Annotated in this window: 56 protein-coding genes and 1 tRNA gene (2 of these 57 running past the window's edge); 22 read left to right on the plus strand and 35 right to left on the minus strand. The window is 43.0% G+C overall.

Translation table 11 applies throughout. The features are described from left to right. Positions 1-194, minus strand: partial view of a host attachment protein gene (locus Bealeia2_RS07770; RefSeq protein WP_331256476.1) — the start only. It extends 244 nt beyond the left edge of the window; 194 of the gene's 438 nt are visible here — the first part of the coding sequence; it begins with the start codon at positions 192-194; its stop codon lies off the left edge, out of view. A gap of 152 nt (positions 195-346) precedes the next feature. Between Bealeia2_RS07770 and Bealeia2_RS07775 the strand changes: the two genes are divergently transcribed. From Bealeia2_RS07775 to Bealeia2_RS07785, 3 genes are all read left to right on the plus strand, one after another. Next, a complete protein-coding gene (locus Bealeia2_RS07775; protein WP_331256477.1) occupies positions 347-1,057 on the plus strand; it encodes a Bax inhibitor-1/YccA family protein in 711 nt (236 codons plus the stop codon). A 42-nt stretch (positions 1,058-1,099) separates the two neighbouring features. Continuing rightward, complete coding sequence (locus Bealeia2_RS07780) at positions 1,100-2,083, plus strand: bifunctional GNAT family N-acetyltransferase/(deoxy)nucleoside triphosphate pyrophosphohydrolase (RefSeq protein ID WP_331256478.1); 984 nt, start codon at positions 1,100-1,102, stop codon at positions 2,081-2,083. Between the two features lie 62 nt (positions 2,084-2,145). Then, positions 2,146-2,766, plus strand: coding sequence for a S8 family peptidase (locus Bealeia2_RS07785; RefSeq protein ID WP_331256479.1), 621 nt, complete (start codon positions 2,146-2,148; stop codon positions 2,764-2,766). Here Bealeia2_RS07785 and Bealeia2_RS07790 read toward each other — a convergent pair. After that, positions 2,750-3,721, minus strand: coding sequence for an IS701 family transposase (locus Bealeia2_RS07790; protein ID WP_422388038.1), 972 nt, complete (start codon positions 3,719-3,721; stop codon positions 2,750-2,752). The genes Bealeia2_RS07785 and Bealeia2_RS07790 overlap by 17 nt on opposite strands. A gap of 82 nt (positions 3,722-3,803) precedes the next feature. Between Bealeia2_RS07790 and Bealeia2_RS07795 the strand changes: the two genes are divergently transcribed. Then, a complete protein-coding gene (locus Bealeia2_RS07795; protein ID WP_331256480.1) occupies positions 3,804-4,265 on the plus strand; it encodes a S8 family peptidase in 462 nt (153 codons plus the stop codon). 2 nt (positions 4,266-4,267) lie between these two features. Here Bealeia2_RS07795 and dksA read toward each other — a convergent pair whose 3' ends face one another. Together dksA and hemB are read right to left on the minus strand one after the other, a co-directional pair. Beyond that, entirely contained in the window at positions 4,268-4,681 is a 414-nt protein-coding gene (gene dksA, locus Bealeia2_RS07800) for an RNA polymerase-binding protein DksA (RefSeq protein WP_331256481.1), read from the minus strand. A gap of 275 nt (positions 4,682-4,956) precedes the next feature. Continuing rightward, entirely contained in the window at positions 4,957-5,949 is a 993-nt protein-coding gene (gene hemB / locus Bealeia2_RS07805; RefSeq protein ID WP_414437869.1) for a porphobilinogen synthase, read from the minus strand. Positions 5,950-6,073: 124 nt separating this feature from the next. On the opposite strand from hemB, the gene Bealeia2_RS07810 reads away from it, so the two are divergent. Together Bealeia2_RS07810 and Bealeia2_RS10590 are read left to right on the plus strand one after the other, a co-directional pair. Continuing rightward, positions 6,074-6,655, plus strand: a complete 582-nt coding sequence (locus tag Bealeia2_RS07810) for a hypothetical protein (protein ID WP_331256483.1) — start codon at positions 6,074-6,076, stop codon at positions 6,653-6,655. A gap of 253 nt (positions 6,656-6,908) precedes the next feature. Further along, positions 6,909-7,154, plus strand: coding sequence for a helix-turn-helix domain-containing protein (locus Bealeia2_RS10590; protein WP_414437870.1), 246 nt, complete (start codon positions 6,909-6,911; stop codon positions 7,152-7,154). 189 nt (positions 7,155-7,343) lie between these two features. Here the strand turns inward: Bealeia2_RS10590 and Bealeia2_RS07815 are convergent, their stop codons facing one another. The 18 genes from Bealeia2_RS07815 to mraZ form a co-directional block, all read right to left on the minus strand. After that, positions 7,344-7,766 (minus strand): response regulator, encoded by a 423-nt coding sequence (locus tag Bealeia2_RS07815; RefSeq protein WP_331256484.1) that lies wholly within the window; start codon positions 7,764-7,766, stop codon positions 7,344-7,346. A gap of 6 nt (positions 7,767-7,772) precedes the next feature. Continuing rightward, a complete protein-coding gene (locus tag Bealeia2_RS07820) occupies positions 7,773-9,269 on the minus strand; it encodes an ATP-binding protein (protein ID WP_331256485.1) in 1,497 nt (498 codons plus the stop codon). 80 nt (positions 9,270-9,349) lie between these two features. After that, positions 9,350-9,796: an IS200/IS605 family transposase gene (gene tnpA, locus Bealeia2_RS07825; protein ID WP_331256486.1), complete on the minus strand. Its 447-nt coding sequence runs from the start codon at positions 9,794-9,796 to the stop codon at positions 9,350-9,352. 172 nt (positions 9,797-9,968) lie between these two features. Beyond that, positions 9,969-11,225, minus strand: a complete 1,257-nt coding sequence (gene ftsA / locus Bealeia2_RS07830) for a cell division protein FtsA (RefSeq protein WP_331256487.1) — start codon at positions 11,223-11,225, stop codon at positions 9,969-9,971. A gap of 15 nt (positions 11,226-11,240) precedes the next feature. Continuing rightward, on the minus strand, positions 11,241-11,951 hold the full coding sequence (locus Bealeia2_RS07835) for a cell division protein FtsQ/DivIB (RefSeq protein ID WP_331256488.1): 711 nt from the start codon (positions 11,949-11,951) through the stop codon (positions 11,241-11,243). A 104-nt stretch (positions 11,952-12,055) separates the two neighbouring features. After that, the gene (locus tag Bealeia2_RS07840; protein WP_331256489.1) at positions 12,056-12,985 is read right to left on the minus strand and encodes a D-alanine--D-alanine ligase; all 930 of its coding nucleotides are present in this window, start codon (positions 12,983-12,985) and stop codon (positions 12,056-12,058) included. Continuing rightward, complete coding sequence (murB, locus tag Bealeia2_RS07845; RefSeq protein ID WP_331256490.1) at positions 12,982-13,923, minus strand: UDP-N-acetylmuramate dehydrogenase; 942 nt, start codon at positions 13,921-13,923, stop codon at positions 12,982-12,984. The genes Bealeia2_RS07840 and murB overlap by 4 nt, the downstream gene beginning before the upstream one ends. Then, positions 13,924-15,336 carry a UDP-N-acetylmuramate--L-alanine ligase gene (gene murC, locus Bealeia2_RS07850; RefSeq protein ID WP_331256491.1) on the minus strand — a complete coding sequence of 471 codons (1,413 nt, stop codon included), beginning with the start codon at positions 15,334-15,336 and terminating at the stop codon, positions 13,924-13,926. Further along, positions 15,336-16,469 carry an undecaprenyldiphospho-muramoylpentapeptide beta-N-acetylglucosaminyltransferase gene (murG, locus tag Bealeia2_RS07855; RefSeq protein WP_331256492.1) on the minus strand — a complete coding sequence of 378 codons (1,134 nt, stop codon included), beginning with the start codon at positions 16,467-16,469 and terminating at the stop codon, positions 15,336-15,338. Before murG ends, murC begins: the two co-directional genes overlap by 1 nt. After that, positions 16,466-17,593, minus strand: a complete 1,128-nt coding sequence (gene ftsW / locus Bealeia2_RS07860; protein ID WP_331256493.1) for a putative lipid II flippase FtsW — start codon at positions 17,591-17,593, stop codon at positions 16,466-16,468. The genes murG and ftsW overlap by 4 nt, the downstream gene beginning before the upstream one ends. 8 nt (positions 17,594-17,601) lie before the next feature. Beyond that, complete coding sequence (gene murD / locus Bealeia2_RS07865; protein ID WP_331256494.1) at positions 17,602-19,005, minus strand: UDP-N-acetylmuramoyl-L-alanine--D-glutamate ligase; 1,404 nt, start codon at positions 19,003-19,005, stop codon at positions 17,602-17,604. Between the two features lie 5 nt (positions 19,006-19,010). Continuing rightward, a complete protein-coding gene (mraY, locus tag Bealeia2_RS07870; protein ID WP_331256495.1) occupies positions 19,011-20,102 on the minus strand; it encodes a phospho-N-acetylmuramoyl-pentapeptide-transferase in 1,092 nt (363 codons plus the stop codon). Between the two features lie 6 nt (positions 20,103-20,108). Further along, positions 20,109-21,527 carry a UDP-N-acetylmuramoylalanyl-D-glutamyl-2,6-diaminopimelate--D-alanyl-D-alanine ligase gene (locus Bealeia2_RS07875; RefSeq protein WP_331256496.1) on the minus strand — a complete coding sequence of 473 codons (1,419 nt, stop codon included), beginning with the start codon at positions 21,525-21,527 and terminating at the stop codon, positions 20,109-20,111. Further along, on the minus strand, positions 21,524-23,032 hold the full coding sequence (locus Bealeia2_RS07880; protein ID WP_331256497.1) for a UDP-N-acetylmuramoyl-L-alanyl-D-glutamate--2,6-diaminopimelate ligase: 1,509 nt from the start codon (positions 23,030-23,032) through the stop codon (positions 21,524-21,526). Before Bealeia2_RS07880 ends, Bealeia2_RS07875 begins: the two co-directional genes overlap by 4 nt. A 2-nt stretch (positions 23,033-23,034) precedes the next feature. Further along, positions 23,035-24,759, minus strand: a complete 1,725-nt coding sequence (locus Bealeia2_RS07885) for a peptidoglycan D,D-transpeptidase FtsI family protein (RefSeq protein ID WP_331256498.1) — start codon at positions 24,757-24,759, stop codon at positions 23,035-23,037. Further along, complete coding sequence (gene ftsL, locus Bealeia2_RS07890) at positions 24,756-25,115, minus strand: cell division protein FtsL (RefSeq protein WP_331256499.1); 360 nt, start codon at positions 25,113-25,115, stop codon at positions 24,756-24,758. Before ftsL ends, Bealeia2_RS07885 begins: the two co-directional genes overlap by 4 nt. Further along, complete coding sequence (rsmH, locus tag Bealeia2_RS07895; protein WP_331256500.1) at positions 25,106-26,044, minus strand: 16S rRNA (cytosine(1402)-N(4))-methyltransferase RsmH; 939 nt, start codon at positions 26,042-26,044, stop codon at positions 25,106-25,108. Before rsmH ends, ftsL begins: the two co-directional genes overlap by 10 nt. 5 nt (positions 26,045-26,049) lie before the next feature. After that, a complete protein-coding gene (gene mraZ / locus Bealeia2_RS07900) occupies positions 26,050-26,520 on the minus strand; it encodes a division/cell wall cluster transcriptional repressor MraZ (RefSeq protein ID WP_331256501.1) in 471 nt (156 codons plus the stop codon). 377 nt (positions 26,521-26,897) lie between these two features. Between mraZ and Bealeia2_RS10595 the strand changes: the two genes are divergently transcribed. Beyond that, positions 26,898-27,455 (plus strand): transposase, encoded by a 558-nt coding sequence (locus Bealeia2_RS10595; protein WP_414437858.1) that lies wholly within the window; start codon positions 26,898-26,900, stop codon positions 27,453-27,455. Then, positions 27,436-27,894 carry a transposase gene (locus Bealeia2_RS07910; RefSeq protein ID WP_331256503.1) on the plus strand — a complete coding sequence of 153 codons (459 nt, stop codon included), beginning with the start codon at positions 27,436-27,438 and terminating at the stop codon, positions 27,892-27,894. The genes Bealeia2_RS10595 and Bealeia2_RS07910 overlap by 20 nt, the downstream gene beginning before the upstream one ends. Positions 27,895-28,353: 459 nt before the next feature. On the opposite strand, the gene Bealeia2_RS07915 is transcribed toward Bealeia2_RS07910, so the two are convergent. The 3 genes from Bealeia2_RS07915 to Bealeia2_RS07925 form a co-directional block, all read right to left on the minus strand. After that, a complete protein-coding gene (locus tag Bealeia2_RS07915; RefSeq protein ID WP_422388047.1) occupies positions 28,354-29,349 on the minus strand; it encodes an integrase core domain-containing protein in 996 nt (331 codons plus the stop codon). Between the two features lie 210 nt (positions 29,350-29,559). Then, positions 29,560-29,964 (minus strand): hypothetical protein, encoded by a 405-nt coding sequence (locus tag Bealeia2_RS07920; RefSeq protein WP_331256505.1) that lies wholly within the window; start codon positions 29,962-29,964, stop codon positions 29,560-29,562. A 143-nt stretch (positions 29,965-30,107) separates the two neighbouring features. Continuing rightward, on the minus strand, positions 30,108-31,289 hold the full coding sequence (locus Bealeia2_RS07925; RefSeq protein ID WP_331256506.1) for a UbiH/UbiF/VisC/COQ6 family ubiquinone biosynthesis hydroxylase: 1,182 nt from the start codon (positions 31,287-31,289) through the stop codon (positions 30,108-30,110). A 92-nt stretch (positions 31,290-31,381) separates the two neighbouring features. Between Bealeia2_RS07925 and Bealeia2_RS07930 the strand changes: the two genes are divergently transcribed. Further along, positions 31,382-32,395: a polyprenyl synthetase family protein gene (locus tag Bealeia2_RS07930; protein ID WP_331256507.1), complete on the plus strand. Its 1,014-nt coding sequence runs from the start codon at positions 31,382-31,384 to the stop codon at positions 32,393-32,395. A gap of 87 nt (positions 32,396-32,482) precedes the next feature. Here the strand turns inward: Bealeia2_RS07930 and Bealeia2_RS07935 are convergent, their stop codons facing one another. Then, a complete protein-coding gene (locus tag Bealeia2_RS07935) occupies positions 32,483-35,710 on the minus strand; it encodes a YhdP family protein (RefSeq protein WP_331256508.1) in 3,228 nt (1,075 codons plus the stop codon). Positions 35,711-35,752: 42 nt separating this feature from the next. Here Bealeia2_RS07935 and bcp point away from each other — a divergent pair, with 42 nt between their 5' ends. Beyond that, positions 35,753-36,211 carry a thioredoxin-dependent thiol peroxidase gene (bcp, locus tag Bealeia2_RS07940; protein WP_331256509.1) on the plus strand — a complete coding sequence of 153 codons (459 nt, stop codon included), beginning with the start codon at positions 35,753-35,755 and terminating at the stop codon, positions 36,209-36,211. Between the two features lie 90 nt (positions 36,212-36,301). Here the strand turns inward: bcp and Bealeia2_RS07945 are convergent, their stop codons facing one another. Together Bealeia2_RS07945 and Bealeia2_RS07950 are read right to left on the minus strand one after the other, a co-directional pair. Further along, positions 36,302-38,866: a hypothetical protein gene (locus Bealeia2_RS07945; protein WP_331256510.1), complete on the minus strand. Its 2,565-nt coding sequence runs from the start codon at positions 38,864-38,866 to the stop codon at positions 36,302-36,304. A gap of 294 nt (positions 38,867-39,160) precedes the next feature. Beyond that, entirely contained in the window at positions 39,161-39,985 is an 825-nt protein-coding gene (locus Bealeia2_RS07950) for an EipB family protein (RefSeq protein WP_331256511.1), read from the minus strand. An 88-nt stretch (positions 39,986-40,073) separates the two neighbouring features. Here Bealeia2_RS07950 and Bealeia2_RS07955 point away from each other — a divergent pair, with 88 nt between their 5' ends. Beyond that, positions 40,074-41,576 carry a leucyl aminopeptidase gene (locus Bealeia2_RS07955; RefSeq protein WP_331256512.1) on the plus strand — a complete coding sequence of 501 codons (1,503 nt, stop codon included), beginning with the start codon at positions 40,074-40,076 and terminating at the stop codon, positions 41,574-41,576. A gap of 33 nt (positions 41,577-41,609) precedes the next feature. Next, a complete protein-coding gene (locus tag Bealeia2_RS07960) occupies positions 41,610-42,059 on the plus strand; it encodes a DNA polymerase III subunit chi (RefSeq protein ID WP_331256513.1) in 450 nt (149 codons plus the stop codon). Here Bealeia2_RS07960 and gltX read toward each other — a convergent pair. Continuing rightward, positions 42,056-43,456, minus strand: a complete 1,401-nt coding sequence (gene gltX, locus Bealeia2_RS07965) for a glutamate--tRNA ligase (RefSeq protein WP_331256514.1) — start codon at positions 43,454-43,456, stop codon at positions 42,056-42,058. The two genes, Bealeia2_RS07960 and gltX, sit on opposite strands and share 4 nt — an antisense overlap. A gap of 29 nt (positions 43,457-43,485) precedes the next feature. Here gltX and Bealeia2_RS07970 point away from each other — a divergent pair, with 29 nt between their 5' ends. The 6 genes from Bealeia2_RS07970 to Bealeia2_RS07995 all read left to right on the plus strand — a co-directional run bounded on the left by Bealeia2_RS07970 (position 43,486) and on the right by Bealeia2_RS07995 (position 50,521). Further along, positions 43,486-45,645: a ComEC/Rec2 family competence protein gene (locus Bealeia2_RS07970; RefSeq protein WP_331256515.1), complete on the plus strand. Its 2,160-nt coding sequence runs from the start codon at positions 43,486-43,488 to the stop codon at positions 45,643-45,645. Positions 45,646-45,940: 295 nt separating this feature from the next. Beyond that, positions 45,941-47,869: an ATP-dependent zinc metalloprotease FtsH gene (gene ftsH / locus Bealeia2_RS07975; RefSeq protein WP_331256516.1), complete on the plus strand. Its 1,929-nt coding sequence runs from the start codon at positions 45,941-45,943 to the stop codon at positions 47,867-47,869. A gap of 18 nt (positions 47,870-47,887) precedes the next feature. Next, entirely contained in the window at positions 47,888-49,225 is a 1,338-nt protein-coding gene (gene glmM, locus Bealeia2_RS07980) for a phosphoglucosamine mutase (RefSeq protein ID WP_331256517.1), read from the plus strand. A 93-nt stretch (positions 49,226-49,318) separates the two neighbouring features. Then, positions 49,319-49,705, plus strand: a complete 387-nt coding sequence (locus tag Bealeia2_RS07985) for a hypothetical protein (RefSeq protein ID WP_331256518.1) — start codon at positions 49,319-49,321, stop codon at positions 49,703-49,705. 10 nt (positions 49,706-49,715) lie between these two features. After that, positions 49,716-50,147 (plus strand): flagellar basal body rod protein FlgC, encoded by a 432-nt coding sequence (locus tag Bealeia2_RS07990; protein WP_331256519.1) that lies wholly within the window; start codon positions 49,716-49,718, stop codon positions 50,145-50,147. A gap of 14 nt (positions 50,148-50,161) precedes the next feature. Beyond that, positions 50,162-50,521 (plus strand): flagellar hook-basal body complex protein FliE, encoded by a 360-nt coding sequence (locus tag Bealeia2_RS07995; RefSeq protein WP_331256520.1) that lies wholly within the window; start codon positions 50,162-50,164, stop codon positions 50,519-50,521. Here Bealeia2_RS07995 and Bealeia2_RS08000 read toward each other — a convergent pair whose 3' ends face one another. Continuing rightward, positions 50,522-50,983: a hypothetical protein gene (locus tag Bealeia2_RS08000; RefSeq protein ID WP_331256521.1), complete on the minus strand. Its 462-nt coding sequence runs from the start codon at positions 50,981-50,983 to the stop codon at positions 50,522-50,524. A gap of 91 nt (positions 50,984-51,074) precedes the next feature. After that, positions 51,075-52,205: an EAL domain-containing protein gene (locus Bealeia2_RS08005; RefSeq protein WP_331256522.1), complete on the minus strand. Its 1,131-nt coding sequence runs from the start codon at positions 52,203-52,205 to the stop codon at positions 51,075-51,077. Positions 52,206-52,312: 107 nt separating this feature from the next. Here Bealeia2_RS08005 and nusB point away from each other — a divergent pair, with 107 nt between their 5' ends. The 3 genes from nusB (at position 52,313) to Bealeia2_RS08020 (ending at position 53,760) form a co-directional block, all read left to right on the plus strand. Then, positions 52,313-52,828 carry a transcription antitermination factor NusB gene (gene nusB / locus Bealeia2_RS08010; protein WP_331256523.1) on the plus strand — a complete coding sequence of 172 codons (516 nt, stop codon included), beginning with the start codon at positions 52,313-52,315 and terminating at the stop codon, positions 52,826-52,828. 74 nt (positions 52,829-52,902) lie between these two features. Next, a tRNA-Thr gene (locus tag Bealeia2_RS08015) sits at positions 52,903-52,978 on the plus strand. Between the two features lie 107 nt (positions 52,979-53,085). After that, positions 53,086-53,760 (plus strand): MarC family protein, encoded by a 675-nt coding sequence (locus Bealeia2_RS08020; RefSeq protein WP_331256524.1) that lies wholly within the window; start codon positions 53,086-53,088, stop codon positions 53,758-53,760. On the opposite strand, the gene Bealeia2_RS08025 is transcribed toward Bealeia2_RS08020, so the two are convergent. The 4 genes from Bealeia2_RS08025 to Bealeia2_RS08040 are packed head-to-tail and all read right to left on the minus strand — an operon-like array spanning position 53,702 to position 57,246. Continuing rightward, complete coding sequence (locus Bealeia2_RS08025; RefSeq protein ID WP_331256525.1) at positions 53,702-54,421, minus strand: ABC-type transport auxiliary lipoprotein family protein; 720 nt, start codon at positions 54,419-54,421, stop codon at positions 53,702-53,704. The genes Bealeia2_RS08020 and Bealeia2_RS08025 overlap by 59 nt on opposite strands. 6 nt (positions 54,422-54,427) lie before the next feature. Further along, positions 54,428-55,324, minus strand: coding sequence for an MlaD family protein (locus Bealeia2_RS08030; protein WP_331256526.1), 897 nt, complete (start codon positions 55,322-55,324; stop codon positions 54,428-54,430). A gap of 3 nt (positions 55,325-55,327) precedes the next feature. Then, positions 55,328-56,104, minus strand: coding sequence for an ABC transporter ATP-binding protein (locus Bealeia2_RS08035; RefSeq protein ID WP_331256527.1), 777 nt, complete (start codon positions 56,102-56,104; stop codon positions 55,328-55,330). 2 nt (positions 56,105-56,106) lie between these two features. Then, positions 56,107-57,246: an MlaE family ABC transporter permease gene (locus Bealeia2_RS08040; protein ID WP_331256528.1), complete on the minus strand. Its 1,140-nt coding sequence runs from the start codon at positions 57,244-57,246 to the stop codon at positions 56,107-56,109. A gap of 66 nt (positions 57,247-57,312) precedes the next feature. Between Bealeia2_RS08040 and Bealeia2_RS08045 the strand changes: the two genes are divergently transcribed. Further along, a protein-coding gene (locus tag Bealeia2_RS08045) for a shikimate kinase (RefSeq protein WP_331256529.1) crosses the window boundary here: on the plus strand, positions 57,313-57,671 show its 5' portion. It continues 199 nt past the right edge of the window; only the first 359 of its 558 coding nucleotides appear in the window; its start codon is at positions 57,313-57,315; its stop codon lies off the right edge, out of view.

The following is a 57,671-nucleotide window of genomic DNA, read 5'->3' on the forward strand; positions in this document are numbered from 1 at the left end:
GGTTGATATGCATGACGCGCAGGATTGGCGCTTTCAAAGCCCCGACCCGGTTTATCGTGGGTCAATTCCTGATCTTTTAAATTTTCCGCGACAAAATCAAATCCATCGATATGCAGAATTCCCTCAGGTTTTTTCTGAAAAAAACGCCCACGGGCGCCATCTGCGACAAGCACCCAAACAATTTTTCCTTTCATGAGCCACCATCCTTTCTCAACTTATTATTCTTTTATTATGATCTAAAATGTTAAAGAATATGTTAACAGACTCGAATTTCTCCACCAGAGATTTCCTTGCTATTTGAGATGAAAATGTGTACAATATTAACATGTAGAATAAGGAGTCGATAATGAAAAATCGTTTTGAGAATCAAACTATCCGCAGGGCCAATGATAGCGCTCTCGGTTATGATGCAGGCCTTAGGGCTTATATGCTTAAAGTGTACAACTACATGGCGCTCGGTTTGGGTCTCACCGGCGGCGTGGCTTTTGTAAGCGCCACAACCTCTGCCATTTTGGCCGTGGTGATGCCTTTGATGTGGGTTTTTATGTTGGCCCCTCTTGCTCTTGTCTTTTTCTTAAGCTTTCGCATTGATAAAATAAGTTTTTCAACGGCCCAAACCGTTTTCTGGCTCTATGCAACCTTGAATGGTGTTGCGTTTTCAATCCTTTTCTTAGCCTATACAGGAGATAGCATTGCACGTGTTTTCTTCATCACTGCAGGAACTTTTGGCGCCATGAGCCTTTACGGTTATACAACTCAAAAGGATTTGACGGGTTGGGGCTCTTTCTTGTTTATGGGTCTCATTGGCATTATTTTAGCCAGCGTTGTGAATATATTTGTCGGAAGTTCTCCCTTACAATTTCTCATTTCCATTGGGGGCGTCGTCATCTTCACAGGATTAACCGCATATGATACGCAAGTGATCAAAGAAGGTTATGTTCAAGGCTTTGATGATGAAGTTTCTGGCAAGCAGGCGATCTTTGGCGCATTACGGCTCTATCTCGACTTTATCAACCTTTTCATCAGTCTTTTAAGGCTTTTGGGGGATCGTAGATAACAACACCAAAAGCCCCGAAAGGGGCTTTTTTTTGAGACTCCCATGACATTTGAAATGCTAAAAAATCGTCCGTTCCTGCCACTTGCCTCGGAGCGTCTTTTGTTGCGCCCCATTCATAAAAACGATGCGAAAGCTCTCGCAAAACTTGCCAATAATCATAACGTCTCAAAGACCCTGGCGCGCATGCCTTATCCTTATTCGCTTCAAGATGCCCATGATTTTATTGAACGTAAAGTCCGAGAGATGAAGGACGGATCTCCAACTCTCGTCCTTTCCATTTTGAATAGGACTTCTCATGAATTTTTGGGCATAATTTCTTACGAGAACGGCACTCTAGGTTATTGGCTGGGCGAGCCCTTTTGGGGGCAAGGATTCATGAAAGAAGCGTTCCAATCCTTTATCCATTTTCTATTTGATTTTTGTGAAATTCCTGAATTTGAAATTTCTGCCATGCCTTTAAATACGGCCTCCGTGAGAATTATTGAAGGGGGAGGCTGTCTTCCAACTTTTCAAAAAGAACTTTATTCCAACGCGACCCAATCCGCACATTTGGGACAATATTACGCACTCACACGAGAAAACTATTGGGCCCGTTATTGTGCCAAAGACGTCCCCGTGGTCTGGGTTGTTGCCGCCGCAATTTTGAAAGACCAAAAGCTTCTTGTGGCCGAGCGTCCACAGGGCAAATCTATGGCAGGCGTTTGGGAACTTCCAGGGGGAAAGATTGAATCCGGAGAGACGCCAGAGGCCGCTCTCGCGCGTGAACTTCACGAAGAACTTGGAATTGAGGTCCACCATGAGGATTTAAAACCCCTCACATTTGCGTCTTATCGTTATCCCAAATTTCATCTGGTGATGCCGTTTTTCACCCTCACAACATGGCGCGGAGATCTCCATGGCAAAGAAGGTCAAAATCTGGCCTGGATTTCTTATTCGGATCTTGAAAACATACCTACGCCTGCGGCCGATATCGCCCTTTTCCATAAATTGGGGGCTGTAATGAAAAATCAAGGTTTGTGGGGATGAATATTTCATTTTCTTCTTGCGCTTTTGCATAAGGCTCCCCATGTCTTAAACATGAGGGTCCAATGTCACGTTTAATCAGTCGAATCGGGTATATATTGTTTGTAGTGGGATGGCTTGTTGTTATTTTTAAAAACAACGACCTTTGGAACCACTTTTTTGCGCCCACACCGTTAGAAGTCATTGGCGCCCAAGAGGCCCATTCAAAGAACTGGAGGGGAAAAGATGTTATTGTGGCCGTCCTTGATGAGGGATTTGACCTTGAGCACTTAGGACTTAAATCCCAGACTCTACCTTACAGATACAACACTGACGATCGCCTACCTTATGCGGATACGTCCGTTATTTATAAAAATGGACATTATGAATTTCAAAGTCACGGAACCCATGTTTCGGGAATTATCTTAGGTAATGCCTCAGGAAAATTCAAAGGAGTGGCCCCGGATGCTAAACTTATTCCCATTAAAATCGGTGGTAGAGGAGGCGAGAAATCTCTTGTTCGAGGTTTAAACCTGGCTCAAAAAAGCCCCGCGCACATTGTGAATATTTCCATGCAATTAAGTTTTTCAGGAAGATGGATTAGCCCGGATGTGGCGCAAGCGCTCGTTGATCTTGCACAATCAGGAAAAATTACACGAGTTACGCAGTTTGCAGCAAAAGGGTGGGAATCTAAGCGAAAGACATGAGTTTTGTTATTTCTCTAGAGATATCATGCTTAATAACATCCCACTGCTGCTGATAAAAAGAGAAGCCTCCAGCAAGTCGTCTTTTAAATCTTTGAATCCAAGCCGAAATGGCAAGAAATATATGATTTCTTTGGGCTCGTCCCGTGCGAGACTGACAGCGTTCAAGACCGCATGTTTGCTTTAATTCCCGATGATAAACTTCGATTTTCCAACGCGATTTCATGACCAGTTCAATATGATCACGAGAGGGATTATCCCTATTGGTTCCGATATAATCCGTGCGACCGTTTTTGGCAACAAACCGGAAAACAGTAATCCATCCATATCCGCGTAAGTGAACTTTCAGTCCTTCATCTGGAATGTCCAGCTTTTCAAGAGTTTCTCCACGATTCACTTTCCTGTTTTTCTTCAACCCCATCACCCATGTCCAGCCTATGGATTCAATGGCCTTCAGATTATTCAAGCTCGAGTACCAAGCGTCTGCAACCACGTCATCCGGATTTATCCCTCTGTCTTGAGCCAGCTTTAACATTTCCCTGAAATGGTCATTCTTGCTTTTGCCATCGCTGGCTTTATCATAAATACGATAATCAACAGGAATAGAGTCATGACTCCTCAGGCCATGCCATACCAAATTGACAAGACCTATCCCCGCAATAACATCATGGGCATTCCCAGAATACTGATAATGCACAAGCTCTATCTTCTCGCTCCGATTTTTATCCAAAATTGTATCGTCACATACTAAAAAACAAGGTTCTTTCTTGTTAATAAGAGATTGAGTAAGATTCCACACTCCGCTCGGACGCAATGCACTAGAACTCAACCATCGATTGACGCTGTCATGCGACAATGGAATCGGTGACACCTCCGAAAGTGCCAACCCTGAATAGCGCACACTGCTGGCTTGTAAAAATGAACGATAAAGTGATTTTGTGCATTTGTGTCGAGACATCATTTCTTCTCATTTAATAAATATTCCCTCTCACCTTATCTCTTCTCTCTTCTCCTGCAAACTGCGTAACTCGTGAATTATTGTGATTGCCGCTGGAAACGAAAGCCGCTCCATGACGCAAAATGGATATCTTTATGACCTAATCACTTTGGCCCATAGCCCCGAAATGGCGGGGCGTATGATTTTAGTGGGCTCTATTGGAGACAAAAAAGAACCTGAAAAACTCTCAACCTTTAGCAATTACCCAGGATTTTTTAGATCTTCTACAAATCTACCTTATTTTATCACAGCGCCAGGATTTGAGATTTCCTCATTGGCGCCCGACAATCAAACGGAAAATCTATCAGGAACTTCCATGGCGGCCCCATTTGTCGCAGGCGCTTTGGCGTTGATGAAGGAAAAATATCCAGATTTGCCACCAGAAGACCTCGTGGCAATGCTTTTAAAAAGCGCACGAAAAATGGCTCTTGGGACAAAGGAAGCCCTCAATCCCTACTACTATGGAGCAGGAATTTTGGACTTGAGAATGATTCTTTCGGAATAGACCTATTCGTCCCGATGGACGCGCTCCATGCGCTCATGACGCTCTTGTGCTTCAAGGCATAGCGTTGCAATAGGGCGAGCTTCAAGGCGCGGGATCCCAATGGGAATTCCTGTTTCTTCGCAATACCCATAAGATCCATTACGAATTCGCTCAAGCGCATCATCAATTTTAATGATCAATTTACGCTCACGATCGCGGGTTCTAAGCTCTAAAGCGCGATCCGTTTCGGTTGTGGCACGATCATTAATATCCGGCTCATTATGAGGTTCTTCCTGAAGATGATGAAGTGTTTTGAGAGATTCTTCCGAAAGCTCATCGCGCCACTTCAAAAGCTTTTGTCGAAAATACTCCAGCTGCAAATCGTTCATATAATCTTCGTCTTCTGATGGACGATAGTGAATGGTTGCTTGGACCATTTGGAACCCCCGTGTTCAATTAAGAATGCGACAGTAAATCACTCCTAGATTTGGGATTCAAGTCATTTGTGCGGACCTCACAGGACCACCTCACAAAAAACAGAGAATACCATGCCACCAAATCGTCATTCTGAATTATTTTCTTGATTTTAAAAACTAAATTACACCACCCCCTTGGGGGTAAAGTCTTTCCCTCCTAAAATGCATTTTTCTTATTTGCGCATCACAGCCAATATTGCCCCGATAAAACACTGTAAAGATACTTATGAAGACTCCTAATCCTTCAACAATTTCACAATCTCAGGCGCGGCATAGGTGAGAATTCCATCAGCGCCCGCACGTTTGAAGGCGATCATTGTCTCAAGAAGGGCGCGATTGTAATCGAGCCAACCATTCTGGGCCGCAGCTTTTAGCATCGCGTATTCGCCACTCACATGATAGGCAAAAATGGGCATATGGAAGGTGTCTTTAAATTTACGAATAACATCAAGATAAGGAAGTCCCGGTTTGACCATAATCATATCCGCACCCTCTTGAATGTCTTGTGCAGCCTCGCGGAGGGCCTCTTGCAAATTGGCCGGATCCATTTGGTAGGTTTTTTTGTCCCCTTTGCCTAAGGAAGGAGCCGAACCCAAAGCATCACGGAAGGGTCCATAAAAAGCAGAGGCATATTTTGCCGAATAGGCCAAAATTCGCACATGTTGAAATCCAGCACGATCCAGTGCATGTCGAATAGTTCCAATACGACCATCCATCATATCGGAAGGTGCGATCACATCCACGCCGGCTTCTGCGTGCATCACAGCCATTTTTGAGAGAATTTCTGAAGTTTCATCATTGGCAACATCATTCCCGCGTAAGACACCATCATGGCCATGGCTTGTATACGCATCAAGAGCGATGTCCGTCATAATTCCAAGCTCTGGAAATTCAGATTTTAACATCTGAACCGCTTGCGTTTGTAAATTACAAGGATTGAGAGCTTCCAAACCTTCCGAACATTTCTTCTCTTGAGGAGTCGCACTAAATAAATCGATGGCAGGAATGCCAGATTTAAGGGCAAACTCTGCAACTTTTTTAAGCTCTTCAAGGCTATAACGCACAACGCCGGGAAGAGGGTCAATTGCGCGAGGATGATTGTCCTCGCATACAAAAATTGGCCACACGAGGTCTTTGACTGAAAGGCGAGTTTCTGCGACCAAATCACGACACCAGGCGTCTTTACGATTTCTCCGAAGTCGCGTTTGTGGGAATTTCCCTAAAGTCAAACTCAATTTTATCCTCATCCTGTTGACGAATTTATGGATCCAACTTAACGTCACCTTGAATTAAATTACAACCCGTTTTTATGGAGTTTTTCCCTTGAGAGTTCTTACTTTGATTCTCGTTTTCTTGATCATTTTTGAAATATCAGCGCTCTTTGGAAAAGGTCAACTGAGCCAACTCGTTGCTGAAGGAAAAATTGAAGAAGCAAAAAATCATATCCTTATGAAATTTTCAAAAAGAATTTCCAGTTCTCAAAAACAAGAACAAGAAATTGATTCTGCTATTGATAAGTATTTATTTGTGAAAACCTTTAAAATACTTTTTAAAAACCTTCCTCAAGATGACATTCAGCGAAACGCGGATATAGAAAACCGTTACAGTCAGATTTTGATTTTTTTTCAATTGACCCCAACATCAGAAAAAATACCAACGTTAGAGGCAAGAAAAAAACTTTTGATAGAAATATCAAAAAAGTTTTTAAATCTTAACAACTATCTTACTGTTTTTGGAATTCGAAATTTGGCTACTCCAGAACTGGTAGAGTGCTCTGTAGATTATTTTCAAGGGATTGGTGAAAAGCCCATTGCAAACCTCAATAATTTAAGGGATCCAAGGGCAATTGAAAAAATTATAAAGTCGGCGTGGGATCTTTGGTCGAATAATGACCTTTTACAAAACTCCATTTCTACAATTAAATCAGAAGAATAATACTTTAAAAATAAAATTTTAATATTTTACCTTCCGAGATCTTAATCATTATTCCAGCAATAAAACAGGTGATATAGCCAAAGCGATATAAAATGATTATAAATGATTGAATTTAAAAAGTTCATCGATTGTACATTGTTGTCTCTTTCGAATATTCTTAGATTGTGCCCATTTATGCTCAATAGGGTTCAATTCTGGAGAATAAGCCTAACCTCAAGAACGAAATGCAACAGTGTGCTAAGGTGCTGCTGCTATAAAAAAGAAACATCGTCATTTAACGCAAGACCAGCGTTTTAAGATTTACCTTCTGCATGCAGAAGGTAAATCTCTATTAAAAATCGCTCACACTTTGGGGGTTCATAAATCCACAATTTCTCGGGAATTGAAACGCAATCACGACCCACGTGTCAGAGTCTATCCCCCTGATAAATCTCATATTTTATACGCGCATAAAACCATGGGGCTTGTCCCATGGATGAAGCGCCCCTCATATAATTAGTGATATGAGGCAAGCGCAGCTTGAACTTGGCCTTTAGGCCAACGAGATACCACGGGGCTTGCCCCGTGGTTTTTTCGCGCGTATAAACATCAAAACACAATCGTTGAGCCCCTTTTCCCTCACAAGGAGAATATCGAACTGACGGTCGATATTCACTATGAAAACCATTCCAAAGATGAGAACTAAAAATTATGGTGCGAGATAATTGTTATATAAAAGTTCCATACTTTTCTCCATTTCATCGTAATCGAATGGCTTTTCAATAAAGAGTGAGGCCCCTTCGTTTAGACTTTTTGTCCGATCAGAGGGACGCCTTGAGCTGCTGTAGATGACAACAGGCATTTCCTTAATAACATCATTTTGAAAATTTTTAATTTTATTTAAAATATAAAAACCATTCATATGGTTAATATTAAGATCAAGAAGGATACAGTATTTTTTTTGCCTCCCTTCAAACTGAAGGTTTTCAACATTTTGACTGAGATAATTTAAAAATTCCATTCCATTTTCAAAGCTAATAAGCTCAACCTGCTCTGAATATTTTTTTAGAAAAAAGCGCAAAAGAACAATTTCTTCCATATAACCTTCTACATAAAAGAGAATTGATTTCATAAACACTCACTTTTTAAGCGTTGATTCTGGTGAGGTGGGATTGGGAAAAAAGAGAAAAAATGTCGTACCATCGCCCTCTTTTGAGCGGAGCCAGATTTTACCATTGTACAAATCCATAACGCTTTTACACACGGCCAAACCCATTCCCACACCTTTTCCATTTTCTGATACATTTAGTTGCCTTCCCATTTGAAAAACCTCTTGATATGCTGCTTCAGGCACCCCAACACCGTTATCTTTGACCATACAAATGGTTCCTGATTTAATTATTTTTGATCGGACTGTAATATGAGGCACGTTATGATTAAATGTACTTCCATTATCAATGAGGTTTTTAAAAAGCACTAATAAGTGCTCTTTTTTCATGTTGAGGCATTCTTGCGTATGCACCTCTAATTTACCCTGAGGATAGTTTTGGAAAAAATATGGAATTATACTGTTTTGAAAAAACTCACTTATATCAATAATTTCATTATTCTCGGTTTGACCCATAACCACAGAAAACTCAGAAATCCCTTCAATTAAATTATTCATTCTTTGAGTTGCATTTCCCAATGAGTTCAGTATTTCTTGCCCCTCTTCATCCAGTCGTTCACGATAATGGCGATCCAAAATCTGGCGATTCATATTAATAATCCGCAAAGGACTTTTTAAGTCATGACCGACAAAATTGATGAATTCATCAAGCATAAGCTTTGATTTTTGAAGCATCTGATTTTCAGAACCCTCCCTTAAAGACATCAAAGCTATTTTTTCATTAGCTTCGTACCATTCAGTACTATCCAGAAAAACGCCCGAAATACTTGAGGGAGTACCATCTGCATTCACCAGAACATATCGGTAATTCATAATATAGCGAATCGTCCCATCATTCATGCGGTAACGAAAACCGTATTTATGAAAATCATGACTGCCCGGACTATCGAAGAGTTTTTGAATGTATTTCCTATCCTCTGGGTGGACGCGATCCAAAAACAAAGATGGATTAGAAAGAAAATCCTCCACATTGATTTCAAAAAATGATTCTAAGTTAGGACTCAAATATTGAAATTTATATGAAGGTAATTTCATCAACCAAAAGACACCCTTAGCCCTCTGAATTGCCTTTTCCAGACAAACTTGAAGAGGTACATCCTGAAACTCTTGAAATCCCCATTCTGTTTTTTTAACAGCACTGATAATATTTCCAGAGTCACTAACAGGAGGATAACATTTAAAAGAAAGGAATAGTGGATCCCCATCATGAGATTTCCACGAGCTCACAAAGCGCGCCATTGGCACTTTTTTTTGAATTAATGGTTTAATATCATAGTTCAAATGCCTTTTAAAGTCTTCTGGCTTTAGAAAACGATTCAGGCTTTGTCCTAGAATGTCAGATTCCCGCTGGTGCGTGAACGCAAGAAAGCCTCCAGAAACAAAAGTAATTTTTCCTTGCGTGTTAAAACGCAAGACACCCCGATCTGGCTTTTGAGAAATATTCTGTATGAGTTTATCTTCTGTCATGTTTCCACTTAGTCTTAGCCTTTCGATAACACCTCTTAGTGAACACTCCACGGGGCAAGCCCCGTGGTATCCCGGTCGGCCTATAGGCCGAGTACAAGCTGCGCTTGCCCCAAGTCTTCTTGCCCTTGATGCTCTATATAGCGCTTGATCGCGTACTCATTTACCCCAACTGTGGATACAAAATAACCATCTGACCAAATACCATCCACGCCCCAATAAGCTTTTCTCATATACTCGAATTTTTTCTTCAACAATCTGCCGCTCATGGACTTTATGGTTCGAACTGCATCGCTAACTCTTATCTTAGGGGGAATAGATAGGTGTAAGTGAATATGATCCTTATCATAATTCATCGTTAGGATGATGACTTCAGGCATCTTCTCCCTTATCTGATTCATCACTTCTGTGAAATACGCAAAACTACCTTCATTCAATATCTTTCGTCGATATTTGCTCACAATCACCAGGTGATACTCACATTGGTAGGCGCAGTGTCCTTGCTTCCTTATCTGCATACTTCGCATCATAGCAAGAAGGCTTGGGGGAGCGCTACATCCACGGGGCTAGCCCCGTGGTTTTTTCGCGCGGATAAATATCGTCTATATCAAGGAAATTATTTAAAAATAACATGCCCCAATCAAATTGGAAAACGGTAAAAAAACCAAAATGATTTTAATATTTTTACGATATTAAATGACTCTACCGAAACCAGCCCTGAATACGCCCTAAAAAGGCCTGAGGCACCACCCTCGGTTTTGAAGATTTTGTCTGTGGAATATCGTGTTCTCCATAATGAGCATAAGCAATCAGACCCGCGCATGTGGAAAAAGCAGCATCCTCCGCCAAATCCAGATTGGCCACACGATAGGGTTTTCCCAAGCGGACACTTTTATCCAACATCATGGCCGCAACTTCTCGAATGCCAGCCAATTGACTCGCCCCTCCTGTGAGAACAAGGCGACGTCCAATCAAATGATCTACCCCAGATTTCCGGAGGCACTGTTTGATAAGGTCAAAAGTTTCTTCAATCCGTGGGCGAATAATATTGATGAGGGTGGATTTTGGAATCTGCTGCGTGCCCCCGCCTCTCCCCTCGCCCAGTTGTGGAACCACTATCATATCACGCTCATCAGAAACAGACGATGTCGCACTTCCATAAAGCGTTTTGATCCGTTCTGCATGCGCGAGTGTGGTGGAAAGCCCCCGGGCAATGTCACTTGTGACATGACTGCCGCCCACAGGAATCGAATCTGTATAAAGCAATTGTCCTTCATGAAAAATGGCAACGCTCGTGGTGCCGCCTCCCATATCAATTAAAGTGACGCCCAAAGTTCTCTCGTCCTCAACCAAAGTCGCAAGGCCTGAAGCAAATGGCGAGACAACGAGCGCTTCAATATCGAGATGACTTCTCTCCACACAATGAATGAGATTAAAAATAGGCCCCATAGCCCCCGTAATCACATGAACATTGACACCCAATTTTTCACCGAACATACCGCGAGGATCTTGGATACCACGAGCCCCATCAATAGAGTATGTTGTTGGCAGTGTATGAATCACCTTTTGCGCTTGTGGGTCTTTGAGCATGCGCGCTTGCGTTAAAAGCCGCTTCATGTCCGCATCATCCACAGCGTGTCCTGCAATATTGACATTAATATTGAGATTATGAGACCGCAAATGCGCCCCTGAAATATTCACATAAATTTCTTTAACTGTCTCTTTAGCCATTTGCTCTGCAGCATGAACCGCATGAACTAGTGAATTTTCAACGGCATCCATATCCACAACAACGCCGGCTTTTAGCCCCTGAGATTCCTGAAGACCAAACCCACGAATCTGAATTTTCTCCGCATCATCGACAGAGGCAATAGCACACGCGACTTTCGTCGTGCCCACATCAACAGCTGCGATGAGTCCACCTCGCCCTTTAGTACGGTGTTTCGTCTTCTTAAACATGGCCTTATTTGGCTTTCAAACGTCTTTTTCGGGTTGTTGTTTTGACTTTTCAGTCTTCGCTGGCTTTAAGATTAATTGATCTTGTAGCCTCATATCAAGGACGGAATAATCTCTTTCCCAAAGATGATTTTGGTCTGCTAATTTTCGCAATTGATTGAGCGCCTTATCAATATGGTCTTCTGGAAGCTTTACGATCATTCCATTGTTCATCTTAAGATCCCACCGTTTTCCCCGCACATGAATTGCTGCACTGATGTGTTCTTTTACATCTGGAAAATTGGCCAAAGCCTCATTTAAGACTCCCAAATTCTCAGGCGCTTTTTCACCAGCTACAATCATCAAGTGTGAATAGGGAGAAACGTCTTTAAGAAAAATAATGGCTCCCTCTCGATCCAAAAGTTTGTTCTCAGATTTGTACTGCCAAATGGCAATGGGTTCACGCTCTACCAATTGGATTTGGATTTGTTGGGGATACTGACGAATAACGGTTGCAGACCGCACCCATGGATTTTTCTCAAGACAGGCTTTGGTCTCATGGGGGTTAAATTGGGTCAGCGTCTCGCCTCGCTTTAAATTAAGGCAACTGAGAATATCGTTCGAAGAGACTTGATTGCGTCCTTCCACAGCCACATCGCTCAGAGAGAGTCCACCCTTTCCAGCGATATGATCAACCATATTTGAAAATGCGGAAGAAATACATTCCCATTGCCAAATAGAACCCCCCATAATCATCATAAAAATTCCTAATCCAATAGTTTTTGAGGAGGAGAGACCGACTGAAGGGCTGTTTCTCAAAGGGACTTTTTTGCGAGATTGAGAAGATCTCACTTTTAGCGATGGCACGTTGCATCCTCCACCATCCACTGCATCAATTGCGGATAGGTGATGCCGTGATAGGCTGCAATTTCTGGCACCAACGACAAAGGCGTCATACCAGGTTGAGAATTAAGTTCCAGGAAATACATCTCCCCGGGCTTCCCCTTCGTATCATCATATCGAAAATCGGATCGGCTCACACCTTTACATCCCAAGATACGGTGCGCATCTTCCGCCATTTGCATCACTTTTGCATAAGCCTCTGGATGAATAGGGGCGGGCATCAAATGATCGGCTTTCCCATCTGTATATTTGGCTTCATAATCATAAAAACCATTTTTGGGACGAATTTCAATGGCACCAATCGCTTTACCACCAATGACCGCAACTTGAATTTCACGCCCTGGAATATATTTTTCCACAAGGACTTCACTCCCAAATGTCCAATTGTCCTCTGTAGGCAAATAATTGTCTTTTTCGCGCACGATATGAACGCCCACACTCGAACCCTCTCCAATGGGTTTAATGACATAAGGGCGTGGAAAAGGATCACCCTTTTTAAAATCTTCAAGTGTGACCACTTTCCCAGGCGGCACTTGAATTCCAGATTTCTCGCACATGTGCCGTCCATAGACTTTATTCATAGCAATGGCAGAAGCTAAAACACCCGAATGTGTATAAGGAATGTCCATCATCTCAAGGAACCCTTGAACGCACCCATCCTCGCCCCAACGGCCATGGAGAATATTCACAACAACATCTGGTTTTGGTGTGAGATCTTGAATCAACTTTGCGATATCACGCGTCACATCAATGGGCCGAACATCATGACCCAAAGATTCAAGGGCCTTAATGGCGCCTTCAGCACTTGAAAGAGATACTTCGCGCTCTGCAGAAAATCCGCCCATGAGCACTGCTACTCGTTTTTTTGCAACGGGTTTCATGCCGCCACCGCCTTTTTTAAAGCCGCCTCAATGCCGATGCGTTCAATTTCCCACCGCAAATCTTCACCTGAAGATTCCTTAACGCGCACGCGCACCTCCTCTCCTAATCTCTCAAGATCAGAGGCCGAAGCCGAACCCGTATTAATCATAAAATTACAATGTAGCTCTGACATCTTTGCACCACCAACAGTTAATCCACGGCAACCAGCTTTATCAATTAATTCCCAAGCTTTCAAGCCTTCAGGATTTGCAAATGTACTCCCCCCTGTTCGTGAATGAACAGGCTGAGTTTCCTCACGAGAAGCCAACATAGTTTTCATACGCGATTCAATGACAAAAGGATTATCTTTTTTCCCCAAAAAGCGCGCGCCTACAAAAATCCAATCTTTGGGTAAATCACAATAACGATAACTATGGCCAATTTCCTGAGGATTCAGAGCCCTCAATTTTCCATTACGATCCAGCGCAAATGCTTTTTGAAGAATTTGGGAAACATCGCCGCCATAAGCTCCCGCATTCATACGCAAGGCTCCCCCAACGGTTCCGGGAATCCCACAGAAAAATTCCAGACCTGCAATTCCATTTTGTTGAGCAAGCATGGCCACGGTGCGATCCAAAACAGCCGCCCCTACGTGAATATAAGATTCATGAATATGGATATTATTAAATCCTTGGCCCATACGAATGACAACACCCGGAACGCCACCATCGCGAACCAATAAATTTGACCCCACACCCAAGGTTGTGACAGGTATATCTAAAGGACACGTACTCAAGAAAAATTGAAGATCTTGGAGATCTGCAGGCTTATAAAGAACTTCCGCAGGACCCCCAACACGAAACCACGTCACCTGAGATAAAGGCGCATGGACCGTATACCTCCCCCTGACTTTGGGGAGTCTTTTCAAAAGATCACGTTGGAATTCTTGTGACGTCACTTAAGCACATTCCCTATGCAGAAAAAAAAGGGGTTCGAGATCTTGGGGCAACATGCGTGCCCACTTGGAAATGCTTCCCGCCCCCAAACACAATACATAGTCTTGAGGTGCACTAATATTGGAAATCAGAGAAGGGAGTTCGTCATAATCTTCAATACTATAAACAGCAGTGTGACCTTTTTCCATCATTTTTTCCGCAAAAGCCTTATGACACAAATTGGCAATCGGCATTTCACCAGCGCTATAGATGGGAGCCACAATCACTTTATCAGCTGTCATGAGCGCTTGGACAAAATCCTCAAAAAGAGAATTCAATCGCGAATAACGGTGAGCTTGAAAGACAGCGATCACTTGACCTTGACTCACCTGTCGGGCCGATTTTAAGACTGCTTCAATTTCGACAGGATGATGGGCATAATCGTCAATAATGATCACCCCTCCCGCTTCACCCACTTTTGTGAATCGTCTATCAACACCTTTGACATCCCCGAGGGGGGCTACAATCGCGTTGTCGGAAAGTCCAATTTCAGAGGACAGCGCTATGACCGACATTGCGTTCAAAACATTGTGCTTACCTAAAAGCGGAAGATGAATATCTTTAAGCATTTTTCCACAAGGCCGTTCCACATCAAAAGTGGCCCCATTTCCATCCATTCTGCAATTTTGAAGTCGATACAGATTGGAAGATCCTTCCCCATAAGTCACAACGCGGGAAGTGCATTTTCCGATAATTTTTTGGAGTCCCGGATGATCTCCGCACACAACCGCAATTCCATCTTTTGGAATGTGATTGATATAATCTGTGAAAGCCTGATAAAGACGATCTTCCGTGCCGTAATAATCCATGTGTTCAGGATCGATGTTGGTCACAATCACATATTTTGAAGGCAAGTTTAAAAAACTTCCATCGGACTCATCGGCTTCCGCCACAAACCACTCGCCCATCCCTGCTTTGGCATTAGTACCATAGGCGTGAATAATGCCGCCATTCACAACGGTTGGATTTAAACCAGCCCCTTCAATGACAGCCGCCATCAAAGACGTCGTTGTCGTTTTTCCGTGGGTTCCTGAAATCGTAATGGTTGTGTGATTTTGCATTAAGATTGCAAGCATCTCTGAGCGATGAATAATTTGCACGCCAGTTTCTCGAGCTTTTAAAAGCTCAGGATTATCGGGTTTAACCGCTGTTGAAACAACCACAAGATCAGCATCCTCAATCTGGATGGCCTCATGTGTCAAAAATACTGCCACCCCCAGTTTACGCAATGCTGGCAGTGTATAACCTTCAGCCACATCACTACCGCTGACTTTAATGCCTGATTCCGCCAAGACCTTCGCAAGACCACTCATCCCAATGCCACCAATGCCAATAAAATGAACTTTCTTCAGGGATGATAAATCAATCTTTGTCATCAAGTGGCTTCTCCTTTTGTCGTAAGTTCGACTTGCGAAAAAGCCATCAGACTTTTAACAAGGCTTATGAGATGATCCGTCGCATCAGGTCGTGCAAGTTTATGCATATTTACTGCGGCATCCGCTAATTTCCAAGAACTTTCAAAAAATTCTTCTAAAAGGATTGCCAATTTTTCCGCTGTAAAAAGGGTTTGCGGCATAATCCAAGCACCACCTGCGTCAAAGGCTGCCTCAGCATTTGAGGTTTGATGATCGTCCATTGCATGGGGATAAGGCACAAAAATCGCAGGCCTTCCCGCGCACGCAATTTCATTCACACTGGAAGCTCCAGAACGGCCAATCACCAATTGTGCATCCCGATAGCGAAGCGGCATATCGTCAAAAAAGTGAGCAAGCTCAACTGAAGCCGCTGAAGTTTTATAGGCTTCTCGCACATCTTTCAAATACTCAGGACGACATTGTTGAGAAATCACAAGTCGTCTTTGATGATCTGGCGGCAAATATTTAACAGCTTCAGGCACCACTTGCCCAAAAACATGAGCCCCCTGACTCCCCCCCATAACAAGAATCTGAAAGATGCCGTCTTTTTCTAATTGGGGATAAGGCTGAGTGTACAGAGATTCAATCTCCTGACGCAAAGGAATTCCCGTCAGAACAACTTTTTGCTGCCATTCTGGTTTTAGAAATTTTACAGTTTCATAAGAAGTTGCAATCCGCGTGACATAAGGCGCCAAAAGGCGATTTGTCCGCCCCAGGCATGCATCTGCCTGATGAATGATACTTGGAATTTTGAGAAGCACGGCCGAAACCAAAGCGGGAAAAGAGGCATATCCGCCAAAGCCAATGACAACATCTGGCTTAGTTTTCCAAAGAACACGAAAGGCTTTTAAAAATCCTTTCACATTTGAAAAAAGTGCGCCTATTTTTTTGAAAACTCCACCCACGAAATGATCAGCCTCAATAGTCACAACGTTGAATTTTTCAGCATCAATCCCGAAAGTTTTCCCCCGAGAGTCCGTCATAAAAGTCACAATAAAACCTTCGGATTCCATTTTATCTGCAAGTGCAATAGCGGGAAACAAATGTCCTCCTGTGCCGCCTGCAGCTACCAAAACATGAGCCGTCTTTGTCATTCGCTGATCCTCCGCCGTGTGAGCGCAAGAATCATCCCCATGCCAAAAGCTAGCGCCAGCATGGAAGATCCTCCATAACTAATAAAGGGCAAAGTCATCCCCTTTGTTGGCATCAAACTTAAAGTTGAGGCCATATTGATAATAGCCTGAAGTCCAAATTGAACGATGAGCCCTGTAACTGCCAAAACCACAAAAAGATTATGCTCCGTAAAAATCCGACTAAATGAGCGAATGACGATAAGCCCAAAAATCACGACAAGAATTAAACACAAGATCATACCAAATTCTTCAGCGGCCACGGCAAAAATAAAATCGGCATGGGCATCAGGCAGATGGCGTTTCACAATCCCCTCCCCCGGCCCTTGACCTAAGAATCCACCATTGGAAAAAGCCTCCAAAGATTGATTGATTTGATAACGATCCCCATATTTATCAGCACCATCTGAAGGCTCTAAAAAACGATCAATACGCCGTGAGACGTGAGGAAACATAAAATACGCCCCCACCAATCCTCCAACGCCGCTAGCACCACCCAAAATAATCCAAAAAACAGGAAGTCCCGCTAAGAAAAACTGACACAGCCACATGGCGGTAATAAGAACGGTCATCCCTAAATCCGGTTGAATCAAAAGAAGACCCACAACCAAAAGATAAAGGCCAATGGACACTAAGTTCCCCGGGAACGTGGGATCATCATCTTTTTGAGAAAACATCCAGGCCGAAACTATGGCAAAAGCCGGCTTGACAAATTCAGACGGCTGAATCGAAAATCCCCCCAAATCAATCCATCTTTGGGCTCCCTTAATCTCGATGCCCACAAAAGGCGTTGCGATCAATAATAAAACCGCACCCCCAAAAACAATAACGCCCGCCGTTTTGATTTGTTTCAGAGAGAGAAGAGATGTGGCAACAAGGACAAACACTGTTGGCGCCAAAAAGATGAGATGTTTTTTGGCAAAATAAAAAGAGCTCCAATTGTGCTGATGGGCCACAGCAGGGCTTGCAGCTAAAACCAGCAAAATACCCAATCCCATTAATAAAAGCACAGCCGCAAGGGTCCACCGATCAACGGTCCACCACCAACGTCCCAAGGGGGAGGTATCTGTCCTTTCAAACCTGAGCATGATTAAGATTAAGCTACCTTTACATGTTCTTCTTTGATTAAGTTTTGGACGAGAGTACGGAAAGCCTCTCCTCGCGCCTCAAAATCGCGGAATTGATCAAAGCTGGCACATGCTGGTGATAATAACACAACGGATGCCTTTTTCTTATCTTCTTTTGCTTGCCTTGAGGCTTTCTCAAAAGCTGTTGAAAGATCACCACACTGTGTAAAAGAAACACGACCTTCTAAAGTCAGCGCAAATGAGGAGGACGATTCCCCAAACAAAAAGGCATGTTCGATTTGTGGAAAATAGGACGCCAGGGATTCAATCCCGCCCTCTTTCGCGCGCCCCCCCAAAAGCCAATAAATTGCCAAATCCTGATAACAATCAAGGGCTTTAGAAGTCGCCTCCGCATTAGTCGCTTTGCTGTCATTAACAAAGATTACGCCATTCACTTCCGCAATGCGCTCTTGTCTGTGTGCAAGCCCTGGGAAGGACTGAAGACCTGAAATAATCTCCCCCACCAAAAGCCCTTGGGATTTAAGTGCCGCATAAGCACATGCTGCATTCTGCCAGTTATGGACACCTTTTAGTGTTTTGAGATCTTTGAGATTCACAATCGACTTTTTGAGCCCTTCGCAATTATCAATTAAAAACCCATCCTCCACATAAACGCCCGATGAAAGCGATTTGTGAACGGAAACGGGTATGACTTTCACGCGTCCTTCTTTCAAAAGATCACAGTAGAGTTCGTCCGTATAAGGATCATCCACACCCAAAACCAAAACGTCCTCTGGCGTTGAGTTCTCATAAATCTTTTTCTTCGCCTCAAGATATCCGCGAATGCCCCCATGACGATCCAGATGATCCGGCGCTAAATTTAGAAAAACTGAAACCCCAAAATGTTGAGATGGTGAAATCTCTAATTGATAAGACGACATTTCAAGAACGTAAGTGCCTTGAGATCCCAATGGTTTTAAATCCAAAACGGGAATTCCAAAATTTCCCCCAATTTCGGCCTGACGACTTGCTGAGTTCAAAATATGATGAATAAGCGCCGTTGTTGTTGACTTCCCATTGGTACCCGTAATACCTACGAAGAAAGCACCAGTGCCACTTTGAAATAAAAGTTCAATGTCAGAGATGGGCGCAATTCCATGACCTCTTGCGATAGCCACAAGAGGATGGGGTGCCGGATACAAATGAGGAATCCCAGGACTTAAAATCAGAGCATGAATTTTTGACCAATCCAAAGCCTCAGGATCGCAAATAGGAATTCCAGATTCTAATGCAGACTCTCTCGCATTTTCCACATCATCCCAAGCCAAAACGCAGGCGCCTGCTTTTTGAAGAGATTGTGCTACAGATTTTCCAGAGCGCCCCAATCCTAATACAACAACATTCTTTTGGGCATACATATGTGGTTCAATCATAATTTCTAACGCAACTTAAGGGTGGAAAGACCAATCAATGCCAAAATAATGGCAATAATCCAAAAACGAAAGACTATAGTGGGCTCAGACCAGCCTTTCTTTTCAAAATGGTGATGAATGGGTGACATAAGGAAAATACGTTTCCCTCCCGTCATTTTAAAATAGCCTACCTGCAAAATTACAGAAACCGCCTCAAGTACAAAAAGCCCACCGATGATGGACAAAACGAGTTCGTGTTTTGTGGCCACACTAATCGCCCCCAAAGCGCCACCTACGGAAAGAGAGCCCGTATCCCCCATGAAGACCATGGCGGGAGGCGCATTATACCAGAGAAACCCAAGTCCTGCCCCAATCAAGGCACCACAGAAAACTGCAAGTTCTCCTGTTCCTGGCACATAAAGAACCTGAAGATAGTTGGCAAAAACTTGGTTACCCACAAGATAGGAAATAATGGCAAAACAACCTGAGGCAATCATCACAGGGCCAATAGCAAGACCATCTAATCCGTCCGTGAGATTGACGGCATTAGAGGCCCCTACCATGACAAAAATAGCAAATGGCACATAAAATAACCCCAGATCCAAAAGAAGACTCTTGAAAAAAGGAACGGCCAATGTTTCCGAAAGTTCAGGGATCATCTGGAGATTGATAATATAAGCGGCACTTCCTGCAATGAGAAACTGCAGGATCAGCTTTTTTTTACCTGAAAGCCCCTTAGAATTCCGTTTGGTGAGTTTGAGATAATCGTCATATGCCCCAATCGCTCCAAATCCGAGAGTAACCCATAAAACAACCCAAACATAAATATCGTTCAAGTTCGCCCATAAAAGTGTACTAAAACTTAAGGCTAAAAGAATAAGCCCTCCACCCATGGTGGGGGTACCTTTTTTCGTCAAAAGGTGGGATTCAGGTCCATCTTCGCGAATAGGTTGTCCTGCCCCCTGCTTGGATTTTAACCAGCGAATAAATCGTGGCCCATAGAGAAAACTAATGAGAAGCGCCATAAGAAGTGCCCCACCGCTTCGAAATGTGATATAGCGAAATAGATTAAAAAAATGATTTTCGTGCCCATAAAGCGTATAGAGATAATGAAGCATAAAGTTTTATCCTACCGCTTTCAGGTTCGCGTGATTTTGATTTTTAAGTGCCTCAACAATGGGGGCCATCCGTGTTCCCAAAGATCCCTTAACCATAACGATATCACCGTCTCTTAAATTTTTAAGAAGTGGCTCGATTAATTGTGTAGAGAGATCTTGATGAAGCGCCAACATTTGCGCAGGCAATTTTTCCGCAAGCTTTTTCATGTGCGGCCCACAGCAATAGACTTGATCAATTTTGGCTTTCATCAAAGGCTCATAAAGATCCGCATGACGATCATCGGCAATATCCCCAAGCTCTCGCATATCCCCAATTATTGCTATCCTCCGCCCTTGCCCTTGCGGAAGGCTTGCTCCCAAAACCGCAATGGCCGCGCACATAGAAGCCGGATTAGCATTATAACTTTCGTCAATTAAAAGACATTTTCCTTGGAGAAATTCAATTTCATGACGCGTCCCCCGACCTTTCGGAGGGACCATTTTCAAAAGAGAGCGTGAGGCCTGAATAATATCTCCGCCCACAAGATCCACAGCCAAAAGCACGGACAAGCTATTGAGGGCCCAATGTTTTCCTGGAATGGGAAGAACGTAAGAAACTATCTTGCCATTCAAAGACGCATCAATATGACTTTCGGATTCTAAAAGTTCACATGCCAAAAGACGGCAATTTGCATCCTTATGCTCGCCAAAAGAAACTATGTTCTGAACGCTCGTGCGTTTTGCTTTTTGGTACATATACTCATAAAGAGGATGATCTCGATTAATAACAGCAGTTCCTCCGGGAACGAGTCCTTCAAAAATCTCTGCTTTGGCGTCTGCAATCTCTTCCAAAGATTTAAAAAAGGCCGCATGAGATTCGGCAACTGTTGTGATAATCGCCACATGCGGGGCAACCATTTTGGTAAGAGGTCGAATCTCACCGGGATGATTCATACCAATTTCAAATACGCCAAACTGGGTATTTTCAGGCATACGGGCCAAACTTAAAGGCACACCCCAATGATTATTATAACTGGAAAGACTGGCCGTGGTCCGACCTTGATCAGAAAGAGCACACTTGAGCATCTCCTTTGTGCCCGTTTTTCCAACACTTCCTGTCACCCCAATACGTTTGGCGTTTTGTGCTCTTTCACGTGAAAAAACACCCATATCTTGAAGCGCCGTCAATGTATCAGTCACAATTATAAGAGAATCAGATTCAGCTAATCCTTCAGGAATTTTTGAAACCAACGCGCCAGAAGCCCCTTTTTCAAGGGCCTCTTTTACATAAATATGTCCATCCCCATTGTCACCATAAAGGGCCACGAAAAGATCAGCTTTTTCAAGGGTCCGGGTATCAATGGAAATTCCGTTCACTTTATTAAAGGGCTGTGCACATTTTCCAGAAGTTGCTTTCGTAATTTCATCAGAAGTCCACATTGTCATTTGCACCCTCCTTCACACCAATATTTTTGAACCATTTTCACATCATCAAAATCGCGAATATCATTACCTATGATTTGATACGCCTCATGGCCTTTTCCTGCAACTAAAAGAATGTCCCCTGACTTTAATTCTTGAATCCCTGTGTAAATAGCTTCTTCTCGATCTCCAATTTCAATGGCCTCAGGACAAGTTTTGAGAATTGCTTGTCGAATTTTCATTGGATTTTCGGATCTGGGGTTATCATCTGTCACAATAATTTTATCAGCATAGCGTCTTGCAATTTGCCCCATCAAGGGCCGTTTTGTAACATCACGATCGCCCCCACATCCAAACACCAAAATCAATCGATTTTCAGCATGCGGCCGCAAGGCCTTCAATGCATTTTCAAGAGCATCTGGCGTATGCGCATAATCAACATAAGCGCTTTTTTGAGGGCTTAATCCCGCACATTCCATACGCCCAGGAACTCCCTCTAATTTTTGGGTACATTCCAAAATATGTTCCAAATTCGCAACACCACTTTTCAAAACAACGCCGATGGATGCCAAAATATTAAGTGCTTGAAAGCTTCCTGCAAAGGGAAGATAAAATTCGTGGGTTTTTCCAAAAATCTCGCATTTTAAATGTTGACCTTTATGATCGGGTTTTACGCTTAGCAATTTGAATTCGCGTGCTTGCTTTCCATAACTCCAAACAGAGTGATTTCGGGATTCACAAATCGCCTTTACGTCCTCAAATTTGGGATCGTCAGCACATAAAATCGCCAAACCATCAGATGACAAAAGCTCATTAAAAAGACGCATCTTGGCCGCAAAATAAGACTGCATGCTTTTGTGATAATCCAAATGATCTCGAGTAAAATTTGTAAAAACACCTACGGTTAAATTCACGTCATCCAGTCGATATTGATCCAGTCCATGGCTTGAGGCTTCAAAAGCACAGTGCTCCACACCTTGAAATTCAAGAATTTCCAGAGTTTCCCGCAATTCAACAACATTCGGGGTTGTGAGCGCCTCAAGCGTTGGCAACTTCTCTTTTGAAATCCCTTCTACTTGAAGCCCCAAGGTTCCAAAGCTTGCGGCCTTTTGCCCCACCCCCCCCCAAAGCTGACGCGCAAAAGTGACAACAGAGCTTTTACCATTGGTACCTGTGACTGCCGCTATAAATTGAGGCGTTTTTGGATAGAATTTTCCGGCCAAAACAGAAAGGGCTTTCCTAACATTGGGAGATTTGAGAAACACAATATTTCGGGGGTCATTGGCAAATATATCGGCCATCTCAACAGCCACTTGCATATCCGCCAGAATGACTTTAGCGCCACTCCCCACGGCATCCTTAATAAATTTTCCCCCGTGGGTATGAGCCCCCAAAATGGCTGCAAAAAGAAACCCATCTTGGACTCGCCTGGAATCAGGGGTTAATCCTTGGATCTCAAGATCAGGCAGATCCTCTGAAACTCCATAAATCAGTCCATCAATGAGACACGATTTTAAGGAAATCCCCATCCTCATTGTCCTTGAGGCATATAGCTGGCATCAATTAACATCGATGCATTGGGTAACTTTTCAAATTCAATTCTTGAAGTTGGCATCACCTTCAAAACCGCAGCCATCCTTCTAATCACATTCGCAGTTACAGGGGCCGCGTTCCATCCGGCCATATTAAATCCATAGGTACCCTCAACTGCCTGTGGTTTTTCCAAAATAATAATGAGGGCATATTGAGGGTCACTCATGGGAAACGCCGACAAGAAAGTAGCCCGATTGCTCTTTTGTTTGTAAGATCGACCCTCAAGTGTGTTCGCCGTCCCCGTCTTTCCGCCCACCTCAAAACCTGCCACTTTGGCTTTTCCTCCCGTTCCAATGGAGACTTGCATATATAATAATTTTTTCATGGCATCCGAGGTTTCCGAAGAAACCACACGCACACTTTCATGAGTTGTCGCATCATTAACTTTTAAAAGAGTGGGCTTTTTCATCATTCCATTATTGATAATACCCGCAACAGCTGTAATCAACTGTAAAGGACTGACCGCAACGCCATAACCATAAGACGCCGTAATTAAAGTCGCCTCAGACCAATTTTTAGGATACATGGGAGATCCGACTTCTGGAAGCTCCAATGGAGAGGGTTGGAAAAAACCCAAACTCTTAAAAAAGTTTTTTTGTCGTTCCTGCCCTACTTGCAGCGCCATCTTAATAGATCCAATATTGGAGGAATGAATAAAAATATCGGCCACTTTGTAAGCTCCCACATGGGGGTGAGTGTCTGTAATTTTAAAACGACCCAATCGATAAGGCCCCGTCACATCATATTGAGAATAAAGATTACCAAGTCCACTTTCCAATAACATTGCCGTATTGATAATCTTAAAACTCGAGCCCATTTCATAAATGCCGAGCGTATTGCGATTAAAAAGGACATCTTCATTTGCGCCAATTTTCTTGACTTGGTTAGGATCAAAATCTGGCAAAGAAACCATCGCCAAGATCTCCCCAGTTTTAACGTTCATGACAATTCCACTGGCTCCAACAGCTTTAAACTTGGCAATGCCCGCCATTAATTCATCCCGCAAAATATGCTGAACGCGCAGATCCAAACTCAACTGAAGTTTTTCTTCACCGGAAATCAAAAGCTCATTATATTGCTTTTCAATGCCCGAAATTCCACGGTTGTCAATATCGGTAAATCCCATCACATGGGCGGCCAAGGCACCGTGAGGATAAACACGACGCTCATCTTTTTGAAAGTAAATTCCAGGGATTCCAAGCCTTAAAACTTCCGCTTGTTTTGTAGGCGTCAAATGGCGCGCGATCCACACGAATCCTTTGTCCGATTGAAGACGGGTGAGTACATCTTTGTAATTGAGCTCTGGCAAAACAGTTAAGAGTTTAGCGGCCGCCTCTTGAGGGTCTAAAACAACTTTAGCATTGGCGTAAAGAGAGTAGGTCCGAAGACTTGTGACCAAAACCTCACCATTGCGGTCCACAATATCACCACGCACCAAAACTTTGCTGCGAGAATTGGATTCAGAGGCCAAAGACGAAGCGCCAGAGTGACGCAATATACAAAGATCAAAGAGTCGAAAGCTAATGACAACAAAGGCCAAAATAAAAACAACCCCCAACATCACAAGGCGCGTTTTTGTCATGTCCATATGATGATGGACCGTCTCCTGGCGACTCCATTTTTGATCTTGAAGATCGGTAAAGTAAGTCTTCTTTTGGGTCATTCACCCATCCTCATCGATGCCAAAATTGCCTGCACTTCTGGATCCCTATCTCCTTGAGGAAGCGGTCCTTCAGAAGTCGGTTCAAATGCCGTCAAAATGGTTGCCATTTGCTGGGCTTTAACGGGCTCAATATCTAAAAATTTCTCAGCCAAAGCCTGCAGTCTCCGTGGCTCATTCAAATACGCCCACTCGGCCTTTAAAATATGAAGTGCTTCTTTTTCCTCTGCCATCAAATGCAACGTTTTCGATATTCCCTCTTCCAAAGATTGAACTTCGTATTTTACCTGAAAAAGAGCAAACCCGACAAGAGAGGCAAGCATCAAAAAAAACGCAGATGAACGACTAATCATTGACATGGCATTTCCTCTTCTCGTGTGCGAATTCCCCACCGCAGCTTGGCCGAGCGTGCGCGAGGATTGTTTTCAGTTTCTTCTCGGGAGGCAGCAATCACTTTGGTCTCCGCCAGTTTAAAAGTTGGTTTTTGTGGGATCTCTGCCAAAGGCACATGACGGGACCCCTGCCCCATCCGTCCTGCACGGGATTTAAAAAACTCTTTGACGATGCGGTCTTCCAAAGAATGAAAACTCACAACAACCAATCGACCTCCATCGGAGAGAAGCTCTTCACTAGCTTCAAGACCGCGCTCAAGCTCCCCAAGTTCGTCATTAACGGCGATCCGCAAGGCTTGAAACGTGCGCGTGGCCGCATCAATATCACCTGGCTTTGAGGGTACAACACGACGCACCAAATCCGCCAATTCTTGCGTTGTGGAAAAAGGAATTTCCCGACGCGCCTCCACAATGGCTTTGGCAATGCGGCGAGATTTTCGCTCATCACCATAACGATAAATAATATCGGCAAGCTCTTCTTCAGATTTTGTATTCACCAAATCTGAAGCCGTTGGTCCGCTTTGGCTCATGCGCATATCCAAAGGCCCCTCACCGCGAAAAGAAAATCCCCTCGAAATTTCATCAAACTGGGGTGATGAGACACCTAAATCAAAAACGATTCCATCATAAGCATTTTTGGGCACAGCAGATTTCATATCTCCAAAACAGGTCTTATAAAGGGAAAAATGGCGGGGATATTTTTCCTTTAAATGTGCCCCTCTTTCAATTGCATCAGGATCACGATCCAAGGCCACAACATGCACATCTTCAGCAAATTCTAAAATGGCTCGGGAGTAGCCCCCGGCCCCAAAAGTCGCATCAATGTAAATTTTGTGGGGTGAGGGCTTAAGCACCTTTAAAACTTCATCTCGCATAACAGGAACGTGCACGGACATAGATTTCACGCTCCCTCGCCAGACAAGGCAGAGCGCAGCTTGACAGTGGCTTGTTTGTCTTGAACACGAAGGCGGGCGCTCTTCTGCTGCTCTTCAAACGCTTGTGGATTCCAAATTTGAAAGGTGGCGCCGCGACCCACAAAGGCCGCTTCCGTTTGAATTCCAGCATGAACAAGCAAGGGCTCAGGCAAAATCACGCGACCTTCGCCGTCGAAGGGGAGCAGCTGTGAATCGGCGAAAATAGTGGCCGTTAAGTCATCTTGCATATCCGAGAACAAATCTAACTCGTCCACGCTGGCACTAAGGCGCTGCATACGCTCAATTCCCATTCCTTCAATAGCCGGAAACTTATACGACCGAAAAACCACAATGCCTTGAAAAGGTTGTTGAGCAAGGGCCTGACGAAAAGATGCCGGAACAGAAATCCGACCCTTTTTATCAATCTTATTCACATAGGTAGACAGGAAGAGTGTCATGCCCTTTATCTTTCTTCCTCTGAAATGCTGCGCCCGTAGTCATACCGCCCAAAGGCGGAAAGGAGTCTTTCTCCTCCTATTATGGGATATCATGGGGCAAGATGGGAGTCAATGGGATTTTATGGGAAAACCCCACAGACTTATCCACAGAGGCGCACAGGTGCGGACGTTTCGCAAAATCAATCAACGACTTGTGTTTTTGATCTATTTCGAAAATCTACTGTGAAAAAATGTTCCTTTTTTCACAGGGGAAAAATCAAGAACACATCCCCTCCCCCTGAAATGACGGCTTTGTTCGGGAGGGTGTAAAAAGGGGGTTGAAAATTTCTGCGGGAGCTTGTTGAATTAGGCAAATTTGACAGTCAGAGTGAGAGAAAATGCCTTACAATCCACATTTGAAATCTGGAGAAAAGCGAAAGCGGCCAAAGTCACAATACAGGGTGACGAACTGGCGAGAGTACAACCAAAGTCTGAAGAAACGTGGCAAACTGAGAGCTTATTTACCCAATGGCCATCTCAAGGAAGTCCTTTTCAATTCTGAATCTTATGTTGAGGGTGCCTCTGGGCGATCAAGTGTCTATAAACCTGCCTATATTCAGTTGGCGTATACGTATTATAGGTTGTTCGGAAACTTAGGGATCCGGCAAGTGACGGGTTTTCTTGAGGATCTCTGGGAGCAACTGCATTTGGATATCCCCGTTCCGAGTTTCGGGACCTTGAGTGACGCGTTTGCGTCTCTCCCTATAGAGGTCCAACGTTTTTGTGACAATGTGGCCCGACGTTTGGCCAAAGGTGAAAACATAGCCCTCATTATGGATAGTACGGACATGAGATTTCCCAAAGCTCATGACTGGTATGAGAAGAAGTATGGGAGCCGCTCTCAAAAAAGACCGATCCGCAAGATGCGATCTCGACATGGACACGCATGTTGCTGAGGTGACAGAAGGCACAGACTCCGACATTGGGCAGATGGATGCCCTGATTCCCAATGAGATTCGTCAAATCTTGGACCAGATCTTTGCTGATAAGGCCTACTGCGATCATGAAAGAGCTCAAGCCCTTATTGATGAGGGAATTATTCCTGTGATTCCGCCACCCAAGACGGCAATTGTTCATGGAAAGCCGGAGACGAACTGGCATAATTTTCTGGTCTTTTATATTCAAAGGAAAGGATCCATCTATGCGTTTCACCAAAAGTTTAGCTATGGACTTCGGGAAAGAGTCGAAGCCCATTTCTCTCGGATAATCCGCTGCCTGGGCAATAGCTTCAAAACGATTAAGCTGGAATCCCAAAAGGCGGAAGCCGTCATTATCGCCAACGTCCTCAACCTTTGGAACTCCTTTGGCAGACCCGTCACTGTTAAAATAGGATAATTCTGTCTATACTACACCTGAACCTACCCTCCCGAACAAAGCCATGGGAATGGTTACCGTGGGAATGATGGGTATTCAAATCCTGTTGTTGAGGCTTGCAACCATTATTTTCACTATAGTTTTTATATTCAGTCTTTTCATTGCTAGCATTTAGCGAGCCTGCTGCAGTGTGAACCTCCACGGGGCAAGCCCCGTGGTATCTCGTTGGCCTAAAGGCCAAGTTCAAGCTGCGCTTGCCTCATATCACTAATTATATGAGGGGCGCTTCATCCATGGGACAAGCCCCATGGTTTTATGCGCGTATAAATTAGGAAAACGCCCATTGCTACCAATTTGAATTTATTCATTTTTAATCTCCCTATTGCAATATTTTTGTTTTATATGGTTTATTCAAGTTTCACCGTTGAAAAGCATATCATACTTTTGAAAAACTTTGTAAGAGTTCAGTACAAATGAGACTCAAGAGGCCTCGAGAATATGAGAGTGAATATAGTGCAAAGGAGTGAGGCCTTTCAAGGCGCGATGAGGCCGATAAGAATTATACTTTGAGACAGCTTGAGAGAGCTCAAAGCGCATAGAAGCTATGGAATCAGCCAGGAGGTTGTTTTGGTTGTAAAATTCCTCCCGGAATATGCGATTTCCTCGCTCAACGCCGCCGTTGTAAGTGGGCTTTTTGGGGGACAGAACAATCAGCGGAATTCCAAGTTCTGCACAGGCTTCCTCAAATTCTGCCATAAATTCAGAGCCACCGTCGACGTGTAGGGAGTGAATTTTAAAGGGCGCCTGCTTTACAAACTCAAGCAAGAAGCGCTTGGCATGGGCATACACACTCGCATAGATAAATTTCGAGCCTCTTTCCCAAGTCTGTAAGTGCTTGAAACAGATACCATTTTTGGTGACTGTCATGTGGTCAATCTGCACCCGTTCACCAAGCGTCATCGTTTTATAATCCTTGAAAGTCCAAGGTTTTGCATGGCTTTTAAATTGTCTTTTTCTTTTTGTTCTCAGGGCGGAGGGTGATTTTTGCACAAGCCCCTTGTTTTTGAGGGAGGTCAGGATACGGCCGACGGTGCTTTCGCTCAGGATTTGCCCATGGTCTCGCTTGAGAATGATGGCGATTTTCTCTTTGCCATAGGTGGGATTTTCGCGGCGCACTCTCAAAACAAGCTGAACTTCTGCCTCTCCCCAGCGCCGTTTGTTGAGATTTCGTGGCTTTTTTGAAGGTGGAGCCATCCCATTTTCAATATCACGCAGAATATTTTTGTGGCGATAATAAGTTGCGCGAGATATATCGCAAATTTCTTGGCATATCGCATCGGAAACGTTTTCAGCTTTCAACTTTTCCCAGCGCCTCACGCCGTCTTCATACCGTTTGCGATAGACGTCCAAACAGTCTTGTGTACGCGCATATGCATAAAGCCTATGCATATTTTTATATAATCCGTGGATCCTCATCATGTCCTCTATCAATAGGTTTTTTACATTTCCTATTCTTGAGACCTGGTTTGGGTGTGGCAATGGAGATGAGCTTTGCTACAGCGCAATTTGAGGGCGCGCTCAGCTCATCTCCATCCCTCCCAATCCTGTCTCACTTCTATCTGAACTCGGACAGTGAGTCACGACACTCCAGAAAAGGCAGCGTGACTCAGAAAAGTGCTCTCTTCCCTACTTTGCTTCTTTGCCGACATACTTTTCTCCAGATTTTATTATGCACGCTAGTTTCCCTTTACAAGCAATCGTTGGAGCGCAAATGTGGATAGACTGTCCGTTGCGAGGGGGCAGTGTGCACTCTTGCTCACCTAGAGGGCATGCAAGAATGATTTTAGATTTATCCTTTGGCAAAACAAAGGCATCTTCATCACATGGAGTAATACAGTAATCATATGCCTGGTCCAATATATAAATTTGTACGTAGACCTCCCCTTTATCGCAGACAAGTTGCTGTGGTTTGGACTGGGCATCAACAACTCCTGGCATTAAAAGGGATATTGCTGATGCAAATAATATAGATATATAGATCTCAATCTCATTGGGTTTCTCTCCTGTTTGTTTTTGTTTTTTTAAGTTCACTTTTCAAAGCTCCCCGCTAGCAAGCATATCATAGTCAATACTTTGCTCAAACTTCTATTTTCATAATATACGAGCTCATATAGAAGTGAGGCCTGACCTAAGAAGTGAATTGAGAGAGCCCTCTTAAAGGAGTGTTAATTATATCACTCAACACCCATGGCGCGCTTCATAAAAAAGAGTTTGAGTGGTTTGATGCTATTTACAAGGCTCAAACCGGAGCCTCGCATGAATCGCAAAAACCGTGAGGAATTTCCAAACAACCGAATAAGTCCATGTGTTGAGGATAGAAGACTCGTCTGATCCCATTTTCGAGATTTAACATAGTTCTCCAAAAGTGTGGGGCTTCCAAAATCAAGGCCCAATTTTTGCGCCTCCCTTAAAGCTGTGCTAAAACTTTCGACGTCTCGAATCCCGAGGTTAAGGCCCTGTCCCGCCACAGGATGCATCGCATGCGCTGCATCCCCAATTAAAACCAAACGATCACTCGCAATAGCTCGGCACGTGGTTAAAGATAGAGGATAAGATTGCCGGAGGCCCTGAAATTGAAACCTCCCCAAGGTTTCTCCGAATGTGGACTCAAGCTCTTGGCAAAATTCGACATCTTTTAATGTCATCATCACTTCAGATTTTTCCGTCTCAAGGCTCCACACAAAGGCTGACGTATTTCCCGCTAAGGGCAGAAACGCCAAAGGTCCAAAAGGTGTAAAATGTTCAAAAGCAATGTGATGATGGGGCTTTTCATGGGAAACCACACCCACAATGGCGTGTTGATGATAGGGAATGGTTTTGGAGGCAAGTCCCGCCAAATCCCTTAGCTTCGAATTTTTTCCATCCGCTGCAATCACTAAAGTGGCTTTTAAAATACGTCCGGATTTTAAGGTCATTTGAATTTGCGAAATATTAGATTTCATTTCTACGACCTCATCCGACTCCACAAATTGAATGTTTTTGGAATTGGAAAGTGATGCTTTTAAAGCCTGATCTAAATCTTCCGCAGTGACCATATAACCCATGGGACCAAGGCCCAGGGCTTTTGCGTCATAATGAAGACGATGATCGGATTTATGATCCGTGATGAGAATGTGTGAAATCGGAGTGGGATCCGATTTTAACTTCTCCCAAATCCCCAAGGTCTCCAAATAAATCTGACTCCCAAGCGTTATGGCAAACGTCCTCCCATCTTGTGTGAGAGGAGTTCTAAAATCCCTCTTGTCAAAAATAGCCACTTCCAATCCTTGATCTGAAAGCGCTTTGGCCATAAGACTGCCCGTAAAACCACCACCGCAAATAATTACATCCAACAATTTATTTTTTTGTCTACCCATGGGAAATCCCTAGCGTCTTTCGTGAAGGTTGTGTAACTTGCGAAAAAGTAGCGCTCTTTTGGGGTGTTGTTCAAGGTATTTAGAGGTCGAACGTGTCAAAATTGGCTTATGCATCCGAAAAAATCAAGGCGCCATCTTTAGTTTCGCTTCAAACTTTATTTGAAGGCCGCATGGATCAGGTCAACGAGAAGATCCTCAAAAGCTTGGAATGTTCGGTCCCCCTCATTCAAGACATTGCGGGATATCTCATCAAACAAGGCGGAAAACGACTGCGTCCCCTTTTGACTTTAGCCTCTGCAGAATTATGTGGATATAAAGGACATCGTCATGTGGGACTGGCATCTGCCGTTGAATTTATTCACACCGCAACCCTTCTGCATGACGATGTGGTAGACGAAAGTGCACTCCGTCGCGGAGCTGCCACCGCCAACACTATTTGGAATAATACGGCCAGTGTTCTTGTAGGGGATTTTCTTTTTTCCCGCGCATTTCAACTTATGGTGGAAGATGGATCTTTAGACGTTTTGAAAGTGCTTTCCCAAGCCTCAGCAACCATTGCCGAAGGCGAGGTTATGCAATTGGCGTCTGCCCGAAATCTTAATCTCAGGGAAGAGAATTACCTCGCCGTGATTGGTGCCAAAACAGCATGCCTTTTTGAAGCGGCCACCCATGTAGGAGCACTTGTGGCAGACGCCTCTTCGGAAAAATGTGAGGCCTTAAGAAAATTCGGATTTAATCTTGGGATGGCTTTTCAATTAACTGATGATGCCCTTGACTATTGTGCTACAGGGGAATCTTTAGGCAAACACGTTGGCGATGATTTTGCAGAAGGAAAAGTCACCCTTCCCATTCTCATCACCTATCATGCGGCCACTGAAATTGAAAAAGCCTTCATTAAAAAATGCTTTGTAGATTTAACCCAAGAACCCCAAGATTTAACGCGTATGATTAAGCTCATTCATGATAAAGGCGCCCTTCAAGCCGTCTCAGCAAAAGCACAAAGTTATCTCAATAATGCAAGAGAATGTCTTAAGATTTTTGAAGAAACTTCCCTCAAATCCACTCTTCTCGAGACCCTTGATTTTGTACTAGTCCGGAATCATTAAAAGCAGACACTTCGATTTGGAATTTTTAGACACTTCGATTTGGAATTTTCATTTAAAGACTCCCTTCCCGTCATTCCATAAACAAAATTACTCAACAATGTCATTGAATAGATTTCGAATAAATACAGGGACCAGAGCGCTTAAGGGGTTGATATTGACTTGGGGCTCATCTGTGGTTCCCGTAACCGTATAGCTTGCCGCAAACAATCCTTCACCATCTTTGCCATTAATCAAGGATCCAATTAAGGGAATATGACCCAAAACAGAGTTAATCACATAAAGAGGCGCAATGGCGCCCTTAAGATTAAATTCGCCTTTTAAACGATCTATTTGGCCTTCTACGGAAAATCCCAAGGACAAGCTTTTTCCAACACCTTTTGTGACTTTTATGATGTCATCCCCGTAAATAAAATTGGTATCAAATCGATTCAAAGAAACCACACCATCGGAGAACAAATTGGCAAATCCAATGGGAGAGGCAACTGCTGCAAATCGAGCCAAAAGGGGGATTTTTCTGACTTCAAAATTTTGGACTTTGAAGAGTCCTTCAAAGGGATTCCCAACTTTGCGCGAAGCTTTAATGGTGAGTTCGCCACCCAACATATCTTCAAAAATATTTAAGTTATTAAAAAATTGTCCAGCATCATTGGCTCGCACAATTAAATTTTGGGATCCATTGTGAGGGCGCGTGATTTGCATCCAAATTCCGCCTTCCACATCTTTCATTTGACCTTTGTCGATAGTTCCTTTTCCAGCTTCAGCAGTCAGTTCCACGGCATTCCAAACCGTATCCTTTTTCTCAAGGAGAAGATCCAAATGGGCTGTGACTTTTTTAAACGTTTTATTCTCGCCCATATGAATGGCATCCAGGCGCGCATCAATGATGAGCGGGGTGACCTCAAGGCGCTCTTTCTTTTCCGATTCTTCCAAATACGTCATGAAAGGCTCGGCATTAATTTCTTTTCCGCTGGCTTTGAGTGCATATCCCCCACTTTGCGGACGACTGACGGTCAATGTCGCATCGGTTTTAGGGAATTTAAGAGGATGCAATCGCAAATCTTGCCACTCCCCTTTGTGATCAAACTTCGCAGAACCTGATGCAGTAATATAACCTGAGGTTAATTGAATGTTCTGGAGATGCTTGAGGTCCCCCTCTTCAATGGCGACCGTAAATTGAAGACGTGTGGAATCTCCTGGTTTTTTGTTCCAACCAATATGAGGAATTTTAATTTGAGAGGGCGTCAAATTAAAATCAAACGCAAGGGTGGATCCAGCATTTTGAGATTTTGTATAAATCAATTCAAATGGTGTAGATCCTGTCAAAAACGCAGTGTAATCATAATCAAATCTTTTGAGATCGAGGACTGTGGCCTCCAAATAAATTTGCATTTGAGTCCGCCAAGGAATATTAGGTCCGTCCTCAAAATTCTCTTGCCACGTCACTTTTGCAGGAACAGAATTCACCTCGCCTGGGCCTGTGATTGTGAGGTTTTTTTCTGTGGCAGCCACCTCAAATTTCCCCATTTGAAGATCAATGGGGAATTTGTTTTTCCCTACTTCTGTCTGAAGAGATCCTTCTTCAATGGTGCCTTTAAGATCCATTTTGACATCATCAAATTTAAGATTTGCCAAAAGCGGGAAATCCAAATGAAGCCTTCCTTTAACTTGGCCTTTTGTGCGCTTGGGGTCGAGATTGGCTTTTTCGGCATAATGCAGGGGATCATGATCAATGATTTTTAAAACTTCGGGAAGTCTAGCATCGATGCCAACATTAATATCGATGGCTTCTTGGTCATTGGAGAGTCCCCTGATTTTAACAGATGCCTCACTGACTTGAGCCTCGCCCACATGTCCTTTGTAAATGGCAATATCAAAACCATCAGAATTAAATGTGGCACTTCCCTCCACACCCTGTGCTGGAGGCAATCCTTCAAGGTAAACGATCGCGCCATCCTTAACATCAAGTTTTCCCTGCAGCTTTTGACTCTCATATCCCGCCCCATGAAAAGTTCCTGAGAGCTCAAAATTACCTTCATGGAGAGTTCCTTCTTGAGCCATATGCTCAACGATCCATTCGCGTGCCGCAGGGGCTGCAAAAGAGGGCCAGTAAAGTGATAAATCTGCAAGGGGCAGATCTTTGAGCGTTGCATTTAAAGACAGCGTCGTTTCAGGGGGGGTGAGTTGATCCAGTCTCAAAACGCCCTGGGGTGAGTTCAATTGCCCCTGAACATTGAGAAGCATTTCACCAGAATAAATCCCTAAATTTTTAAGAATAATACTGTGCGGCGTCATCTCAAGCGCAACCTGCCCAGACTTCATGCCCAAAGAAAGGTCTCCCTCAAGGATGGCGCTGAGTTGTCCATGGTGAAGGGTAATGTCAGTGTTCCCCTCAATGATCTCATAAGTTAGAGGATTAATCGCAAGATGGGCCTCGCCCGAAAGAGGAATATCAATTTTAGACAAATGAGAAATGATATTATCAAATGCGGTTTCAATAGGAGAGGTGTCCAAAAACATGCTGCCTAAAGCAGCTTTTGAGAAAACGACATGAGCGTCAGCCCGATCTTTCCCTTTTTCATGGGAGATTAAAAGATCAATTTTTCCCGATTCGGCATTGGAGTAAATTTTAAAATTCGCATCAAATCCGGTGTGTCGTCGATTCAAAATTAAATCGACTTGGGGAAACGTAAAATTGTTGTGTCCTCCCGTATCGACGATGTCGAGACGTGCTCCCAAAATAGATATTTTTCGAAGCGTATTGAGTTGCCCCATTGATTCATTTTCGGGATCAATCATTAAAAATCCCAGGAAATCTTCCACTTCCATATTTGAGGTGTGATCATCTGTTGAAAGTTGAAATCCGAATTTACCTGCCTCATCCCGTCTTAAAATAATACGGGGTGAATAAATCCTGATTTTTTTAAGCGCAACTTTTCCCTCAAGAAGTTTAGAGAAACTTAAAGAGACACCCACTTCGGGAACATCCAGAATTTCCTCATTTTGGGCTGAGAAAAGATGAAGTCCTTTCACTTGAATTTCAAGGGGGTGATTCCATTCGCGCCACGCAAGTTGCGTCCCTTCAATGGTTGCGCGCACACCAATCGCTGAGGAGTTTAAAGCAGATTCAACGTCAGAATTGAGGAAGTTTAAATCTACAGGTCCGCTCGTGAGACGAATCATAACACAAGCCAAACCCACTAATGCAATGCCTGCAATGGAGATAAAAACCTCGCCCACAATTTCAATTATCCGACGGAAACGGTCGCCGGGTTTAATAAAAGAAGATTCAGGGGATTGACCATATTCAGAAGTCACGTAAAACTCTTTCTCTCCTAATTTTTTTCATGAGGATACCCTATGCTTGAGATTGGCAATCCTGCACCAGATTTTATCTTGGACACAGATACCCAAGGCACAATTACATTATCCAACCTAAAAGGAAAAAGAGTTGTTGTCTACTTTTATCCAAAAGATATGACCCCGGGATGTACTCAAGAAGCCTGTGATTTCCGAGATCATTACTCCCAACTTGAGGACAACCATACGGTTATTATTGGAATTTCTAAAGATAGCCTCAAAAGCCATAGCAAATTTAGAGAGAAAGAAAACCTGAATTTTATCTTAGCGTCCGATCCTGAAGGGGCGACTTGTGAAGCTTATGGTGTCTGGGTCGAAAAATCCATGTACGGGAAAAAATACTTTGGAATTGAGCGCGCGACTTTTCTCATTGATGAAAACGGTTTCCTCCAAAAAATATGGCGTTCTGTCAAAGTAAAAGGACACGTTGACGAAGTTTTGAAAAGCATCAAAGGTTGATCCATTCCATTAAAAAATTTCTTTCGCTCCACACTGTCGGTGTAACCGTGCGACCAATCGTCCCAAAAAAGACAATTGGCTTCCTCAATTTTACTCAATTTCTTCCTCTTTGGAATTGTGTGAACTCAAGGCTTTGTTGAAAAGTATCAATTCATCGCCCTTTAAATAAACGGGGTCAATTTCCAATTGAGAAGGCTTTTTAAAAAGCTGTATCAGTTGATTTTCACAATCTTCCGAATTTGAGCTCACTAAAGAAAGAGGGAAAATCTGAACTTTCTTTTTTTGCTCCTGAAGCCAGGCCTGAAACCAGGAATGCGAAGGGTCAAATGATTTTACAGTCAGCACTACGATGAGATTATTCGTTTTAAAATTGCCCTCTTCAAAACAAGCTTTTAATATATTTAAATCTTCACTATACAACCCAATCGATAATAGCGATGAAAAGCGTGGTAAGAGAGATTTTAGAATTTCTGTTTGATTTCCATTAATAGCAAGGTTCTTACATTCAGGAGCCACCTCAATTAACCAATCTTCATGACCTTGAGAAAGCAGCGTATTGGCCACAAATTCAAATGTATGTTTTTCAAAATCTGTAAGGATTTGCAACCCTAACAGTGAAGGGTTCTCTAGAAGAATCCTTTTTACATTAATCTCAGAAAGTGTTTTTGTCGTAATCCAACTACAAAATTGCCAGGCTATGCCTACATTCATAGAATCTTCATCTGCTTCAGCAAGGGCGCGGACCAAAGAAAAACCAAGAGGCTTTAAGGCTTCTAAATTGAGTGAAAAAATATAATGGGCGCCATGAGTTTTGACGAGGGCCGAGCGGTAGTCCGTCGATAGAAAAATTTCGGAAAGGCCTTTGCTCAGATCGCCTGATTCTACCAAATCCATAAGATCTACAAAACTATGTTTGAGCGGATCCTTCATAAGACATTCACATGCTGTTTTGTCAAAACGCTTTGCTTGAGGAGCTAAGCATTCCATGGAAGCGTGTTGAGGATCATGCTCCCATTTTAAAACTGAGCCTGTCTCTTTTAGAAAAAATATGGATTCAAAAATATCGCCCTTTTCCAAAAGGTTTGAATCTTCCTCAAACCCTGACCAAGTCCATTTTTCGTCCCTAGGAAACATATAAGAACACAAGATTTCCATTCCATTGGAAATGGACTTAAATGAACTTTTTTCGCTCAAAGAGGATAATACAGAAAGTTCAGGTATAAGTTCTCCTAAAACATGAAAACTATTTATAAGTCCGGGCTTCACTTCATAAGTTTTGGGTGCATTTCCTGAAGGCTTTAAATATTTCACATTTTTTAATTCTGCCAAAATTTGTGCAAAATCATTATGAGCGTCAATTGAGAAAAGCTGATCGAGGGTTGTGTAACGTCTAAAAAAGCCATTTAAAAGTGACTTTTCTGAAAAAACGTTCGGATCAATTTGATAAGAACCCTCTTTCAATTGACGCGCTTTATAAAGCACTAAAGATAAAATACTAGCCTCAACACTGTCAGAAAACGTCACATTCTTCTTGTTGACATGAATTGTGGCATTTCCATAGGGAATCGTGGGTGGAAATGGGTTTTCAAAAAGATCATATCCGTATTTGATGAGTGCGATTTCTTCCCGATTCAGCGTGTCCACAGATTGAGTTTTGAGACTTTGGTAATCTTTGAAATTGTAGCCATCTTGCTTGAAAATCTTCGCAAGTCCATCAACCCCCATTAAATGATAGAATTCACTCTGTTCTTCAGGGGTTTTAAACTTCAGCCACATATAACCCAAAAGTGCCTTTTCAATAGGCTTTTCAAAAAGATAACCAACCTCTTGGCTGGCTTTTAAAAAGGTGTCCACAAATCGAAAAGTCAAAAAATCAGAGCGCTTTGATTCGAAGACAAAAAATTGTGGAAATTGAGTTTGCAATTCGTCTAATTCTAATTTTTGCTTGTTGCTAGGCTTTTGAATGAAAACCAACTGAGAAATACGATTAGCTTTGGCATAGTTTTCAATTTCATTGTCTTTGATCAGTCCCAATTTTTTGTATTGAGGAAGGACCTTATCAAAGATTTTTGAATATTTTTGTGGGTCTTGTGGGTCAATACCCAAAGTTTCATATATAGAATCCCCCGTCAGATCAATCTCTTGAAAGATTTGACGCATAAATTCATAACGGAGAAATTGCGGATAATCTTTGCGAATTTCCTCATCAAACTTGGACTTTGGAAACACATTTAAAAGATCTTTTTCTGTCAATTGGTTGGTGGAGCTCAGTTTGATAAGCATAACCACATCATGAAGCGTGAGTTGTCCTATGGGATCGGAACTGGCTTGATTGGCCGTTAAATTCACACCATCGGGAGAGGGGAAGAAGAGCTGAAATAACGCATCTGTATAAGTTTGTGGAGCCCCTTTGGGGTCAAGCGCTTGCACGTGAACAGGAATTTGAGGTTTCCAAATTCCAAGATTTCCAAAAAATCTAGCATTGCTCAATATTTGAATTAAAGAAAATCTTTGGCTGGGTTGGTAAAAAAGCGGTAATTTGCTTTTGGCAACAATCTCATCCGCACCTTTGTAAAAATGACCATCTCCAACAGCAAAGCCTTGGGATGAAAATAACACACTCACAACAAAAGAAAAACGAAATATAAAACGCAAAACACAACACTCCAGAGAAATTGATATAAATATATTTTATAATGAATATGACTACTATTTGCAATATTTATGTAGCCTTAAATCAATCAAAAATGAGGATGTGAAAAAAACAACGACGTCATTAACCTCAAAATTTTCTGAAAGTTCTGGAAATTTTTAGATTGAGAGAAATTGTTCGGAATTCATTTCTTAGCAACATGATAAACCCTTAAATAAATTCACATATTTTTCGTTGAAATATAATTTTTTTCATACATAGGACATGAGCGCCTTTTGATAGTGCACGATTTTAGTTCAACACTCTTGTTTTGCCAAGAATTCGAGACGCTCGAGCGTTCCTTTAATCTTAAAATCGGGTGCATAATCGATGGTGTACCCTTTAAGAACACCATTGGAGAAAACTTCTTGACGGGTTTCATAATCGGGACCAAAGGCCTCTGGGTTTTTGCCGTATACAGCGATCTTAAGGGGCCAATAGGGAATATGGGCTTGAATGGGATCTTTTCCGCCCAAGGTTTGCTCCGCTTTGTGCATGCCTCCAATGAATGTATTCATTTCAAAAGCCCCTTCTGTGGTACTTCCATCAAAAACTTTCGCCACATAAAGGCGCTCACCAGCTTCTGCAGCTTTTAAGAGCGATAATTGATATTGAACGGGAAAAAGAACATCTTTTTCAATCGGAAGTTTCATAACTTCGGGCTGAACATAAGAAATCTCACCAGTTCCATCAACTTTCCGCTTAGCAGACCCTCTGATGTTTTCGACAAGCTCTCCATCCACTTTTCGAAAGGAATTAAAGCGCAAAGTATTTCCATCATTGGATTCCCAAATGGTATAACCCCAACGAATATTTTCAGCACCGCCCTCATTGTCATAAATAATGGTGTCCGAGAGTTGCTCAAGGGTCCAGCCTTCGCAATCTTGACGAAGTTCTAACGACATCTCACCTTCAACATCTGAAACATCCTGAGACGGCATGGCCGAATCCGCAAGGTTTACAGTGTAATGGGCCTTGTGTGACTTGAGTTCTGCGGATTTTAAATCCCCCGCACAAAAGACGCACAGTGCAATCACAATTGAACATACTGATTTTTCGATTGTTTTAAAAAGCAAGGACATTCTTTTCCCATGTCTGTGATTGACTCTTCTCACAATGAGACATATTAATAGAGAAATGAAAGCAAGAAAATAACTGAAAGGAAAAGCTGTGTCATTTCGTGTGTCTTTTTCACAACCCTCTCAAGTTCCTCTTAAAGGCGCCCTCGTTCTTGGGGCTTTTGAAGATCTTAAGTTCACGCCTGCATTTGAAAATTGGGATAAAAAATCCGGTGGTCATATTGGCAAAGCTTTAACCCATACAAAATTTAAAGGAAAAACAGGAAGCTCTGCCATCATTACGGCGCCTGAGAATTTTCATTTTTCTCGGATCGTTTTAATCGGTCTTGGCAAAAAAGAAGACTTCACTGCGAAAAAAGCTGAAGAATTGGGGGGCGCCATTGTGGCTGCGCTTTCGTGCACAATTGATTCTGAAGCCGTTGTCGAATTTGATGGAATCTCTGGACTTAAAGACACAGAACTTGCCGCTCACATTGCATTTGGGGCAAGCCTTAGATCTTGGCAATTCTTGAAATACTTTACGAAAAAAACGGAAGATGAATTAGCACACTTGAAAAAGTTGACCGTTTCCACTTCTGATGAAAAAGATACTCAAAAACAGTTTTCCACACTTGAGAAAATCTTGGACGCGGTTAATCTCGTCAAAGAGGTCGTTTCTGAACCAGCTAATGTAATTTATCCCAAATCTTTGGCGGAAATTGCCAAAACCCTTGAAAAAGATGGCGTTGAAGTTGAAATCTTAAACCAAAAAGATATGGAGAAATTAGGTTTTGGAGCACTTTTAGGCGTTGCTCAAGGAAGTGCCAATGAACCACGTACCGTTGTTTTAAAATGGAATGGCGGCAAAAAAGGAGAGGCGCCCGTAGCCTTTATCGGCAAAGGCGTGACTTTTGATAGCGGTGGAATTTCCATTAAACCTGCAGGCGGTATGGAAGACATGAAATGGGATATGGCCGGTGCTGCAGCTGTTATGGGCACACTCAAAGCCTTGGCAGGACGTAAAGCCAAAGTGAATGCCGTTGGAGTCATGGGGATTGTTGAAAACATGCCCTCAGGGACCGCTCAACGCCCCGGCGATGTTGTAAAGTCTTATTCAGGGCAAACCATTGAAGTTATCAATACAGATGCAGAAGGTCGCCTTGTTTTGGCCGATGTGATTTGGTATGCGCAAGAGCAATTCAAACCTAAAGCCATCGTGGATTTGGCCACTTTGACAGGAGCTATTATTATCTCCTTAGGCCATTCCCGTGCGGGACTTTTCTCTAATAATGATGAGATGGTCAAAACTTTAAAAGCGGCCGGCGATGATGTGGGTGAGCTTTTGTGGCACATGCCTACCGATGATTCCTATTACAAAGATATCGAAAGCGATATTGCGGACATGAAAAACGTTGGTGCGGGTCGAGAAGCGGGAAGCGTTTCTGCTGCTAAATTCATTGAGCGCTATATTCAAAACAAAACCCCATGGGCCCATTTGGATATAGCGGGCACAGCCTGGGCGCCCAAAGATAATGCTTTGAACGCAAAAGGCGCCACCGCATTTGGGGTACGACTTTTGAATGAATGGGTTCGTCAAAACCACGAAGAAAAGTAACAGGAGGGGGGCCCAGCGCCCCCTTTAATTTTTATGACAGAAGTTAGTTTTTATCATCTCACCCGCTCCTCTCTCGAGCAAGCCCTTCCTCGTCTTTTGGAAAAAATCTTAGACGCTCAAAAGCGCGCTATTGTCTATGGTACAACACCTCAGAGAATGGAATCTTTAAACACCAGTCTTTGGACTTTTGGACGGGGAAGTTTTATTCCCCATGGCACAGAAAAAGAAGGCAACGCCGAAGACCAGCCAGTGTGGCTTACAACAGAATCTGAAAACCCTAATGGAGCTACGTTTCTAGTGATGGTTGAAAATCAAAAACTGCCCGACCTCACCCCTTATGAGCGGTGCCTCATTCTTTTTGATGGAAATAATGACACTGCCTTAAAAGACGCCCGTGCAAGCTGGAAAGACCTGAAAGACAAAGGCCTCAGCATTACCTATTGGGCTCAGACTACTGATGGAAAATGGGAAAAAGCGGCTTAAGAGCCCAACCTTAAACGCAATAAAGTTTCCTCACGTCCCAGAACTTCCATAATCTCAAAAATGCTGGGTGAAATGCCTTGTCCGGTTAAAGCCGCGCGCAAAGGCTGAGCGACTTCGCCTAATTTAATTCCCCATGTATCTGCGCAGGTTTTAATGAATTCATGAAGAGAGTCTTCCGTCCACAACCCCTCATAAGCACTTAAAGCGCGGCTAACTTCACCAATATATTTAAGGGCATTTTCCGTTAATAATGATTGCGCTTTTTCATCTCTTGGGAGCGGAAAATGACGAGTATAAAATAGTCCATTTTCGGCAAGTTCCAATGTGGTTTTGGCCCGTTGCTTTAATCCTTTCATGCCTTTTAAAAGACGCTCTTGCCCCAAGGTGTCAACATCTCGACCCAAACGGGGGTGCATGAGGGGTAAAATAAGATCCACAAGGCGTTTATCGTCCGCCTCTCGAATATAGTGCCCATTCAGATTCAAAAGTTTTGCCATATCAAATCGGGAAGGAGATTTTCCGACATGCTCTAAATTGAACCATTTGATGGCTTTATCGGTTGGAATAATTTCCTCATCTCCATGACTCCACCCCAAGCGCAAAAGATAATTGCGGAGCGTTTCTGGCAGAATTCCCATATCACGATAAGCCTCAATTCCCAAGGCTCCGTGGCGTTTGGAAAGTTTGGCGCCATCCACACCATGAATCAGGGGAATATGTGCAAATGCTGGCACATGCCACCCCATGGCTTTATAAAGATGGTATTGACGAAACGCATTGGTCAGATGATCATCACCGCGAATAATATGGGTAATTCCCATATCATAATCATCGACCACAACGGATAGCATATAAGTGGGCGTGCCATCGGCCCGCAATATCACCATATCATCCAGTTGAGCATTGGCAATTTTGACCTCTCCCTGAACGAGATCCTGAATAATTGTCTCTCCTTCTTGGGGAGCCTTAAAACGAATAACGGGCTTAACGCCCTGAGGGGCTTCATGGGCGTCCCGATTACGCCACATCCCATTATAGCGAGGAGAAAGTCCATTTGCCCTCGCTTCCTCTTTCATCATCTCAAGTTCTTCGGGCGAGCAATAGCAATAATAAGCCATTCCTTTTTGCAAAAGTGCATGAGCAACCTCGGCATGACGTGCGGCACGCTCGAATTGAAATACGGTGGATCCATCCCAATTGAGACCAAACCACTCAAGCCCTTCGATGATGGCATCAATAGCCTCTTGTGTTGAGCGTACGCGATCGGTGTCTTCAATCCGAAGATAATATTTCCCCCCATGATGACGCGCAAAAAGCCAATTGAAAAGGGCCGTTCTGGCACTTCCAATATGCAAAAAACCTGTGGGCGATGGGGCAAAACGGGCCATAACCGTCATATGATCTTCACTCCTAAAATTTAATTTTTATGATATATTCAAAAAATTGGGCGGTACGTATCATACCTATTCAAGTTTATAAAACAAAAACAGGGGGGATGGTGAGCCTTTTTTTCAAAGCATGGACTCTTGAGGATTTTTATGAAGACAAAAACCGTTGGTTTTTATGGGTTCCTGTTCTTATGGGGTCTGGAATTGCCATTTATTTTGCACTTCCCCAAGAACCACCCCTGTGGGTTGGTTTTTTGGGTATTGCTCTTTTCTCTTTTCTTACCTGGCTTTTAAGGAATTCTCTTTTAAGACTAATCCCGCTTGCATTTTTAGCACTTTCTATTGGATTTTCCTCAGCATCTTATCGTACGTATTCGTGTTCAACACGAATGCTGAATTATCCCACTCCTCCCCTTTGGATGGAGGGTACGGTTTCAACCGTTGAGCTTAAGGCTTCAAAAAAAGGAAAACTCTTCCAGAGATTCATTTTAAGCGATCTTGTTTCAGAGCAAATCGAAGACCTCCCTCAAAACGTGCGTTTGACGTTCCGAGGACAAGGGGAATCTTTGCGACCAGGTATGAGGGTGAAAGTTTTTGCAAAACTTCTTCCCGTGCAATCCCCATTAGCCCCTGGGACTTACGATTTCAGACGCCAATCCTATTTCCAAAAATTGGGGGGCACAGGATTTATTTTAAAGTCTCCGGAAATTGTGAACCTTCCTGAGGCCAGTTCGTTAAAAGAGAAATTGGAAACATTGAGAGCCAGCATGACGGGAATGTTTATTCGGGGAATGAGCTCCCCCAACGGCGCCATTGGTGCGGCTTTAGTCACAGGAGATCGTGCGGCAATCCCTGAGCCAGTACGTATTTATTTCGTCGATTCCGGCCTTGCCCACGTTTTGGCAATTTCCGGACTGCATCTTACCATTGTGGCAGGTCTCATGTTCTTTATGATACGAAGGTGTCTTTCTTTAATCCCCGCCATTGCCCTTCGCTACCCCATTAAAAAATGGGCAGCGTTGGCTACAATTTTTATGACATTTGTCTACTTGGGAATATCTGGATTTGGAATACCCGCACAAAGATCCACCATTATGACAACTGCAGTTATGGTGGCCATTATGCTCGATCGCACAGCCATTTCCATGAGATCCATTGGGCTTGCCGCCATTTTTATTTTCATGACGATTCCTGAGGCTATTCTCTCTCCCAGTTTTCAATTGTCTTTTGCAGCGGTTGTGGGACTCATTGGTGCTTATGAAAGCGTGAAAAATCCATTTGGCCAATGGATCCATAGGGGAGGCAGAGGGCGCAAAGCCTTGGTTTACTTTGGAGGAATCACCTTTTCCTCCCTCATTGCGACTTTAGCCACAATTCCTTTCACAATTTATACGTTCAACCGATTTACACTTCATGCCATTGAGGCGAATTTAGTCGCCATTCCCCTTGTGGGGATTCTCATTATGCCCTCAGCCGTGGTGACGTGTCTTTTAATGCCTTTTGGACTTGAGTGGATCACGATGCCCATTTATGAATGCGGTATTTCGCTTCTTGTGGATATTGCCAAAACTGTCTCCAGTTGGCCAGGCGCCAATATTTTTGTGGCCACACCCTCCCTTGTTTTTGTTAGCTTATTTACAGGAGGAAGCCTCTGGCTTTTGATTTGGAGAACTCCCTGGCGTTATTTGGGAATCGCGCCCATCTTACTTTCATTGCTAGATTTATATCTCACAAAACCACCTGATATTCTCATTGACGAGAAAGGAAAAACCATGGCAATTCGATTGCCTTCTGGAGAATTTTCTGTAAGCGCAAATCGTCTCAAAACATTTACGTCCGAGCAATGGCAACGACAAACGGCCTCTAGCACGCTAGTGAAAGCCAAAGATAGTCTTGAAAAAACAAATGGTGGATATGCGTATAAAAGCCCTCATGGATACAAAGTTCTAATTCTTGAAAAAGAATCCTCCTTTTCTTGCCAAGGATATGACCTTGTTCTGAGCTCCGAGCCTCTTCGTAAAAATTGTGCAGAAGCTCCCCTCAAAATCGATCGCTTTGATGTGTGGCGAAAAGGAGCTCATGCGATTTGGCTCGACCCCAAAGGTATCCGCATCCAATCAGTCAGAGACTCTCAAGGTGCCCGCCCCTGGACACAAATGGCGATTCCCCGAAAAGACAGAGTTGGAATTTACCAATAGTTCATGGCCAGGACCACCTCATGAAAAACAGAAAGCATCACACCCCCGAATCGTCATGTTGCAACTATTTTACTGACTGCGTCTGAGTTTAGAGAAAAGTGAGGTTTATTTTTGCTAAGCATCACCACATATAACCCTGTAGCAAAGCTTATGCCAATTGCAAAAAAGGTTTTGCAGCAACCCAATCTCTTGGTTATAGTTGAAAGGAAAACTCTTGGCTCAAGATATTTTTCCTTAACGAAAATTTAAAACTTTTCCCGGAGACTGAGGGTATAGAAAGCATAGGTTACTACTCATGAATAAAAATGTCGCTTTATGGATCATTATTGGCTTGTTCTTGATTGCAATATTCAATCTTTTTCAGACGCCCGCAACGTCGACACAGCATGTGACGTTGGATTATAGTGACTTTTTAAATGATGCTAAAACGGGGCAACTCAGCGAAGTCACTCTTGGAAAAGATCGCGCCATTGGAAAATTATCGGATGGATCAATCTTTACAAGTTATATCCCCTCACAGGATACGACACTTGCAGAACGCCTCAATCAAATGGGCGTGAAGGTCAAAGGACCTGTTCCAGAAGAAGAAATGCCTGCTTTTTTCCAAGCTTTAATTGGATGGCTTCCCATGATTCTGCTTGTGGGTGTTTGGGTTTTCTTCATGCGTCAAATGCAATCCGGCGGCAACAAAGCCATGGGTTTTGGAAAATCAAAAGCCAAACTCATGAATGAAAATTCCACCAAAGTCACATTTCAAGATGTGGCCGGTGTAGACGAAGCCAAAGAAGAACTTGAGGAAGTTGTTGAGTTTTTAAGAGATCCTCAAAAGTTCCAAAGATTGGGCGGAAAAATTCCCAGGGGCGTTTTGCTTGTAGGGCCTCCGGGTACCGGAAAAACACTTTTGGCACGCGCTATTGCGGGTGAGGCCAATGTTCCTTTTTTCACCATCTCAGGATCTGATTTCGTCGAGATGTTTGTGGGGGTGGGCGCAAGTCGTGTGCGTGATTTATTCGAGCAAGGCAAAAAAAATGCACCGTGCATTATTTTCATCGATGAAATCGATGCTGTGGGGCGCCATCGCGGGGCAGGTCTTGGCGGCGGAAATGATGAGCGCGAGCAAACATTAAACCAACTTTTGGTGGAAATGGATGGATTTGAAGCCAATGATGGTGTCATTTTAATTGCAGCCACCAACCGGCCCGATGTCTTAGATCCAGCCTTGCTGCGTCCCGGTCGTTTTGATCGGCAAGTAGTTGTCCCCAACCCTGATGTTGCGGGACGTGAAAAAATCTTGCGCGTGCATATGCGCAACGTGCCTTTGGCGCCCGATGTGGAGCCTCAAATTATTGCCCGTGGAACCCCTGGTTTTTCCGGTGCGGATTTGGCGAACCTTGTGAATGAAGCCGCCCTCTTGGCCGCCCGCCGCAATAAACGCGTGGTCTCTATGTCTGAGTTTGAAGAAGCCAAAGATAAGGTCATGATGGGGGCTGAACGCCGCACATTAGCAATGAGCGATGAGGAGAAAAAACTCACCGCCTATCATGAGTCTGGACATGCGGTTGTGGCATTTCACTCAGTTGATTCTGATCCCATCCACAAAGCCACAATCATCCCCCGAGGTCGTGCCTTGGGTATGGTCATGAGACTTCCTGAAGGGGATCGCGTTTCCATGTCACGCTCTCGAATTTTTGCAGATTTGGCTGTGGCCATGGGCGGACGAATCGCTGAAGAGCTCATTTTTGGATATAATAAAGTCACAACAGGCGCATCTTCCGATATCAAAATGGCAACGGGCATGGCACGACGAATGGTCACTGAATGGGGCATGAGCGATAAATTGGGCCCTGTCCAATATGGTGAAAACAACCAGGAAGTTTTCTTGGGCCACTCGGTGACACAAAACAAAAGCATTTCTGAATCTACCTCTCAAATTATTGATCAAGAGGTCAAGCGCATTGTTGAGGACTCTTACGCAACTGCGAAAAAGATCTTAACTGATCATCGCGATCATCTGGAACTTTTGGCGGAAACGTTACTTGAATTTGAAACGCTCACAGGTGACGAAATCCAAGAGCTTTTGACAACTGGTAAATTCAATCGCACAACCGTTGTGGAGCCTTCTAAAAAATCGGTGACATCTTCTTCAATTCCCACCTCTGAAAAAGAAGCGCCGAAGAAGAAAACAACGCGATCCAAACCAAAGCCCTCTCCCCAAACCAATTGATGTTAAGAGTAGAAAATTATGACGCGTAAATATTTTGGAACTGATGGTATTCGAGGTCGTGCAAATGCTGAGCCTTTCACGCCTGAGACACTCACAAGAATTGCGCAAGCCATTGGTCTTCAGTTTTTAAAAGACAATGGTCACCACCGTGTTGTCATTGGCAAAGATACGCGCGTTTCCGGATATATGATAGAATCTGCATTAACCGCAGGATTTACCTCGATTGGCATCGAAGTCCTTTCCGTAGGGGTTTTGCCAACGCCTGCCATTGCGATGCTAACACGTACTTTGCGGGCAGATTTAGGTGTTATGATTTCAGCCTCTCACAACCCTTATTATGACAATGGAATTAAGCTTTTCACCGCCGAAGGCATAAAACTCTCTGACGACGTTGAAATGGAAATTGAGGAACGTATCTCAACGCATATGCCTTTGGCAGCTCCTTCAAAATTGGGGTACGTTCAACGTATTCCGGATGCTGGTGGTCGCTATATTGAATTTGTGAAAAATAGTATTGCCCGAAATATTCGTCTTGAGGGATTTCATATTGTGCTCGATTGTGCACAAGGGGCAGCGTATAAAGTGGCCCCCACAGTCCTCCATGAGTTGGGAGCTCATGTAATTCGAATGGGGTGCGAGCCAGATGGCATCAATATTAATGAAGGCTGCGGCGCCACGCACACAGCCAAACTCTCTCAAAAGGTGATGGAAACAGGTGCGGATCTTGGGATTGCCTTTGATGGGGACGCGGATCGCGTGGCTTTTTGTGACGAGCATGGCCACGAGATTAATGGCGATCAAATCATGGCATTGATTGGAAAGCGTTGGCATCAAGAAGGTCGTCTTAAAAGCAATTCTGTTGTGGCCACTGTCATGTCGAATTTAGGCCTTGAAAAATATCTCGAAGGAGAAGGTTTAAAGCTTGTACGCACACCTGTGGGTGACCGTTATGTTGCCGAAAAAATGCGCAAAGAAGGCTATAATGTGGGTGGCGAGCAATCGGGTCATATTATTCTCAGTGATTATTCTTCGGCAGGTGATGGACTTCTAACAGCTCTTCAAATTCTTTCTGTTTTTGCAACTGAACAAAAGCCCGCAAGCCAGCTTTTCCGTGTTTTTGAACCTTACCCTCAAGTGCTTAAAAATGTAAAATTGGATACGGCCATCATCACACGTCCAGAAGCGGAATCTTTAATCCAGAATTTACAAAAGAAATTAGGAAATGACGGACGTGTTCTTGTACGACCTTCAGGAACGGAACCTCTTGTGCGTATTATGATTGAAGGGCCTGATCAGGTGACGATTACGGAAGATGCTGAAATTTTGGCCTCCGCTTTTCTCAAGATGGCGTCATAAAAAACGCCTTTTTGAAAAAATTAATGCATTCTTAATATTTTTCTGCGTTAAATCATGATAAAATAAAAGAAAAAGAATAGGGAGGCAGGAGTTATGCCAGATGGACCTAACATTTTCTCAATGCTTTACCAAAAAATGAACTGGGTGAACCACCAATTCACAACGGTTTCTGAAAATATTGAAAACGCAAATGTCCCGGGTTGGGACCAAAGAGTTCTTCAACCCTTATCCTTTCAAAAGACGATGGACGCCCATTCTTCAAATCCAATGATCACTCATGAAAATCATCTTCAAGGGCACAAAGAGTCTCAAAGCTATAAAATTGCAAAAGATAAAATGAGGAGCTCCACTCTTTCGGGAAATTCCGTGGTGATTGAGGAAGAACTTCAAAAACTCAATGAGGCATCCATTAAACATGCAGAAATGACTAAGCTTTATAAAAAGTTAACAGAAATTTTGAAACTTCCCTTGAGGCCTTAGGAGAAAACGAATGTCCAACCCCGTTTCTGGCCCTTTAAATCGTGCACTTCATGGCCTGTCTTATGGCATGTCCAATGATCAAAGGCGTATGGAAATTGCTACAGAAAATTTTATTAATGCGAATACAACCGCGTCTCAACCGGGAGGCGATCCTTATCGCAGAAAAATCACAAGTTATACAGCCCAGTTTGATCCCAATGCGGGAAAAAAAGTTTATCATCTTAAGGAACAACGCGACTCCTCTGAATTTTTAACGGAATACGATCCAACCCACCCGGCCGCAGACACCAACGGCATGGTAAAAAAACCTAATATTAATCCCATGATGGAATCCGTGGATTTTCAAAAAGCAGGTGTGGATCACCAAGCCAAGGTGGAAGCTTATAAAACTATTTCACGGACGCTTCACAATACTATCGGACTTATGGATCCGAATCGTTAATCAGGAGATAACTTATGACAAATCCACTCATTAATGCCTATAAAGTGGCGCAAAATTTAGGGGTTGGAACGCAAGGCATGGATGCCCGTGAAGGGGCTCCCGTTCCGCAAAGCTTTCAAAATATCTTTGATGGACTTTCTCATGAATCCTCTCAAAACAATTCCGTTTCAAGCGTTTCTCAAAATATGTTTACATCAACTCGTGATCTTATGCGCGATGCCGAAAATAAAGCTAAATTAAGCGCAGAAGAAAAAATTGATCCTTTAGAAGTCTCTCATGCCATGAACAATGCAAGCATAGCAGCTGAGCAGCTTACAACAACAATCTCTAAGACAATTGAAGCTTATAAATCCGTTGCCAATATGCAGTTCTGATTACTGAATTTCTTCTTTTGAAGAAATATCATCTTCTGAGAATTTTTTGCGAGCTAATTCAAGTTTCAATTTAAAGTCTTGTCCATAGACTAGCGCGTCAAAATATGGAAATTTTTCTATACTTTTAAGCTTCATATCAATGAGTTCAATTAAAAAGATATGATCTGATTTTTGAACACCTTCAGAATTTTTAATCACTTCTGCTAAGTTTGAAGAAAGAAAAGGTCGATAAAAATTCATAACCCCTTCCTTATTGGCAGAAGTTAGCTCAGCTTTAATCGCACGAATAAACCCAAGAGGACTTTGCGTCCAATCAATATTTTTCAATTGGATCATTTCTTTTGAAGGCACCACCTTCTGTTTTTTTGAGGATGTGCTGTAAATTTTTTGATTTTCTTTATTTTTTCCACAAAAAGCAGGGAAAGAAAACAAGCTTAAAACCAGAACTAGATTTAATAACATTTTAACATCGATAAATAATGATCATAAGAAAGTAAAATTCAAATAACATTAATTTTTGATTTTATCAATCAATTATTTTTTCTGCCCCCACTCACTGATAGAGAGTGGGAAGACCGAACAAAAATCCCTGACCATAATCCACATGAATATCAAGGATCTTTTTGAGCTCATCTTCTTTTTCAATTTTTGTAGCAATAAGATCTATATTAAACTTATCAAGGTTTTTCTTAAGTGTTTTTAAAAATTCAGGACCTTGCGATTCCATTGTTTCAATCAAAAGCTTTTGATTCACTTTCACATAAGAAAACCCTTGCTCTTGAAGCTCTTTAATATTCAAATCAAGCGTATTAGGCTGATCAAGAGAAAAGCGAGCCCCACGCTGCACCAACTTTCCATGAAGCTTATTCTCAGTACTTCTCAAAAGAGAATAAGCTTCATTTGTCAATTCAAAATAAAGTCCCTTTAAAATCGTTCTTTCTGCATCAATAAATTCAATCAAGCTTTCCATGAAAAATCGATCTGAAATGGAACGTTCAGAAATATTGACGAAGAAACCCATAGAAAATTGTTTCTTTTGAACTTTACGAATAATCTGAATAGAACGAAAGAGAATGGCGTTATCGATTGTGGGCATAAGTCCCGCTTTTTCAGCAATATCAATGTAATGTTCAGGAGAGAGATTTACCCCACCATCTAGGGCTTTAATCCGAGAGTAACACTCAAAAAATCGAGGTTTTCTTTGGGGCAAGCTTACAACAGGCTGCAATAAAAGCTCCACTTGATCTGATTTTAAAGCTTTCCTGAGACGTGCCAAAACCTCATCGGGATTAGATAAAAATTCAACTTTTACTTCAGGTTGAGACTTCAGACTCAAACTTCCATATTTTTGGGGCTGCAATGTTGATTGAGGAGGAGATGATTTTGGGGCCACCTCAATAATAGGCTCACTCAATTTCTCAAAAATTTGGCTTAAAATATCAAGTTCAGCTTGAGATTGAGAAAGTGTATGTTTGTCAACCGTGGTCAAAAGATGCTCGAGAATTGCGCGTTCTCCGTGAAAGGCTTTTAAAACATCTTGATGTCCTTTTTGCAAATGATCGAGTTTAAGAAGAATACTCTTCGAGTGTGTTTTTTGTTGGCGCATCAAAAGAATGAAAGCAAGAGCTATCGCCCCCATGATAAGGCCAAAAAACACGAAGTATACATCCGGCAAAAAAGTCATGTCCCTGAATGGTCCTTTTTTCTTTTCAGTCTACATGTTTTATTTGTCTTGTCCAACCCCCTCATCTTGAGTTATGAAGGACCCTTGTTCATTGAAGGTAATTTAAAATGTCAGATCAAAGAGTCTCTTCAGAAAAACCAAAGGCCTCCAAACGTAGCCTTTCTCGCCTTGCTGCAATTCAAGCAATGTTTCAAATTGAACAATCGGGAGATGCTCCCTCAGCCGTGATTCGGGAATTTCTCGAGCATCGATTGGGACAAGAAATTGATGGTGATCATTACCTTCGGGCGGATACAACATTGTTCGCCAATCTCGTGCGCGGATGTTCTCAGGAGATTACAAAAATTGATGAACTCATTGCAGGATCCTTGGCCAAGGATTGGACACTAGAGCGAATTGAATCCGTGATTCGTGCGATTTTAAGACTTGGCACTTATGAGCTCAAAGACCATCTAGAAACCCCCACCCTTGTGATTATCAATGAGTATTTAGAACTCACCCGTGCATTTTACGACCATGATGAGGAAGTTTCTTTTGTGAATGGAGTTTTAGACAAGATTGCAAAGATACTTCGCCAAGGGATGGACTTACGTGAAGGGACGTCTCCTCACAAAGAAGACTGATTTTTCAAAATTTAACGAAAAAAAGCAAAAAAAAGTTGGACGAATCTCAGAGATGTTGTATAGATCTCTTCGTCGCCGGATTAGCTCAGTTGGTAGAGCAACTGATTTGTAATCAGTAGGTCGCGAGTTCGAATCTTGCATCCGGCACCATTTTTTAAAAATCCTCCCATCTTAAATCTCAAGCCAATTAGTCTACGATTGCACACAGATTCAAAAACCGTTAGAATTTTACCATCGGATAACGGGACCTTAAATTCATGCTCAGTTTTTATTTTAATGCGTTTGTGAACCTTTTTATTATTATTGATCCCATTGTGGTGATTCCTGTTTTTTTAGCCCTCACACAAAGTGAAACACCTCAACAGCGAAATCAAACGGCTCTTAAAGCTTGTATTATTTCGGCCATTGTTTTGGTTTCTTTTGGTTTTTTGGGAAAGCAATTGCTGGACACCATGGGCATTACCGATGCTGCTTTCCGGATTGCGGGAGGCCTTCTTCTCATGTTAGCCGCTATTGAAATGGTCGTCGCCAAACACACAGGTATGACTTCAACAACTTCTGAAGAAGACAAAGAAGCACGTTATAAAACGGACGTCTCTGTGTTTCCTTTGGCAATTCCCTTGATTGCAGGGCCTGGCGCCATGACGTTGCTTCTTCTTTTAATGCAAGAAGTTGAGCATAGTTTCATTCTTCAAACAGGTGTAATTGCAACCGCTTTGGTCGTAATTGTGATCACTTATGTGATCCTTTTGGCTGCAAAACAACTTGGGAAAGTTTTGGGGGTCACGGGAACCAATGTGATCTCCCGTGTTTTTGGAATTATTTTGGCGGCATTGGCCGCACAATTTATTCTAACTGGCGTTCGTGAGGGACTTAAACTTGACCAGCTTTTGTCGTTTGGGGCAGGTTTTGGACTACCATCCATTGGATAATTTCTAAGACCATTTGATCAACAGCCTTTTGAAATCCATCACGAATAGAAATCTGATTATTTTGCCTAATCGGGACACTTTTTGTAAAGTGATGGGAGACCAAAACTTGCCGTTTTTTCAAACTCAAGACTTTTACAAAAAGATCAATTTGGGCTACAGGCAATCCCTTTTCATAATGAACAGAAAAATCCCGCAATTGGGATTGTAAAATCAAATTGGCCATAATACCAGAGCCTGGACCTCCGACGTTGGGAAAGAGGTTCGAGTTCTCAAAGCCTTGAATCAAAAGATTTTGCAACATTGACGGTGCTCTATCCGTCCAAAGAGCACCTTCAATATAAGTTCGCGTTCCCTGTTCAGGAGAGACCGCAATTTCAGCCGTGTTCAAACTTGCATCAGCAGATGGGGTTTTAATCAAAAGACCTGATTCAAAAACGTGATCCGTCTTCAATTCCGGGGAAGGAGCTGAAAGCGTATATTGCGTCTTTGGTTCAGAGGTTGGAAAAATACTGCATCCTGAAAGAAAAAACACACTTAGGAGGAGGGAAATCCCCAGTCTCTCATACTGATAAGTTTTCTTGGCTTGCTCCGCCGTTCCAGTCAGCCTCTTTTTATGAGTTCCTGAGATAAATTCAGGGTGACGGTTCATAATTTTTTTCATGACATTTTACCTTTCAGGAACTACAAAGCCTTTTTGCGTGGAAGGGAGAATAAATCCAGAAGGATTTGCCTCAAAACGCTGAATGGCTGAGGATAAACTTTCAAACGTATCTTTTGCTTCTACAATGGTTTCTTCGAGTTCATAAAGACCTTGACCGGAAAAGGAAGAGATCCCTTCTCGGTTTTCAATAAGAACATCTTTAATGTTTTTTCCGACATCATTAATGGTTTCAGCTGTGACCCGAATTTGAGCGAGAGCCTCTTGTGTATTGTGAGTAATTCCACCCCACGAATCACGAAAATCTTTAACGGCGCCTTTCATCTCTGGGATTAGTGTTTTGAAAGATTGAGACGCTTCATTCAGATTGGCCAAAAGTTCAGAAAAGGCCTTTTGATTTTTTTCATCTACAATATTACTCAAACGATTAAGAAGCTTGTTCGCTCGATCCAAAGCCTCTGGTGCACTGGCAATGAGCTCTTGAAAATTGGAGGGTTTAAAAGGAATAATAGGGTATTTTTGGCCATGTTTCGTTTTCAAAAGTGCGCTTTCTTTTTTACCCCCTGAAATTTGAACCACAACATAACCTGTAAGCCCCTGCATTTCTAACATGGCCGAGGAATCTTCTTTGATGGGAATATTGCTTTTAATCCCCACTGTCACACGGACTTGTTCCACGTCTTCAGGATCAATCACAATTTTTTTTACCGTTCCAATGGGAACACCATTGTAATTGACGTTACTACCCTCAAGAAGACCTGTGACGGCACCGCGAAAATAAATATAATAATAAGACATTTTGCGATCAAGGTCCGATCCTGCAATCCACAGTGTAAAGAGAAGAATGCCAGCAAAAGCCAACATCACAAAGCTGCCGACAATAAAATAACTTGCTTTCTTTTCCATTCTCTAACCTTTAACTCCGGCCATGGCGATCTGCCCTCGTTCCCCATGAAAATAGGATTGAATCCAGGGATCTTGATTGTGCATTAATTCATGGAGTGTGCCAATCACCATCTTTTTATGAAGGATAACACCAATCCGATCGCATAAAATCCGCAGCGAATCTAAATCGTGGGTCACCATGACAATTGTAAGACCTAAAGTCTTTCTTAACGTTAGTATAAGTTGATCAAAACTTGCGGCTGCAATGGGATCCAAACCTGCAGTAGGCTCATCTAAAAATAGAATTTTTGGGTCTGCGGCAAGAGCCCGCGCAAGTGAGGCACGCTTGATCATGCCTCCAGAAAGTTCACGCGGATATTTATAAAAATCACTTTCTTGAAGCCCCACCATCTTAAGTTTAATCATCGCCATATTCTCAGCAATTTGAGGAGGTGTTTTTAAAAGCTCGAGAATGGGGACTTGAATATTTTCTCCTACCGTAAGAGAGCTAAAAAGGGCTCCACTTTGAAAAAGCACCCCCCATGAAAGTTGCAAACGATCCTGTGTAATTTTCTCCATCGACTCAATGGATTTCCCAAGTACTTCGATTTTTCCCTGCGCTATGGGATTGAGGCCTAAAATAGTTCTCAAAAGAACAGATTTTCCAGCGCCCGATCCCCCCACAATTCCAAAAATCTCTTGGGGGAAAATTTCCATATGCAAATGATGGTGGATGACAGTACGACCAAACTTGGTTTCAAGATTCTCGATTTTAATGATTGGATTATAAGGTGGGTTCATCTTTAAACTCCCATTTGTGAGAAAAAGATGGAAAACAAAGCATCCGCCACAATCACTAGAAAGATGCTTTCCACAACCGCTTTTGTGGTGTGAAGACCTACACTTTCAGCGCCCCCGTCCACACGAAATCCTTCAAAACAACTCACAAGACCAATGGCAAAAGCAAAGACGGGCGCTTTGATAATTCCGATCCAAAAACTCCATTGCGTAATGGCACCTCCCAATTGTTTGAGATAAAGATCAGAACTGTACCCCATGGACCACACCACCCAAACACCCCCGCCCAAAAGACCTGCGACATCGGCAAGGAACGCCAGAAAAGGCATAATACAAATAAGGGCTAACATCCTGGGAAGAACTAAATATTCAAGAGGATTAAGACCAAAAACATTCATGGCATCCACTTCTTGATTAATTTTCATAATCCCGAGTTCAGCCGTGATCGCACTTCCCGTTCGGCCTGCTACAACAATAGCTGCAAGCAAAATTCCAGCTTCTCTGACAATGGAGAGCCCCACTAGATTAATCGTATAAATATCCGCTCCAAATTTATGGAGTTGCTCCTCGCCCTGATAGGCAAAGACAAATCCGATCAAAAAAGAAATAACCGCAATAATGGGAATGGAATTGACCCCTATTCGTTCCATATGCACGAAAAAAGGGACCAACTTGATCCGTTTGGGACTCAAGAAAGATTTAAAAAGTGCAATGACAACATGACCTAGAAATTCCAGCAATTCATAAGCCAAAGTCCCCACTTCAATGGTTGACTTACCCATTCGCTCAATGAGATCCAAAAAGAAGCGATTTGGGGTATGTTTGACAGTGCGATCCGGAAGATAACCTTGGATGCAGTCCATCAAAGACGATAAAAGAAGCGGCATTCCGTCAAGGGTATATGTAATGTTTTTTTTCTGGAGGACTTCAAGGATTTCATGAAAAACCCACGCACCAGTCGTATCGGAGGATTCGAAATTTACCCAAATAAACTTGACATTCAAATTGGATTTCAGTGTTTTTACTTTTCTAAAGCATGATTCGAGTGTTTGCGCATGGGCAAGACTCCACTCTCCGCCTATATTTAAAGTCACAACTTCGGCAGTATCATACTGGATTTCGAGTGAGGGCGATGCGTTTTTCATTTTATCCTTTTGCATAAAAATGAATTATCCTATAAAATCAGCCACAATAAAAGAGATAATGGAGATATGACAAAAAAACCCATCAGATATTCCGCAAACCTCGTTATCCCTAAAACCGTCGTTCTTGTCGGTATGATGGGAGCGGGAAAGAGCAGCATTGGCTGGAGACTTGCTAAAAAATTAGGGGTGGAATTCCACGACTCCGACCAAGAAGTCGAGCGGGCTGCCGGATGCACCGTCAATGATATTTTTGAAACTTGGGGTGAAAAAGCGTTTCGCGATGCCGAACGCCGCGTCATTCAACGCCTTTTGAGCGAACCCACCCAGGTCATTTCCACGGGGGACGGCGCCTTCATCGACGATGATATTCGAGCCCTTATTAACGGCAAAGCTATTTCAGTATGGTTGCGCGCCAATCCTGATAT

Source organism: Candidatus Bealeia paramacronuclearis (assembly GCF_035607555.1).
Classification (GTDB): Bacteria; Pseudomonadota; Alphaproteobacteria; order UBA9655; family UBA9655; genus Bealeia; species Bealeia paramacronuclearis.

Coding starts and splice junctions, on each gene's coding strand:
- Bealeia2_RS07815 (WP_331256484.1), bottom strand. CDS start 7,766: ATGAAATCAATTCTCTTTTATGTAGAAGGTTATATGGAAGAAATTGTT.
- Bealeia2_RS07835 (WP_331256488.1), bottom strand. CDS start 11,951: ATGGGGGGTTCTATTTGGCAATGGGAATGTATTTCTTCCGCATTTTCA.
- Bealeia2_RS07990 (WP_331256519.1), top strand. CDS start 49,716: ATGTCCAACCCCGTTTCTGGCCCTTTAAATCGTGCACTTCATGGCCTG.
- Bealeia2_RS07875 (WP_331256496.1), bottom strand. CDS start 21,527: ATGACAATGTGGACTTCTGATGAAATTACGAAAGCAACTTCTGGAAAA.
- Bealeia2_RS08040 (WP_331256528.1), bottom strand. CDS start 57,246: ATGAAAAACGCATCGCCCTCACTCGAAATCCAGTATGATACTGCCGAA.
- Bealeia2_RS08035 (WP_331256527.1), bottom strand. CDS start 56,104: ATGAACCCACCTTATAATCCAATCATTAAAATCGAGAATCTTGAAACC.
- glmM (WP_331256517.1), top strand. CDS start 47,888: ATGACGCGTAAATATTTTGGAACTGATGGTATTCGAGGTCGTGCAAAT.
- murC (WP_331256491.1), bottom strand. CDS start 15,336: ATGACAAAGATTGATTTATCATCCCTGAAGAAAGTTCATTTTATTGGC.
- Bealeia2_RS08025 (WP_331256525.1), bottom strand. CDS start 54,421: ATGAAAAAAATTATGAACCGTCACCCTGAATTTATCTCAGGAACTCAT.
- Bealeia2_RS07950 (WP_331256511.1), bottom strand. CDS start 39,985: ATGTCCTTGCTTTTTAAAACAATCGAAAAATCAGTATGTTCAATTGTG.
- ftsA (WP_331256487.1), bottom strand. CDS start 11,225: ATGTTTAAGAAGACGAAACACCGTACTAAAGGGCGAGGTGGACTCATC.
- ftsW (WP_331256493.1), bottom strand. CDS start 17,593: ATGCTCAGGTTTGAAAGGACAGATACCTCCCCCTTGGGACGTTGGTGG.
- Bealeia2_RS07790 (WP_422388038.1), bottom strand. CDS start 3,721: ATGTCTCGACACAAATGCACAAAATCACTTTATCGTTCATTTTTACAA.
- rsmH (WP_331256500.1), bottom strand. CDS start 26,044: ATGTCCGTGCACGTTCCTGTTATGCGAGATGAAGTTTTAAAGGTGCTT.
- bcp (WP_331256509.1), top strand. CDS start 35,753: ATGCTTGAGATTGGCAATCCTGCACCAGATTTTATCTTGGACACAGAT.
- Bealeia2_RS08030 (WP_331256526.1), bottom strand. CDS start 55,324: ATGGAAAAGAAAGCAAGTTATTTTATTGTCGGCAGCTTTGTGATGTTG.
- ftsH (WP_331256516.1), top strand. CDS start 45,941: ATGAATAAAAATGTCGCTTTATGGATCATTATTGGCTTGTTCTTGATT.
- Bealeia2_RS07985 (WP_331256518.1), top strand. CDS start 49,319: ATGCCAGATGGACCTAACATTTTCTCAATGCTTTACCAAAAAATGAAC.
- gltX (WP_331256514.1), bottom strand. CDS start 43,456: ATGACGGTTATGGCCCGTTTTGCCCCATCGCCCACAGGTTTTTTGCAT.
- nusB (WP_331256523.1), top strand. CDS start 52,313: ATGTCAGATCAAAGAGTCTCTTCAGAAAAACCAAAGGCCTCCAAACGT.
- mraY (WP_331256495.1), bottom strand. CDS start 20,102: ATGCTTCATTATCTCTATACGCTTTATGGGCACGAAAATCATTTTTTT.
- Bealeia2_RS07960 (WP_331256513.1), top strand. CDS start 41,610: ATGACAGAAGTTAGTTTTTATCATCTCACCCGCTCCTCTCTCGAGCAA.
- murG (WP_331256492.1), bottom strand. CDS start 16,469: ATGACAAAGACGGCTCATGTTTTGGTAGCTGCAGGCGGCACAGGAGGA.
- Bealeia2_RS08000 (WP_331256521.1), bottom strand. CDS start 50,983: ATGTTATTAAATCTAGTTCTGGTTTTAAGCTTGTTTTCTTTCCCTGCT.
- Bealeia2_RS07820 (WP_331256485.1), bottom strand. CDS start 9,269: ATGACAGAAGATAAACTCATACAGAATATTTCTCAAAAGCCAGATCGG.
- Bealeia2_RS08005 (WP_331256522.1), bottom strand. CDS start 52,205: ATGACTTTTTTGCCGGATGTATACTTCGTGTTTTTTGGCCTTATCATG.
- mraZ (WP_331256501.1), bottom strand. CDS start 26,520: ATGACACTCTTCCTGTCTACCTATGTGAATAAGATTGATAAAAAGGGT.
- Bealeia2_RS07970 (WP_331256515.1), top strand. CDS start 43,486: ATGATATATTCAAAAAATTGGGCGGTACGTATCATACCTATTCAAGTT.
- Bealeia2_RS10595 (WP_414437858.1), top strand. CDS start 26,898: ATGCCTTACAATCCACATTTGAAATCTGGAGAAAAGCGAAAGCGGCCA.
- Bealeia2_RS07785 (WP_331256479.1), top strand. CDS start 2,146: ATGTCACGTTTAATCAGTCGAATCGGGTATATATTGTTTGTAGTGGGA.
- dksA (WP_331256481.1), bottom strand. CDS start 4,681: ATGGTCCAAGCAACCATTCACTATCGTCCATCAGAAGACGAAGATTAT.
- Bealeia2_RS07995 (WP_331256520.1), top strand. CDS start 50,162: ATGACAAATCCACTCATTAATGCCTATAAAGTGGCGCAAAATTTAGGG.
- Bealeia2_RS07775 (WP_331256477.1), top strand. CDS start 347: ATGAAAAATCGTTTTGAGAATCAAACTATCCGCAGGGCCAATGATAGC.
- murD (WP_331256494.1), bottom strand. CDS start 19,005: ATGATTGAACCACATATGTATGCCCAAAAGAATGTTGTTGTATTAGGA.
- Bealeia2_RS07885 (WP_331256498.1), bottom strand. CDS start 24,759: ATGACCCAAAAGAAGACTTACTTTACCGATCTTCAAGATCAAAAATGG.
- Bealeia2_RS07925 (WP_331256506.1), bottom strand. CDS start 31,289: ATGGGTAGACAAAAAAATAAATTGTTGGATGTAATTATTTGCGGTGGT.
- Bealeia2_RS07780 (WP_331256478.1), top strand. CDS start 1,100: ATGACATTTGAAATGCTAAAAAATCGTCCGTTCCTGCCACTTGCCTCG.
- Bealeia2_RS08020 (WP_331256524.1), top strand. CDS start 53,086: ATGCTCAGTTTTTATTTTAATGCGTTTGTGAACCTTTTTATTATTATT.
- Bealeia2_RS07910 (WP_331256503.1), top strand. CDS start 27,436: ATGGACACGCATGTTGCTGAGGTGACAGAAGGCACAGACTCCGACATT.
- tnpA (WP_331256486.1), bottom strand. CDS start 9,796: ATGATGCGAAGTATGCAGATAAGGAAGCAAGGACACTGCGCCTACCAA.
- ftsL (WP_331256499.1), bottom strand. CDS start 25,115: ATGTCAATGATTAGTCGTTCATCTGCGTTTTTTTTGATGCTTGCCTCT.
- Bealeia2_RS07840 (WP_331256489.1), bottom strand. CDS start 12,985: ATGAAACCCGTTGCAAAAAAACGAGTAGCAGTGCTCATGGGCGGATTT.
- Bealeia2_RS07880 (WP_331256497.1), bottom strand. CDS start 23,032: ATGGGGATTTCCTTAAAATCGTGTCTCATTGATGGACTGATTTATGGA.
- Bealeia2_RS07915 (WP_422388047.1), bottom strand. CDS start 29,349: ATGAGGATCCACGGATTATATAAAAATATGCATAGGCTTTATGCATAT.